Raw genomic sequence first — 56,807 nt, 5'->3', positions numbered from 1 at the left:
GTTATCATGCGTACCGATCCCGCGACCTCGACAAGGACCGTGCATGCCTCACCTGATCCACCTCGCCATCGGCTTCCCGCCGGCGGCGAAGAGCTCGACGTACAGGTTGCGCGCTACCGCCAACATGTTTGCCGAGCTCGGTTGGGACGTCACGGTGGTCAACCTGCACGAAGAGGCTTGGCTCCGGGAGAGCGGCATTGACCGCAGCCTGCTCGACGAGGTGCACCCCAAGATCGAGATCGTCGAGCTTCCGCACGGCCGGTCTGACCTCGAGCCGAACATCCGGAAGTACAGCAGGTTCCGCGCCCGCCACCCGAACGAGTGGCTGAAACAGGAACGGCAGCGCGAGCTGAAGATCTTCCCGGAGCCGGTGTTCGGCACGCTGCGGCCGGCGCTGGAGAAGGCGGTCGCGGAGATCCACGCCCGCAAGCCCGCCGACCTCGTGATCGCGTCCTCGACGCCGCACACCGTGCTCGCCGCCGCGTGGAAGCTGTGGCAGGACAGCAAGGTGCCGTACGTCGTGGACTTCCGCGACGGCTGGTCGCTGAGCACGTTCAAGGGCATCGAGGCGTTCCCCATGGAGTCCGAAGAGGGCAAGTGGGAGAAGCAGCTGGTGGAGAACGCGCTCCAGGTCTGGACGGTCAACCCGCAGATCCAGGAGTGGTACCAGGAGCGCTACCCGGACCACGCGGAGCGGGTCAAGTCCGTACGGAACGGGTTCGACGCGATGCCGGACTTCCCGCCGTACGTGGCGCGGGACCCCGAAGAAGGCCTCACGATCGGCTATCTCGGCACCTCGAGCTTCACCGCGGGCATGGTGAAGTCGCTGCTGCAGGGCTGGCACGCGGCGCGGATGATCGATCCGGTGCTGGCGAAGTCGAAGCTGGTCTTCCGCGGGCACTTCGGCATCAGCGCCGCCCGCGGCGCGCAGCCGATCCTGCGGTTGATCCTCGACCACGAGGAGGACCAGGCGTCGTACGACGGCCCGGTGCCGAAGGCGCAGGTCGGCGAGGTGTACGCCAGCTGGGACGCGCTGATGCTGATCCTGCCGGGCGGCAAGTACGTGACGTCGGGGAAGGTCTACGAGTACATGGCGACCGGGCTGCCGATCATGTCGGTGCACTCGCCGTACCACGCCGCCGACGAGGTGCTCGCGGACTATCCGCTGTGGGTGCCGCCGCCGGAGCGGTGGGCGCCGGAGCTGGCGACGGTCTCGTTCATCAAGACCGCGCGGATGGTGCAGGCGGCGACGAACGAGGACCGGGAACGTGCGCGGAAGACCGCCGACAAGTTCAGCCGGCGTGACGTGATGATCGACGCCGTACGCGAGGTCGCCGCGGCGACCGGCGGGCTCCCCGACCTCGGTTCGGTGGAGTCGCCCGGCGCGGTGGTGAGCGGAGGCCAGCGGTGACGAACGTCCTGTTCATCACGCTCGACCGGCCGCTGGCCAGTGCGCTGAACGAGGTCGCCGACGAGCTGCACCGGCACTACGGCGCGAACGTGCGGCTGGCGACGTTCGTCGACCCGGAGCAGATCGGCGAGGTGTCGAACCTCGACGAGATCCACAAGGTGAAGCTGCACCTGTCGCACGTGCGCGGCCGGCCGGCGCGCAAGTACTCGCCGCGGTGGGCGTACGTCCTGGTGCGCAACCCGTTCCTGCGCCGGCGGCTGCAGAGGGCCGACAACATCGTCAAGCCGTGGCTGCTCGCGCAGACCGACCCGTGGCTGATGAAGCACGCGCGGGAGGCGGACGTGCTCGTCGCGCTGGACGCGCGTGCGGTCTACACGGTGTGGGAGCTGGCGCAGATCAACACGAAGGCCAAGGCGGTGCGGGGCTTGTACGAGTCGCTCGAGGCTCTGAAGCTGCCGGACGAGCACGTGGCCGACATCGGTGAGCTGGCGAGCCACCTTCCCGCCGGCTCTGGTTCTTCCGGGTCCTCTGGGACTTCGGAGCGATGACTACGTCGACGCTCGAAGCGCTCGCCGTCGTCGCCGGGGTGGGGAAGCGGCTGCAGGTCGCGCCGGTGTCGGCTGCCGACGTGATGGCCGCGTGGGCTGTCGTTCTGCAGGACGAGGGCTCGCTGACGGCGTTGGAGAAGCAGTATCCGGTGATCGTTCGGGCGCTCCGGCACGCGCGCGCCGCTGCCGACGCCGAGAAGCTCGCGCGGGACGTGCTGCCACGGCTGTCGGGCGAGGTGCTCGCGCTGGTGCGGCTGGAGCTGAACGCCGCCCAGCTGGCGCAGGGCGCTGCCGCGGACGACCTTGCTGGTGCCGTACGCGAGTTGCTGGTCTTCGCGGACGAGCACCTGGTCGCGGCTCGGTTCGACGAGGTCGCGGGCATGGTCGTACGGATCAACGAGGCGGTGTTCCACCGCGAGCTGCACGGCGAGGTGGGCGACTCGCCGCTGGCGTACGACACCGATGCCTTCCTCGCTCCGCTTCGGGAGTCGTTGACGTACCAGGCGCTGGTGGCACCGTCCGGCACGCTGGCGGACCGGATCGCGCCGCAGGCCTCGGAGCCCGCGCCGCTGGCGGCCGCTCCCGTTCCGGCGCCGAAGGCTCCGGCCCAGCCCTCGGGCGTACGCGCGTTGCTGCCGACGGACTCGGCGCGCGGGCGGTTCGTGCGGAAGCTGTTCGGCAAGTCCGTTCCCGATCCCGCGCCCGAGCCGGTGGCTGAGGAGCCGGTGGTCGAGGCTCGTTCGGCCGCCAAGCGAGTGCTGTGCCTCAGCAGCGGCAACCTGCACTTCGCCAAGGGCCTGATCGCCGACCTGCGTGACCGCGGCGCGATCGAGACCCGCGTGGTGCAGACGCGCGAGGCCCGCTACCCGCGACGTGGGCACGCGGAGATGATCGCCGACCGGCTCGCCGACGCGGCCGGCCACAAGCTGCCGGCGCTGCCCGAGAAGGTCGCGACCGACCTTGAGTGGGCCGACATCGTCTTCGTCGACTGGTTCGACATCGCGGCCCAGTGGGCGACGGTGCACGTGCCGGCCGGCAAGCAGCTGATCATCCGCGTGCACTCGATGGAAGCCGTGTCGCCGCAGCCGCACCTCGTCGACTACACGAAGGTGTCGGACCTGATCTTCGTGGGCGCCCACGTGCGCGACCTGTTCGTCGCCGCGGTGCCGGCGGCGAAGTCCGCGGGGCGGATCCACGTGATCCCGAACGAGATGCAGCTGGACCGCTTCGGGCTGCCGAAGAGTGAGGCGGCCGAACGGACGATTGCCCTTGTCCAGTGGGGCAAAATGGTCAAGGACCCGATCTGGGCGTTGGAGCTGTTGGCCGAGCTCAGGTCGACCGACCCGTCGTGGCGGCTGCTGATGGCGGGCAACGACTTCCACGAGTCGCTGTTGGCTTCCGCGTACGTCTACCGCGACGCGTTCCGGGCGCGGCTGCAGGAAGACGACGTACGGGACGCGGTGGTGGACGCGGGGTACGTCACGGACCTGCCCACGTTCATGCAGGACGCGGGCTACATCCTGTCGAGCAGCCGGCGCGAGGGCAGCCCGGTGTCGGTGATCGAAGGCGCGGCCTCGGGTGCGGTGCCGATCGTGCGCGACTGGCCCCTCTATCAACCGTTCAACGGCGCCCGCCGCCTCTTCCCGTCGGAGTGGGTGGTGTCCGACGTGGCCGAAGCCGCCGAGCGGATCCGTTCCCTGGACGGCGACGCCCGCGCGAAGGCCGGCGAAGAAGCCCGCGCCCACGCGCTGGAGACCTTCGACTGGCCGCTCATCGCCCCGAAGTACCGCGAGATCTTCCTCGGCAGCTAAGCCACCCGCGCACAAACTGTGGGGTTCTGGTAGCGACACGCTGGCGTGTCGCTACCAGAACCCCACACTTCGTCGGGAGCTAGAGGAAGCGGAGCTCCAGGGACTTCTCCAGCCAGGTGCGGTCCCACGTACCTGCCGCGATGGCGGCGTGCTCGGCTTCTTCGGCGCGGCCCTTCTCCTCGGCCAGCTTGACGATCTCCTCGACCTGCGCGTACGGCACCACGGCGATGCCGTCCTCGTCCGCGATCACCAGGTCGCCCGCCATCACCGGCAGGCCGCCGATCGACACGGGGCAGCGGATCTCGCCCGGGCCGTCCTTGTACGGCCCGACGTGCGTGACCCCGGTTGCGAACGTAGGCGGCGCGAACGAGGCCAGCTCCGTCAGGTCCCGTACCGCCCCGTCGACGACCAGCCCGACGATCCCCTTCGTCGCCGCGTAGTACCCCAACAGCCCGCCCAGGATCGACCGGTCGTTCGAGCCCCCCGCCGCCACCACCAACACATCACCCGGCGTCGCCACCTCGCAGGCCGCGTGGACGACGAGGTTGTCGCCCGGCCGCGTCCGTACGGTCAACGCCGGCCCCGCCACCACCGCACCAGCAGACAGCCCCGCCACCGGCAGGATTCCCGGCGCCCCCGCCCACCGGCCGAACACATCGGACACCAACGACGTCGACAAGGAACGCACCCGCTCGACCACACCGTCCGGCAACGGCGGAGGAACGGGATGAACGACACACACCTGGCTCACGCGAACTCCTCCTCCAGCGGGGACGGCACCCCGAGCTCCACAGCCAACGACGCCAGATCGGCGGCCACCGCCGCCGGAACCAGAACCCCCGAAGCCAAAGCCGAGGCCAACGCGGCCTCCTCCACCTCGCCCGGCACCAACACCCGCGAGAACCCATCGGCGACCGGCAACGCGTGCACGGAATCGACGAACGCAGACACCTGGTCAAGGAACGCGGCCCGCCCCAGGAACGCATCGGGATCGATCACCACGAACAGATGGCTCACCTGCTGCGGCCGCGTCCAGTCCTCGTACATGTCGCCGATCTGGGCGCCAAAGACTCCAGCGAGCAGCGCCCCCGACAACAGGTCGACCATCATCGCGAGGCCCGAGCCCTTCGGCCCCGCGAACGGCAGCACCGACCCCTCCAAAGCGGCACCGGCGTCCGTCGTCGGCACCCCGGCAGCGTCGACAGCCCACCCGGGCGGGATCGACGAACCGGCCTGGTGCGCCAAGATGATCTTGCCGCGGGCGGTGGCACTCGTCGCCATGTCGAGCACGATCGGCGGATCAGACGGATGGGGGATGCCGATCGCCATCGGATTCGTGCCGACCGCCCGCGTTCGCCCGCCGAAGTACACCATCGTCGGCGGCGCGTTCGAGATCGCCAACGCCACCAGGCCATTCGAGGTGGCGCGGCGAACGAAGTAGGCCAATGTCCCACAGTGGTTGGAGTTTCGTACGCCCACCGACGCGAGCCCCTGCACTGCCGCACGTTGGATCGCCAGATCCATCCCCGCCGCCGCTCCCACGTGCCCGATCGCGTTCCCCGCGTCCAGCAACAACGCACCCGGCGCGTCCTTCACCACCGAGGGCCTGGCGGACGCGGACAGGAGCCCAGCCCGCAGCCGTTCGGCGTAGATCCGCGTCCGCGCGACCCCGTGCGAACGGATCCCGCGAGCCTCCGCGTCGACGAGAGAATCGGCAACCAGGGAAGCGGATTCCGCCTCGAGTCCGGCAGCCGTGAGCAAACTGTGTACGTACTGCTCCAGCCGAACGACAGTGAGCCGTACGCCCGCGCTCACGTGTCCGACCTGGCCTTCCGTAGGTGCTCGATCATGAGCGCCTCACCCATGTCGAGGTGGTGCAGCAGGGCCGCCCGCGCCGCCGCGAAGTCGCGGGAGGCGACCGCGGAGGAGATCGCGCGGTGTTCGTCCAGGTTGGCCTCGACCCGACCCACCGCGCCGAGCGACAGGAAGTGCCGCCCGCGGTCGATGTGGTTCTCGATCACGCCGTAGAACTGCTCGAGTCGCGCGTTCCCGCTGCAGCCCACGATCAGCTTGTGGAACGCGTGGTCCTGCGCGAAGTACTCCTCGTACCGCGACGTCGGCACCGGGTGCTCGAACTCGCCGAAGAACTCCCCGATCCGCGCGATCGACTTGTCGTCCGGCTGCCGCGCGAGGTGGTCGATGCCCAGCGGCTCCAACGCACGCCGCAGCTCGAACAGTTCGCGGATGTCCTGCTCGGTGAACGCCGCGACGACCCAGCCGCCGCGACCGCGGGACTCGACCAGTCCGGCGTGCTCGAGCCGGTGCAGCGCCTCGCGTACGGGCGTCCGGCTCACGCCGAGCACCTCGGCGAGCTGCCGGTCCTTGAGCTGCTCGCCCGGCGTCAGCTCACCGCCGATGATCGCCTGCCGGAGGGAGGAGTACGTACGGTCGCCGAGCTGAACGGCCTCGATCGGCTGCAGTGCGCTCATCTCGCCTCCGTCTCCCTGTGCTGACCCGAGTATGCCCCAGAGTATTTGGAATACCAAATACGTTGACCAAAATTTCAAATCTTGTATGCTGCATCACATCTGGACCTGAGGACGGTGGCCATGGGCACGCTTCGGACCACGGGGACACGACTCGCATTCTTCGTCGGCTGCGTCGCGTTAGTGACGCTCGCGGCCTGCACGCCGCGCGGGACCGGCACCACTGCCGGCACCGGCTCCGGTGCCGAAGCACCGGCCAAAGGCGGAGAGAGCGCGGTCTCAATGAGCTACTCCTGGTGGGGTGGCGACAACCGCACCAAGCTGCAGAACGCGGTCGTCGACCAGTTCGAGGCGAAGAACGCCGGCATCACGTTCCGCGTGCAGACCGCTGGCGACACGGCCTCGCACATCGAACGACTCGCGGTACAGGCCTCCGGGCGCAACCTGCCCGACCTGTACCAGATGCAGGACCGCTTCATCCGGCAGTTCTCCGACGGCGATTCCATGCGCCCACTCGACGATCTGATCGCCGACGGCACGATCGACGTCTCGGATATGCCGCCGGAGGTACTGGCAGCCGGCAAGTGGGGCGACAAGCAGCTGATGATCGGCACGTCGTTCTCGTTCCGCGGCCTGTACTACAACGAGAAGGCGTTCACCACCGCCGGCGTCGAGCCGCCGAACCCGAAGACCACCTGGGACCAGCTGTCGGAGAAGGTGCTGGCACTGCACCAGGCCGGTCTCGCCAAGGGGTCGTATGCGGCGCTCAACCTGTGCGGCAGCGACATCGCGTTCTACTCGTTCCTCGGCGGCAACGACATCAAGCCGTACAACGGCGACCAGCTCGGCTTCACCGCGGCGGACGTCGAGTCCTGGTTCGGCTACTGGGACAAGCTCGCGAAGGGCGGTGCCGTTCCACCGGCCGCGCTCCAGGTCGAGCAACAGGGCAACACGACCGAGGACAGTATGTTCGCCAAGAAGATGGTGATGGTCGACATCTTCCCCGCGAACCAGTACGAGACCACGCGGGAGATCAACCCCGACACCAGCGTGACAGGAGTGCCCGCTGGTCCGAAGGGGCCGGGCAACTACCTGATCGTCAGCGGACAGTCGATCTCCGGACGGACGGAGCACGCGAAGGACGCGGCGAAGTTCATCAACTTCTTCCTCAACGACGTGGAAGCGGCCAAGACCTACAAGGCGGACAACGGCCTTCCGGCAGCGAACAAGACGCGTGAAGCGGTCGCGCAGAGCCTGAAGCTCCGCCAGTTCGAGCTGTACGACGAGATCAAGGACGATCTCACGCAGCAGGAGCCTGCTCCGCCCGGATCCGCAGAGGTGATCTCGGCGCTCGAACGTTCCTGCGACGAGCTCGCGTTCGGCCGGCAGAACGTCAGTAAGGCTGCCGAACAGTTCGTTGCTCAAGCCAAGCAGGCAATCGATCGCTCATGAGTATGGAGGGTGTGACCTGATGGTCGACGTCGAAACCAACGGCCGGGCGGATGTACGCAGTGGACTGGAGCGCTACAACGGGCTCCGCGTCACCGATGTCTGCGACGGCATGGACGCGATCGGCATGATGGACATGGGCATGATGAACCGAGACATCGTGCCGCTGTGGAGAGACCTGGAGAGCTTCAAGCACCGCATCTACGGTGTCGCGCACACCGTACGGTTCGTGCCCACGCAGCGGCCCGTTCCGGCGCAGTCGCCCGAAGAGTTCTACGACTGGATGCGGGAGTGGTACCAGGAGCTCGCGCAGGGGCCGATCCGTGCGGACATCAAGCCCGGCGACCTGATCGTGATCGACGGCTTCGAGCTGGGGACGACCGGCTTCATCGGGTCGAACAACGCGCTGTCGTGGATCACGTTGGGCGCGGTCGGCGTGGTGACGAACGGTGGCGCGCGCGACACCGACGAGCTGATCAAGCAGCAGGTGCCGGTGTACTCGCGCTACATCTCGCGGACGATCCGTCCGGGCCGCATCGAGCTCGACGCCACGCAGGTGAAGGTGAACGTGGGCGGCGCGGTCGTCAACCCCGGCGACGTGGTCGTGGCCGACGGCGACGGCGTGGTCGTCGTTCCGGCGGCGAAGGCCGAGGACGTCGCCGAGCACGCGTGGCGGCACGCGACGAAGGACAAGGAGAAGCGTCGGGCTCTGTATGCCGAGGCTGGCCTGCCCGAGGACTGGACGCTCAGCTGACCATGCCAGCTCTGGCCGTACGACGACACCGCTCCGGCGCTGAGGCGCCGGAGCCGGTGTCGCCTGCTCGATCGAAGCGGAAGAGCCTGCGAGGGCGGCGCGAACAGCGGGCAGCGTACCTGTTTCTGCTGCCCTGGTTCGCGGGTCTGCTGCTGATCACGATCGGCCCGATGCTGGCGTCGCTGTACCTGTCGTTCACGAACTTCAGCATCACGCGGGCGCCGGAGTGGGTCGGTTTCGACAACTACATCAGGATGTTCACCGCGGATCCGCGCTTCTGGCAGTCCGTTCGCGTCACGTCGGTGTACGTGCTCGTGTCGGTCCCGCTGGTGCTGATCTTCGCGCTGGCGTTGGCCGTCGTCCTCAACCGCGGGCTGCGCGGCCTGTCGCTCTACCGTTCGCTGTACTACCTGCCCTCGCTGATGGGCTCGAGCGTCGCGATCGCGATCCTGTGGCGGCAGGTGTTCGGGCAGAGCGGGCTGGTGAACAAGCTGCTCGGCTTCTTCGGCATCGAGGGCCAGAGCTGGATCGGCGATCCGCGAACGTCGCTCTACACGCTGATCGCCTTGAACGTCTGGACGTTCGGCTCCGCGATGATCATCTTCCTGGCCGGTCTGCGGCAGATCCCGAACGAGCTGTACGAGTCCGCACTGATCGACGGCGCCGGCCGCTGGCAGCGGTTCATCCGCATCACGCTGCCGCTGCTTACGCCGATCATCTTGTTCAACGGGATCCTCAACATGATCTCGGCGTTCCAGGCGTTTACTCCCGCGTTCGTCGTCAGCGGCGGCTCAGGTGGGCCGGCGGACTCGACGCTGTTCTACACGCTTTACCTGTACCAGCAGGGATTCACGAACTTCCAGATGGGCTACGCGTCCGCGATGGCGTGGGTGCTCCTCGCCGCGATCGCGGCCTGTACGGCGCTGATCTTCGCGACCTCAGGTCGCTGGGTCTTCTACTACGACGGGAAGTGACGTCGGTGGCTGTAGTCGCTGAGGTGCGCGAACCACAGCTGGGCGGGGCACGGACGCCGCTGTGGCGGCGGACCGTGACGCACGTGCTGCTGATCGTCGGCCTGATCCTGATGATCTATCCGCTGCTGTGGCTGGCGAGCTCGTCGGTACGTCCCGCGTCGGAGATCTTCACGGCCTCCGGGTTGTGGCCGTCGACGATCAGGTTCGAGAACTTCGTCGACGGCTGGTACGCGTTCAGCGACGTCACGTTCGGAACGTTGTTCGCGAACTCGTTCCTCATCGCGTTCGGCGCGATCGTCGGCAACCTGCTGTCCTGCTCGTTGGCGGCGTACGCCTTTGCCCGCTTGGAGTTCCGGTTCAAGAACGCGCTGTTCTTCATCATGCTGTCGACGATGATGCTGCCGTACCACGTGCAGATCATCCCGCAGTACATAGCGTTCCTGAACATCGGTTGGGTGGACACGCTCTTCCCGCTGATCGTGCCGAAGTTCCTCGCGACCGACGCGTTCTTCATCTTCTTGATGGTGCAGTTCATCCGCGGCCTGCCGCGCGAGCTGGACGAGTCGGCGGAGATCGACGGCGCCGGCTTCTTCTCGATCTACTGGCGGGTCATCCTGCCGCTGCTGATGCCGGCACTCGCGACGACCGCGACGTTCACGTTCATCTTCACCTGGAACGACTTCTTCAGCCCGCTGATCTACCTCACCAGCTCGGAGAACTTCACGGTGCCGTTGGGGTTGCGGGCGTTCCTCGACAGCGAGGGGGAGTCGTCGTACGGGCCGATGTTCGCGATGTCTCTGCTGTCGCTGGGCCCGATCTTCGGGTTCTTCCTCGCCTCCCAGCGGTTCCTCGTGCACGGCATCGCGACGACGGGACTCAAATGAGCATCGTGCTGGGCTGCATGACGTTCGGCTCGCAGGTGGATCTCGCCGGCGCCCGCGAGATGGTCGCGATGGCGCGCGACGCCGGCGTCACGGCGTACGACACCTCGAACAACTACAACGACGGCGCCTCGGAGGAGATCCTCGGCGAGGTGGTCCGCCCGTTCCGGTCGGAGGTCACGCTGTCGACGAAGGTCGGCAGCCACGTCGACCAGTCCGACCCGACCGTCTCGGGCCTCGCCCGCAAGGCGATCGTCACCGCGATCGAGGGCAGCCTGCGCCGGCTCGGCACGGAGTACGTCGACCTCTACTACTTCCACCGGCCGGACTGGCGTACGCCGATCGAGGAGTCGCTCGCAGCCGCCGACGAGCTGCTGCGCGCCGGCAAGATCCGCGCGCTGGGCCAGTCGAACTTCGCGGCCTGGCAGGTGACGCAGCAGCACTACCTCGCGCAGCTGCACGGTTGGCTGGCGCCGACCGTGTGCCAGGTCATGTACAACTTGCTCGCGCGCCGGGTCGAGGCGGAGTACGAGGCGTGCTCCCACGCGCTCGGGCTGCGCAACGTCGCGTACAACCCGCTGGCCGGCGGCCTGCTGACCGGCAAGCACACGCCGAACGCGGTCCCGGACGGCCGGTTCAGCAAGGAGCTGTATCGGGACCGGTACTGGAACGAGGCCCAGTTCGCGGCCGTCTCGCACCTGCGGGGGATCGCCGGGGACGCCGGCCTGACGCTGGTCGAGCTCGCGCTGCGCTGGGTCCGCGACCGCCCGCTGACCGACGACGTCCTCGTCGGCGCCTCGAGCGTGGAGCAGCTGAAGAGCAACCTCGCGGCCCTGTCCGGGCCCGCGCTCGACGAGGCGACCACCGCCGCCTGCGACGAGGTCTGGTCGACGCTGGCGGGTGCGGCTCCGGCCTACAACAGGTGACCGAACGGCGAAAGGTACCCTTGCGTGGTCCTCCGGCCCATACGCAAGGAACAAGTTGATGTCGTTGAAGATCACCGTTGTCGCCCTCGGCAAGATCGGCCTGCCGCTCGCCGTGCAGTTCGCCAGCAAGGGCCACACCGTCACTGGTGTCGACATCAACCAGCAGGTCGTCGACCTGGTCAACGCGGGTACCGAGCCGTTCCCCGGTGAGGCCGACCTCGACGTCAAGCTGAAGCAGGTCGTCGCGGACGGACACCTGACCGCCACGACCGACTACGCGCAGGCTGTCCCGGGCTCGGACGCGGTCGTGATCGTCGTGCCGCTGTTCGTCGACGGGAACGGCGTGCCGGACTTCGGCTGGATGGACTCCGCCACCCGCGACCTCGCCGCGAACCTCACGCCGGGCACCACGGTGATCTACGAGACCACGCTCCCCGTCGGCACCACCCGCAACCGGTGGAAGCCGATGATCGAGGAGGGCTCCGGTCTCGCCGAGGGCAAGGACTTCTGGCTGGTCTTCTCCCCGGAGCGCGTGCTCACCGGCCGGGTGTTCGCCGACCTGCGCAAGTACCCGAAGCTCGTCGGCGGGCTCGACGCCGCGGGCGCGGAGAAGGCGCGCGAGTTCTACGGCGCCGTTCTCGACTTCGACGAGCGCCCGGATCTCCCGCAGAGCAACGGAGTTTGGGACCTCGGCTCGGCCGAGGCCGCCGAGCTGGCGAAGCTCGCGGAGACCACCTACCGCGATGTCAACATCGCCTTGGCGAACCAGTTCGCGCGCTTCGCGGACCAGAACGGCATCGACGTTCACGCGGTCATCAACGCGTCGAACTCCCAGCCCTACAGCCACATTCACCGTCCCGGCATCGCCGTCGGCGGGCACTGCATCCCGATCTACCCGCAGCTGTACCTGTCGAACGACCCGGCCGCGACCGTCGTGCGGACGGCTCGCGCGGCGAACGCCGACATGCCGAAGTACGCGGTGTCGCTGCTCGCCGACACCCTCGGTGACCTGACCGGCAAGCGCGTCGTCGTGCTGGGCGCGGCGTACCGCGGCGGCGTGAAGGAGACCGCGTTCTCCGGTGTCTTCCCGACCGTCGAGGAGCTGCGCGCCCGCGGCGCCGCGGTGCTCGTGCACGACCCGATGTACGACGACAGCGAGCTCGAGGCGTACGGCTTCACCCCGTACCACCTCGGCGAGCCCGTCGACGCCGCCGTGCTGCAGGCCGACCACGCCGAGTACCGCACGATCGGCCCGGCCGACCTGCCCGGCGTCCAGGTGTTCCTCGACGGACGCAACGTGACCGATCCCGCTCGGTGGGAAGGCGTGACGCGCCGCGTCATCGGTGTGGGCTGACCATCGCGGGTCTCGACATACGACTTTCGCCAGTCGTCCGTCGCCGGCGCGGATGGAAGCGTCGCCGGCATGCGGATCCGAGCCCTAGCTCTCACCCTTCTCGTGGCGTGTGCCGTCGCCGTGCCTGCGACGGCGCACGCGTCGCCCTCTCCTGAACCCGTCCTCGCGCTCACCACCTCCGGACCCGTCTCGGGCCTGCGCGAGGGCCTCGTGAACGAGTTCCGTGGCATCCCGTACGCGGCGCCGCCCGTCGGCGAGCTGCGCTGGCGGGCACCGCGTCCGGTGCGGCCCTGGCTGCTGCCGCGGTCCGCGACGGCGTACGCGAGCCCGTGCGCGCAGCGGGCCGGCGAGCAGCAACTCGCCGGGTCCAGCGAGGACTGCCTGTACCTGAACGTGACGACGCCCCGCTCCGGGCCGAGCCGCAAGCCGGTCATGGTGTGGATCCACGGCGGCGGCAACTTCCAGGGGGCGGGCTCGACGTACGACCCGCGCCGGATGGCCGAGCGCGGCGACGTCGTGGTCGTCACGATCAACTACCGCGTCGGTGCGTTCGGCTTCCTGTCCCATCCGGGGTTGGAGGGGTCCGGAACGTTCGGCCTGCAGGACCAGCAGGCCGCGCTGCGCTGGGTGCGGCGCAACGCCGCCCTGTTCGGCGGCGACTCACGCAACGTCACGGTGTTCGGCGAGTCCGCGGGTGGTGTGGACATCTGCGGTCAGCTGACCTCGCCGGCCTCGAACGGCCTGTTCGACAAAGCGATCCTGCAGAGCGGCTCGTGCCTCACCCGCGTCCCGACGTTCGCCACGCCGCAGGACGGGGCGGTCCACCTGGTGAAGGACGACTTCTGGGCGCCGCTGTCCGCCCGCGAGCCGGTCGGCGTGCGGGTGGCCGAGGAGCTCGGGTGCGGCACGGTGTCCTGCCTGCGGCTGCTGCCGACCGCGAAGCTGCTGCCGTACGACAGCTCGTTCGGCATCGCGACCGGAACGCCAACCCTGCCGCGTGATCCGGGCTCGGCGCTGCGTGCGGGCGCGTTCCATCGCGTGCCGGTACTGTCGGGCAACACCCGCGACGAGGCGCGCCTCACGACGATGTTCGTGGAGGCTCTCACCGGTCCGATCACGCGGGAGCGCTACGCGCAGCTGCTGCTCGATACGTTCGGTGCCGACGCTCCTGCTATCGAACGGCGTTACCCGGCTGACGATTCGGCTGCCAAGAACGCGTTGACGCTTGCCTCGTTGGACACCGACCGGGTGTTCGCGTGCGCGCAGCAGGAGACGACGCGGCTGCTCGCTCGGCGCACCGCGGCGTACGGGTTCGAGTTCGCCGATCGCACGGCGCCGACGTTCTCGCCGTTCTTCACCGAGCTGCCGCCGGGCGCCTCGCACGCGTCGGAGCTCGCGTACCTGTTCAAGCTGCTGGACGGCGCGCCGTACGGCCCGAACCTGAAGCACGTCGAGCTCACCGCCGCGCAGCGCCGGCTCGGCGACGCGATGATCGACGCCTGGACCCGCTTCGCGCACACGGGTCGGCCGGGCTGGCCGAAGGCTCCGTATGTGCAGGCGTTCGGCCAGCGCATCGAACCGATCGACGCCACGCGTGTGCACAAGTGCGATCTGTGGGATCACACCCCGAGCGCGGTCGTTCGGTAGGCAGGGAAGAACGAGCGGCCCGGGTCGAGCCCGACGGCTCGAGCCGCCTCCTCGTACGCGGCCGGGTCGAGCACGGCGCGGATCGTGCGGAACTCGAAGCGATCCGGGGCGAAGCCGCCCTTGTAGCGCAGCAGACTGTCGTCGTCGCCACCTACCCCGCCGCCGAGATGCAGCCACCGGTCGCCGCGTTCGTGGCCAGTCTCGGCCACAGCCTCGAACAACGGCCGCGCGGCGCCGAGCGCGTAGTCCTCCGAACGCGTTCCGCCCAGGTGGTACTGGATGATCCCGTTCGTACGGAAGAAGATCGCGGCGCTCGCGACCACGCCGTCGGGCTTGCGCGCGACCCAGAGCTCGGCGTGTTCTCCCAACGTTCCAAGGATGTTCGACACTCGCGCCTCGTCGAGCAGGTACGACTCCGAGGCCTCGTGCTTGGCCATCGTCTGCAGATAGCACTCGGTGAACGCGGCGATCGCCTCGTCGGAGTGATCGTGCTCGAACGTGAGCCCGAGAGCGACCGACTTGCGCAGCGCGCGGCGGTGGTGCGAGCTCGCCGCGGCCAGTCGTTCCTCACGCGGACGGGTCACATCGACAGCCACCGTTGGCGAAACCGGTCCAAGAGTGAACGGCTCGGAGGTGAACAGTTGGCTACTGTCGAGCAACGGGTGGTTGCGCAGGAACACGGTGAGGATGGAAAGTTCCGCACATACCTTGGCGAACCAGGCCGCGAAATCCTCGCGCCACGCCGTATCCACCGTCTCGGGCGACACGCTTGACAGTGCGCCCGGATACCCGTAAACCGATGTCCCATCGTGCTCGTAACCAGTGGTGTGACGGACCGCTTCAGGCAGCGGACGCAGGGTCAGTGGCAGGACCAGCCGATGCGGACCGAACTCGTACGACAACAGAACGCTGTCGTAACCCGCCGGGGTCATGAGTCGTTGGTAGCCCGGAAGGTGATAGGTGTCGTATGTGCTGACTGACCCGAGTTGGGTGAGCCAAGCGGATTCGGCAGACAACTTCGTCGCGTAGGTCATTGGCCAGTTCGTGGGTCAGGGAGAATGCGGAGGTTTCAGGTGGGACGCGCGGTCAAGCGTAGCTTTGACATCGCGGCGGCTCTTCTCGGGCTGATCGTCCTTTCACCACTGATCCTGGCTATCTGCCTCGTTGTGCGATGGCGGATGGGCGGGCCTGTTCTGTTCCGGCAGCGCCGTACCGGCTATCGCGGCCGTGCGTTCGGTGCGCTGAAGTTCCGTTCGATGAATTCACGCAAGGACAAGCACGGCAACCTGTTGCCGGACGCCAAGCGGATCGGCCGGATCGGCCGCCTGCTGCGCAAGACGAGCCTGGACGAGATTCCGCAGCTGCTGAATGTGCTGCGCGGCGAGATGAGCATCATCGGGCCGCGGCCGCTGCTGCCGAAGTACGACCTCTGGTACACCCGCTCTGAGCTGCGGCGATTCGAGGTGCGGCCGGGGATCACCGGGCTCGCGCAGGTCGCGGGGCGGAACACCGTTCGCTGGAACGAGCGGCTGGCGTTCGACGTGCAGTACGTCGAGCGTTGGTCGCTCTGGCTGGACGTGAAGATCCTCGCCCAGACGGTCAAGGTCGTCCTGCGCCGCGACGGCGTGGCCGAGGATCCCCGCGACCTGATGCTGGACCTCGACGACGAGCGGGCGACCGCGATGACCGAAGAGCTTGTCTTGCGCTCCGAGGATCTGGCTCTGCTGCGTGGCTGACCGGACGATCTCGGATGTGGCAGCCGCACGGTGGTACGAACCGGCGGCCAGTCTGCTCCGCCTGATCGTTCCGCAGCCGTGCCTCGGGCTGACGCCGTACGACAGTCCGCGCTTTTCCGCCTTCCTGGCGGCGGCTGCCGCTGTACCGGCGTCGATGCGCACGCTGCTGCTGCGGGGCGTGGTGTCCGCTTCCGGCGAGCTGGTGGCGGTGGCCGACTGGCGGGTGCTGGGGCGGGTGCTGTTCCTGAACGGGATCGCGGTGGCGCACTCGCACCGGGGCGGTGGCCTCGGCACCGAGCTGGTGGCGGACGGCGTACGCCTGGCGAAGTCGCTCGGCTGCAGCGCGGCCGAGCTGGACGTCGCTGTCGGTAACGACCCCGCGGCGGCTCTCTACGAGCGGGCCGAGTTCGAGCCGGTGGGCGTGACGACCTGGGTCGAGCTGTCGGGTGAAGCGCTGGCTCCTCCCGCTGCTGCAGGTGGGTCGGTGCTGGTGGCGCCCGCCCCGGCCCGTACGGCGACGACGTGGCGGGTCCGGAACTGGCCGATGTTCTCGGCGCACTTCACGGCGTACGGCTTCGGCGACGTCGACCTCGCGGGGCCGGGCCAGTCGGCCGCTGTGCGGGTGCTGCCGAGCGGCTGGCGGCTGAGCGGCCTGGAGGAGACCGCGGCGGCCCCGGCGGCCGTGGACGCGCTGGCGGCGGTGCTGGGGGAGCGCCCGGCGAAGGCGTTCGTCGTGGGGACCACCGAGGAGTCGGGCGTACCGATCGTCTCGTTCCGCCGCCTGCGTCGCCTCGTCTAGGACCTGGTGAGCTCCATCTCCCAGTTGGTCTGCCACGTCTGACCGCCGTCGGTCGAGATGGCCTGCCGCCAGTGTGCGGAGTCGGCGGTGATGGCGTCCCAGCGGAAGTGGACCTTGATCGGCGTGCCGTCGGGCAGCGTGTCGTCGCCGTGGAACTCGCCGACACCGTTCGCGAACGTGCCGTGGACGGGTGGCTCGAGGGTGCCGAAGCGGGAGTCGACCCAGTAGATGTCCCAGGTCATGGTGGCGACGTCGTAGGCGCGGAACGCGAGGGCCTTGCGGTCGGGGAAGACGTACTCGTCGACCGAGACCTGCCCGGCGTGGTGGGTGCGCGACTCCATCGTGCTGTCGTACTCCCGCCATTGGCCGCGCTGGTCGAGGCTGCGGTTGCGGATGGTCCAGCTGCCCTGGAGGAATTCGAAGTCGCCGGTTCGCCTCGTGAGGTGGGTGGTGTCGGCGTCGCCGGGCTCCTGGTTGGCGCGGCGGAACTCCATGTGCCAGTTGGTCTCCCAGGTCTCGCCGCCGTCGGTGGAGAAGGCCTGCTGCCAGTGCGCGCTGGTCGGGGTGATGTCGCTCCACTCGTACGTGGCGAGGATCGGCTGCCCCTCGTGCGTGTCGTTGCCGACGAGGCGGCACCGCCCGTCCGCCCAGCCGCCGTGCACGGGCGGCTGCAGGGTGCCGGTCTGGCTGTTGACCCACCAGATCGACCACTCCCCGGTCTCGGCGTTCTGGAGCCTGAGCGACAGGCCGGAGAAGCCACGGTCGGGGAACGTGATCTCGTCGATGCTGATGGCCCCGTCGTGGTAGATCCGCGCCTCAGCCGTACTCCCGCCGAACGCGTCCCAGTCGTCGCTGCCGGTCAGCGGCTTGACCAGCCGCCGATGCTCGACCTCCCAGCCGCCGACGAAGAAGTCGAAGTCGCGTACGCCCTGTGTGCTCATGGGACAGATCCTCGATGGGGTCCACTGACACCTCCTGTCAGCGGACGGCAGGCGATCCCTCGTGCCCCGGCCCTCGCCTGGCCGGCATGGACGGGTGTCTCGGTGGGCGAGATCCGGGTCCGCGACTTGAACGGGCCGCTACCATCGAAACAACCGTCCGTGTCCCGTGCCATCACCGTGGAGCCCTCTTGCCCGTCGACTACAGGTTGTCGCACCTGCAGGCCCTCGAGGCGGAGTCGATCCACATCGTCCGCGAGGTCGCGGCCGAGTTCGAGCGCCCCGCTCTTCTGTTCTCCGGCGGCAAGGACTCCTGCGTCATGCTGCGGCTGGCCGAGAAGGCGTTCTGGCCGGCTAAGATCCCGTTCGCGATCATGCACGTCGACACTGGCCACAACTTCCAAGAGGTGCTCGACTTCCGCGACCGGACCGTCGAACGCCTCGGCCTGCGACTCGTCGTCGGCTCCGTCCAGAAGGCCATCGACGAGGGCCGCATCACCGAACGGCCCGGCCAGCTCCGCAACCGGCTGCAGACGCAGGTCCTGCTCGAGACCGCCGAGGAGCACAGCTTCGACGCCCTGCTCGGCGGCGCGCGGCGCGACGAGGAGAAGGCGCGGGCGAAGGAGCGGGTGTTCTCGTTCCGCGACGAGTTCGGCCAGTGGGACCCGAAGAACCAGCGGCCCGAGCTGTGGAACCTCTACAACGGCCGCGTCCACCCCGGCGAGTCGATCCGCGCGTTCCCGCTGTCGAACTGGACAGAGCTCGACATCTGGCACTACATCGCCGAGGACGGGCTCGACCTGCCGCAGATCTACTTCGCGCACCGGCGCAAGGTGTTCGAACGCGACGGCATGCTGCTCCCCGAGTCCGAGCTGCTGCCCCGCAAGGACGGCGAGGACCTGTTCGAGGCCCACGTTCGCTACCGCACCGTCGGCGACCTCACCTGCACCGGCGCCGTCGCCTCGACGGCCGCGACGGTCGAGGAGATCGTCGCCGAGGTCGCCGCCAGCCGGCTGACGGAGCGCGGCGCGACGCGGGCGGACGACCGGTTCAGCGAGGCTGCCATGGAGGATCGCAAGCGGGAGGGCTACTTCTAGATGGACCTGCTGCGTTTCGCCACCGCGGGCAGCGTCGACGACGGCAAGAGCACGTTGATCGGCCGGCTGCTCTACGACTCGAAGGCGATCTTCGAGGACCAGCTCGAGGCCGTCGAACGTACCTCGCGCGACAAGGGCTTCGAGTACACCAACCTCGCGCTGCTCACCGACGGCCTCCGGGCCGAACGCGAACAGGGCATCACGATCGACGTCGCCTACCGGTACTTCGCGACGCCGAAGCGGAAGTTCATCATCGCGGACACCCCTGGACACATCCAGTACACGCGCAACATGGTCACCGGCGCCTCGAACGCCGACCTGGCGCTGGTGTTGGTGGACGCCCGCAACGGGCTGGTCGAGCAGACTCGGCGGCACGCGTTTCTCGTGTCCCTGTTGAGAGTTCCGCACCTCGTGCTGTGCGTGAACAAGATGGACCTCGTCGGCTACGACCAGGAGATCTTCGACCAGATCCGGGAGGAGTTCATCGGCTTCGCGACGAAGCTGACGATCCCCGACCTGCAGGTCATCCCGATCTCCGCGCTCGAGGGCGACAACGTCGTCGAACGTTCGTCGAACATGCCCTGGTACGACGGCCCGTCGCTGCTGCATCACCTGGAGAACGTGTACGTGGCGTCGGACCGCAACCTGGTCGACGTCCGGCTGCCGGTGCAGTACGTGATCCGGCCGCAGTCGAACGAGTTCCACGACTACCGCGGCTACGCCGGCCAGGTCATCGGCGGCGTCCTCAAGCCGGGCGACGAAGTGATGGTGCTGCCGTCCGGCATGACGTCGCGGGTCTCGTCGATCGAGACGTTCGACGGCCCGGTCTCACAGGCGTTCCCGCCGATGTCGGTGACCGTACGGCTGGCCGACGACCTGGACGTGTCCCGAGGGGACATGATCTGCCGCCCGTTCAACAAGCCGGTCGTGGCGCAGAACCTCTGCGCGATGGTCAGCTGGATGACCGACCAGCCGCTCCGGCCGGGCCAGCGGTTGACCGTGAAGCACACGACCCGCACCGCGCGGGCGATCGTGAAGAAGCTGCACTATCGGCTGGACGTGAACTCCCTGCACCGCGATGAGGGCGCCGACCAACTCGGGCTGAACGAGATCGGCCGCATCGACCTGCGCGTAGCCCAGCCCCTGTTCGTCGACGACTACGCGCGCAACCGCCTGACCGGCGGCCTCGTCCTGATCGACGAAGCCACCAACGTCACCGTCGGCGCCGCCATGATCGTCGCCGCCGACTAAGGGAACCGCGCGCGCCTCGCCCGATCCGCCCTGGCCCTGCCTCGGGCCGTCGCACGTCGTTGTCGCTGGCTGCCGGCAGTTCGTCCACAGGTGTCTCCACTTTGCCCACCGAAGTGGGGTTGGCGCGCCTTCAGTCCTGGCCCCAAGCACCGTTTCGGTGGGTGAAGTCGGATGGTGGAGTGGATCTGTCCCTGGCGACAGTCGCCTCCCGGCCTCGCGCCGTCTCCTGGCCCTGCCCATCTCACCTCCGGCCACTTGGTGACTTGCCGCTTTGCCCACCGAGCGCTGCGCGCGTCGTTGTCGCTGGCTGCCGGCACGATCGTCCACAGGCGCCTCCACGTTGCCCACCGAAGTGGGGTTGGCGCGCCCTCAGCCCTGGCCACCAGCACCGTTTCGGTGGGTGAAGTCGGATGCGCGGAGTGGCGGCATCATGCCACCGAAGCGTTGGTGGCTCGACCTGTCCTTCGTGACAAATCGCGTCGTCCGACCGTCCGTCCGTCCGTCCGTCCGTCCGCCCGTCCGCCCGTCCGTCCGCCCGTCCGTCCGTCCGCCCGTCCGCCCGTCCGACCGTCCGTCCGCCCGTCCGACCGTCCGACCGACCGTCCGCCCGACCGCCCGTCCTCGCGCACCAGGCCCCGCCCTGCTCGTCCTCGGGACGAGTCGCTTCGCCCCATTCGGCCTGCCTCGTCCCGCCGCACCACCGGGCCACCTGATGCTCGCCACCTGGCCCACCGAGCGCCGCGCGCGTCGTTGACGGCTGGATGCCGGCACGATCGTCCACAGGCGTCTCCACTTTGCCCACCGAAGCGGGGTTTGCGCGCCCTCAGCGCCGACGCCAGCACCGTTTCGGTGGGTGAAGTCGGATGGTGGAGCGCGGCCTCGGGAACCATGAGCTGTGGCTGGCTGGCTGGGTCGGGGGCACCCTGGTCCCATAGGTCCGGACGAGGGCGCCCCCGACCCAGTCAAGCCCGGCCACCCCGGCCACACCGGCCGCTTCGACAACGGCCACCGAGCCACCCTTGGATGAAGGGCACCTTCATCCATGCCGCCGGCGCGCCGGCTGCCCGAGCTGTCCCTCGTGACACGCGTCGCCCAACCGGCCCCCGCACCGAGCCCGCCTCGCGCGCCGAGCCGGCCTCGCGCGCCGAGCCCGCCTCGCGCACCCAGCCGGCCTCGCGCACCCGGCGCCCGCCCCTTCCTGGCCTCGCCCCAGCTCGCCCCTCGCGACGAGATCGCATCGTCCCACCCGGCATGCCTCGTCCCGCCTCGCCTCCGGGCCACCCAGGTGACTTGCCACGTTGCCCACCGAGCGCGTGCGGGTCGTTGTCGTTGGCTGCCGGCGCGATCGTCCACAGGTGTCTCCACTTTGCCCACCGAAGTGGGGTTTGCGCGCCTATAGCGCTGACACCGGCGCCGTTCGGTGGTTCCCATCCGTTCATGGACAACCGCTGTTGCTCGGGGCAACCGAGGACTAGAATCGAGATTGTCAAACATCAGATGACCGGAGGAATGTCCGCCTACTGAGACAGGAGGCTCAGCCCGCGGTGTCATCATCGCCAGCACCGAGCGCAGAACCAGAACTCGCACCCGGACCCACCCGCATCCAGGCAAGACTCGTCATCATCCTCGGCGCCCTCACAGCGACCGCTCCGATGACTCTCGACTTGTACCTTCCCGCCCTCCCGCAGATGCAGGGCGACCTCGGGACCACCGAGTCCCAACTCCAGCTCACGCTGACCGCCGCGCTGCTCGGCATCGCCCTCGGGCAGGCGATCATCGGCCCGATCTCGGACAGCATCGGCCGGCGCAAGCCGCTCCTCGTCGGCACCGCGATCTACGCGCTCGCGTCCATCGCCGCCGCGCTCGCCCCCAACGTCCAACTGCTCATCGGAGCCCGCGTCGTCCAGGCCATGGCCGGCGCCGCCGGGATCGTCGTCGCCCGGGCGATCGTCCGCGACACGGTCAGCGGCGCTGAGATCGCCCGCCTGCTGAGCATGCTCATGCTCGTCACCGGCCTCGCGCCGATCCTCGCCCCAGTGATGGGCGGCCAGCTGCTCCAGTTCACCGACTGGCGCGCACTGTTCGTCATCCTCGCGGTCTTCGGTGCGGGCCTGTTCATCGCCGTCGCCGGCTGGCTCCCCGACAGCCTGCCCACCGAACGCCGCCGCCCGACCGGTCTCAAGGAGATCCTGCGGGGCTACCGCTACGTCGCCAGCAACAAGGCGTTCCTCGGGTACGCCTTCGCGCTCGCGATCGGCTTCGCGTCGATCTTCGCCTACATCTCGGGCAGCCCGTTCGTCTTCCAGGGCGAGTACCAGCTCAGCCCGCAGGCGTACGGACTGCTCTTCGGCATCAACGGCGTCGGCCTGATGATCGTCTCCCAGATCGGCGGCCGGATCGTCCGCAGGTTCGGCAGCCGCACCCTGCTCACGGCCGGCCAGATCATCGCGTTCGCCAGCGCGGGCGCGCTGCTGTTCGCCGCGGTCACCGGCATCGGCGGGTTCCTGGGCATCGTGATCCCACTGTTCGGCTGCGTCGCGGTCATGCCGCTGGTCGGCGCGAACGCCACCGCCCTCGCGCTGCAGCAGTACCCGGACGCCGCCGGTACGGCCTCAGCCCTGCTCGGCACGATGCAGTTCGTCGTCGCCGGCCTGATCGGTCCGCTCGTCACGCTGGTCGACGTGAGCAGTGCGGTCCCGATGGCCGTCGTGATGTTCCTCTGCTTCGGGCTAGCCCTGGTCGCGCGCTTCGCCCTCACCCGGGAGCCGCGGGTCGCGCCCCTCCCCGTCCTCGAGCCAGCCGTGGTCCCGGAGTAGTCCGAGGACCCGTTCAACCGCTGCGGCGATCGGCACCGACGTGGTGTCGATCGCCAGGTCGGTGTCGTCCGGCGCCTCGTACGGGTCGGAGATCCCCGTGAACTCCTTGATCTCGCCCGCCCGCGCCTTCGCGTAGAGGCCCTTGCGATCGCGGCGTTCGCACTCCTCGAGCGGCGTCGAGACGTGCACCAGCGCGAACGAGCCGCCCGCCTCCTCCACCATCGCGCGCACCTCCGCGCGCGTGGCGGCGTACGGGGCGATCGGCGCGCAGATCGCGAGCCCCCCGTGCCGCGCCACCTCGGCGGCGACGTACCCGATCCGCCGGATGTTCGCCTCGCGGTCCGCCTTCGAGAAGCCCAGCCCGGCGGACAACATGCGCCGGACCACGTCGCCGTCGAGCAGCGTGACGGTACGGCCGCGTTCCAGCAGCGCCTCACGCAGGCCGCGCGCGATGGTCGACTTGCCCGACCCGGACAGCCCGGTGAGGAACACCACCAGCCCGCCGCGCCGCTCCGCCTGCACGATCGTCTCGACCGCGTCGGGCAAGGGTCCGCCGCTCACCACGTGGACGGGCTCCCCGTACGCCGCGGCCACCCGCGCCGGCTCGATCGTGCGGCCGGCCGGCACCGGCACCACCCGAACCTCGCCGGGGAGCAGTGCGGCAGCGGCCAACGTGGCCCGGACCAGCCCGTGCGCCGAGATGCCCTGCGGTGAACCGGTTCCGACCAACGGGAGAAGGAGCACCCGGTCGAAGCCGGCCGTCGCTCCGGCGAGGTGCTCGATGGCCGTCGAGCTGAGTGGGGCGTCGACCGGGACCGCCGCGATCCGCCCGCCGCCCACGTCTGCGGGAGTGCGCCGCAACGTACGGAACACGCCGTCCTCGCGTGGACGCAGCGCCTCGACCGAACCGGTCAAGCGCACCCGGCCGTCCGCCAGCGGCTCCTTCGCGAGCACGGTGAGCCGGGCGATCGGCGTGCCCTCGAGATCGGTGACGTCGAGGGAGTCCACCGACTCGGCGGCAACGACCGTGACGGTGTCGAGGATGCCGTCGAGGGCGAGCTCGAGGTCGTCGTACTCCGCCGGCGTCACGCGTCGAGCACCAAGGTGACAGGCCCGTCGTTGACGAGCGAGACGTCCATGTGGGCGCCGAACGAGCCGGTCTCGACGTGGGCGCCGAGCTTGCGCAGCGCCTCGCAGAAGTGCGAGACGAGCGGCTCCGCGACCTCGCCCGGCGCCGCCTCGGACCACGACGGGCGGCGGCCCTTGCGCGTGTCGGCGTACAGCGTGAACTGGCTGACCACCAGCAGCGGCGCCCCGACGTCGGAGCAGGACTGCTCACCGTCCAGGATCCGCAGGCCCCAGATCTTGGCCGCGAGCTTGTCCGCCAGCGCGGCCTCGTCGGAGTGGGTCACGCCCAGCAGAACCAGCAGGCCTGGCTTGTCGATCGCACCCACGACGTCACCATCGACCGTCACGCTGGCCCTCGAGACACGTTGCACCACAGCTCGCACCTGGACATTCTCGCGTCTGCGAAGATGCCGGCCATGGCCACCCTCATCACGGTCGCGCCCACCGGCGCGGAGACCAGTAAGGCGGACTTCCCGGCGCTCCCCACCACCCTCGAGGAACTCGTCGAGACCGCCCAGCGCTGCGAGCATGCCGGCGCGGCGATGATCCACGTGCACATTCGCGACGCCGAGCACCGGCCGACGCTCGACCTCGGACGGCTGACCGCCACCGTCGACGCCCTGTGCGAACAGACCTCGCTGATCGTTCAGCTCTCCACCGGCGGTGCCGTCACGGACCCGTTCGAGCACCGGCTCCGCGTGCTCGACGCCGAGCCCGACTCGTGCTCGCTCACGATGGGCACGGTCAACTTCGGCGACGACGTCTTCACTAACCCGTGGCCGTTCGTCACCCAGCTGTACCAGCTCACCCAGGAACGCGAGGTCGTCCCGGAGTTCGAGCTGTTCGACCTCGGCCACGTCGCCGCGCTGCACCGGCTGCTGGACAAGTACGGCCTCCCGTACGGCGGCCGCGTGCACTGCGACCTGGTCATGGGCGTGCCCGGCGGCATGCCCGGCGACGCCCGCACTCTCGTCGCCGCGGTCGACGCGCTGCCCGCCGCTGTGACGTCGTGGTCGGCGACCGGCATCGGGCGGACGTCGCTGCCGGTCGCGTTCGCCGCCCTCGCCGCGGGCGGGCACCTGCGGGTCGGCATGGAGGACACGCTCACGTTCGCCCGTCGGCAGCCCGTGACGCACAATGCCGAGCTGGTCGAGCGGGCCGCGCGGCTCGCCGAACTCGCGCAGAGCCCGGCGATGGCGACCGACGCCGCGCGGGAGCTGTTGCAGGTCAAGCGCCGGTAGGCTCGCCAGCGTGAGGGATCCCGTCGTTCTCGCTGAGGTCGTCCGTTCCGGGTTCGTCGAGTGCCGGCACCGCGGCTCGCTCGTGGCCCTCGAGGCGGACGGCTCGGTGGCGTTCTCGCTCGGCGACGTGACCTCGCCGATCTACCCCCGCTCGTCGAACAAGCCCTTGCAGGCAACGGGAATGGTGCGCCACGGGCTCGATCTGGTCGGCGAGTTCCTCGCGCTCACGTCGGCCAGCCACTCCGGCGAACCGTTCCACCTCGACGGTGTCCGCCGCATCCTCGCCGGCGCCGGCCTGGACGAGTCGGCGCTGCAATGCCCGAAGTCGTGGCCGATCGACGACGACGCGAAAGCCGCCATGATCCGCGCCGACGAGCGGCCCGCACGGGTGACGATGAACTGCTCCGGCAAGCACGCCGGCATGCTCGCGACCTGCGTGGCGAACGACTGGCCGATCTCGACGTACCTCTCGCCCTCACATCCGTTGCAGGCGGCGATTCGCGAGACGGTCGAGGACCTCGCCGGCGAGAAGGTCGCTCACGTGGGTGTGGACGGCTGTGGCGCCCCGCTGCTCGCGTTCTCCTTGACGGGACTCGCGCGGGCGTTTCGCGCGCTGGTGTTGGAACCTGAGGGTTCGGCCGGACATCGCGTGGCGTCGGCGATCCGCGCGCATCCCGAGTACGTCAGCGGCACCGATCGGGACGAGGTCGACCTGCTGCGTTCGGTGCCTGGGCTGGTCGGCAAGAGCGGTGCCGAGGCCTGCTACGCGGTGGCACTGCCGGACGGTCGCGTGGTGGCGTTGAAGATCGAGGACGGCGGCCAGCGTGCCCGCCCCGTGGTGATGGCGGCGGCGCTGCGGCGATTCGGGATCGACAACAAGGTGATCGCGGACCAGGCGAGCGGCCCGGTGAAGGGCGGCGGTGAGTCGGTCGGCGAGATTCGTTCGGTGGGGGTGTAGATGTACGAGCTTGCCCAGGTGAACATCGGGCGGATCCTCGCGCCCATGGACAGTCCGGAGCTCGCCGACTTCGTCGCGCTGCTCGATCCGGTGAATGCGGTGGCGGATCGTTCGCCTGGCTTCGTGTGGCGGCTGCAGACCGAGGACGGCAACGCGACGGCGATGCGGGTGTTCGACGACGACTGGCTGATCGTGAACATGTCGGTCTGGTCGTCGCCCGACGCGCTGCTGGAGTACGTGTACGGGCCGATGCATCGGATGGTCCTGCGCCGCCGGCGGGAGTGGTTCGCCCGAGTGGCGGAGGCCATGACCGCGCTGTGGTGGGTGCCCACCGGCCACCGGCCGACCGTGCGCGAGGCGGAGGAACGCCTCGTCCTGCTGCGGGCGAGCGGACCCACGCCGGAGGCTTTCACGTTGCGCGACACCTTCCCGCCGCCCGACCAGCCGCCGGTCCTGGAACGCCGCGACCTGATCGGCTGCGACGCCGACTGAGGTGAACCTCGTCGATCACCTCGAGCTGCACCTCGGTCCGATCCAACGCGGCTTCCCGGGTGGCGGGCTCCAGGTTGCCGAATTCCGCGACGGACCAGTTGCGGGATCGTCGACATTCGTCACGCTCGGGATGAGTCACCACGAGCTGTCGGTTCACGACGACCAAACGGTGAGGCAGGAGCTGCTCATCGCTTGCCGCGAGCCGGTGCCCAAGGCGAACGTGGCTTCCGTCCTCCTCGACCTCGGCGAGCAGGCAATCACTGAGCATTCGGCCTACCTCCGGGGCGACGTCATCGGTCCGCGGGGGCCGATGTTCCCGTCGGGTGAGCTCTGTGCCGTCTACATCGCGGACCCGGTCTCCTTCCCTGAGGCGTTCGCGCGGTTCGAGGGCATCTCGCTCATCTGGGCGGTCCCGATCACTGTCGCGGAGGCGCACTTCGTTGGCGAGCAAGGCTGGCGCGCGTTCGAGCAGCTGCTGGTCGACGGGGACCCGGATCTGCTCGATCTCGAGCGCCCGTCCGTGGTGGAGTGACACGCCTCACTAGCTGGGAGCTTGCGCTTGCTAACTTTTGCAAGCACACTGGTGGCATGAAGGTGCGGAACATCGGGTCGCTCGGCGACTATCTGAAGGAGCAGCGGCGTAATGCTGAGCTGTCGCTTCGGCAGCTGGCCGATCTCACCGGTGTGTCGAACCCGTACCTCAGCCAGATCGAGCGCGGTCTCCGCAAGCCGTCCGCCGAGGTGCTGCAGCAGCTCGCGAAAGCGCTTCGGGTGTCCGCCGAGGTCCTGTACGTCCGGGCCGGGCTGCTCGACCCGTCTGAGGAGAACACCGCGGAGCAGGACGACGCCGTGGAGGTGGCGATCCGCGCCGATCGGGTGCTGACCGAACGCCACAAGCGGGTGCTGTTGGACATCTACGAGTCGTTCCGGCGCGAAGCCGCGAACGAGGAACAGCAGCCGGAACCCGAGAACACCAAGAACACCAAGAAGAAGACGACCACCCAGGAGCGATAACCATGCCCACCGTCGACTACAAGCCGTTCTACGCCGTCGCTGGCGCCGGGGACCTCGCCGTCGAGAAGATCCGGCAGCTGAGCAAGCTCGCGCAGGACCGGCTTGCCACCATCGACACCGACCAGTCCGCGATCACCACGCGCGTCCAGACCGAGCTCGAGACCCGCGCCGACGAGCTGACCAAGCAGGCCAAGGCCATCTCCGACCGTGCCCAGGCCGCGTGGCAGGACGCGCTCGGCCAGGCGAACGAGACGTACGTCGCGCTCGCCGGCCGCGGCGAGAGCCTCGTCGGACGGATCCGCAACCAGGCTTCGACGAAGCAGCTCGAGGACCAGGCCGAGACCACCGTTCGCAGCGCCAAGGCCACCGTGACCTCAGTCAAGAAGGCCGCGACCTCCGCGCGTACCCGCGCCAAGTCGACTGCGACCAGCGCCCGCAAGACCGCTGAGTCCGCTCGCAAGGCCGCTGGTGCCGCCGCCGACAAGGTCGGCGACTGACGCTACGAAATCCTCAACGCAGCAAGGCTTTTAGTTGCTCCGCCGCCGGCGGGTCGAGTTCGCGAAGGATCGCCTCGGCCTGCCGGCGCGCGTCTGCGTCGTCCACCAGGTCGGCGAGTTGCGCGTACGTGCTCGCCTCGCCGAACCGGTCGCCCAGCACCTCGAACACGACCAACGCTTCCCGATAGCAAGACTCCGCCGCCGCGACCTCGCCGCGCCGGACGTACGTGTCCGCCAAGCAGGACAGAGTGTGCGCCTCGTACGCGCGATTGCCGACCTGCCGGTGCATCGCCAACGCCCGCTTGCCGTCGGCCAGCGTCGACTCGTCGGCCCCGAGCCGCCCGGAGTACCAAGCCACGTCGCTGAGCGCGATCGCCTCGCCCACGACGTGCCCGGCCGCCCGGAACAGCGACAACGCCTCGCGCGCCGCTTCCAACGCCGACGCCTCCTCGCCCTGCTGCCCGAACGTCAGGTCGCGGTAATGGTGTGTCCACGCTCGATCGATCGGGTCGGCAGCCAACGCCAGCGCGCGATCGAGGTGGACGTGCGCCTCGTCGAAGCGGCCCAGGTCGGCGTACGCGAAGCCCAGGTACCGGCACGAACGGGACTCCGCCACGGCCGAATCGAGCTGCCGCGAAGCCGTCACCGCCGCGTGCTGCGCCGCCACCCGGTCGTGCCAGAAGCCCTGGCGGTGCAGGTAGACGTGCGTCGCCCATGCCAACTGGCACACGTGCTCGGCCGAACCCAGGCGAAGCAGTGCCATCAACGTCAGCCGCTCGGCCCCGAACCACGCCAACGCCTCGTCCTCGGACGCCAACGCCGTCAGCACGGTCCCCGACGACGGCTCGTCGACCGGGATCGTCTCGCCGTGGCTGAACAGCAGCTGATCCGCCGCCCGCCCCGTGTGCACGTAGTGGTCGAGTAGCCGCCCGAGCGCAGCCGCGTCGTCGGCAGTGCCGAGCTCGCGTGCGTACGCGCGCAATAGGTCGTGGAACGCGTACCGTTCGGGCGTCCGTTCGGTGACGAGATGCGCGCGAGCCAACTCGTCCAGCTCCCGGCGAACCTCGCCGCCCGCCAACGACGCCGCCGCGTCGAGGCCCACGTCCGGCCCCGGATGCAGAGCGAGCAGCCGGAACACCCGCGCTGCCGGCTCCGACAACGACCGGTACGACCACGAGAACACCGACCTCGCACTGCTCGCCGCGTCTCCCGCGTCGAACCCGTCCAGCCCAGCGGACGCAAGCTCCTCGGCGAGCCGAGTCAGCGAGTACGCCGGGCGCAGCGCAGCCCGTGCCGCCACGATCGCCAACGCCAGCGGCAATCCCGCGCACCGCTCGGTCAACGTCGCCACCGCGGCGGGCTCGGCGCGTGCCCGTTCCGACCCCAACCGAGAGGCCAGCAGTGAGCGCGACGCGGCGGCGTCGAGCAGGTCCAGGGCAAGCGGCCGCGCACCGGCGCTCGTGACCAGGCCGGGCAGCTGGCTCCGGCTGGTCACGACCGCCAGGCATCCGGGCGCGCCGGGCAGCAGCGGCGCGACCTGGCCGGCGTCGCGCGCGTTGTCGAGGACCACCAATGTCCGGCTGTCCGCGAGCAGGCTGCGGTACAGCGCGGCCTGGGCGGACGGACTCGCCGGCAGCTGCCGAGGCGGCACCCGCAGCGCCTCGAGGAACCCGCGCAGCGCCTCGCTCGGTGCCAGCGGCGGCTCCGACGGGTCGAAGCCACGCAGGTCGACGTACAGCTGGCCGTCGGGGAACCGATCCACGACCCGATGCGCCCAGTGCACGGCCAGCGTGGTCTTGCCCACGCCCGCCGTACCCGAGATCACCACCGGGCCGCGAGCTTGGACCAGCAGTGCATCGAGTGCGGCCAGCTCCGCCTCACGTCCGGAGAACGGTGAGGCATCCGCTGGCAGCTGCCGAGGCATGACCCCAGGCGCTGAGCCGCCCAGCAGCTCGGCGTGCAGAGCCCGCAGCTCCGGGCTCGGATCCGTGCCCAGTTCGTCAGCCAACCGACGCCGCAGCTGCTCGTACCGCTCCAGGGCCTCCGCGTCGCGACCCGCCGCGCGAAGGGCCTCGAGCAGCCGAGCCCACAAGGACTCCCGCAGCGGATGGCGATCGGCGAGCTCGGTCAGCTCCGGTAGCGCGGCTCGCCGTTCGACCGCGTCGAGATAGCGCTCCCACAGCCGGACCCCGTACGTCTGGGCGAGGACGTCCGAACGCAGGCCGTCGAACGGATCGCCACGCCACAGCTCGAGCGCGTCCGCCAGCCGGCCCTGGTCCAGCAGCCGGCCGAACCGCAGCGCGTCCACGGCCTCCGGCGCCACCGCGAGCGCGTACCCGGAGCCACGCGTCTCCACCGCGGAGTCCCCGAGCATCCGCCGCAGCCGCCGCACGTTGCTCTGCAGGTTGGTCCGCGCATCGACGCCGACATCGACGCCCCAGACCGCGGTGACGATCCGCTCCGCTGGCACGGGCTGGCCCGCCGACATGGCCAGCACCGCGAGCAGAACGGGCAGCCGTTCGCCGGGCAGCTCGACGACGGCACAGTCGACGACCACCCGCAGCGGCCCGAGCAGCTCGATCTCGACCTGCATCACGAGCGTCATTCTTCACTCTGTTGAGTTGTCAAGGTGCGGAGCGAGGCTTGCCTCGCGTCGTGGGGCAAGCTTCGCTCGTACGCAAGCCAACGGCGAGGCGGCGGAGGCGGTCTGTGGACAAGTCGGCGAATCGCAAGCCTGTGGACAAAAACGCGGCTTTCAGCGCCGTTTCAGCGCCGCCTGGTTCGCTCGCGGCCATGACGAACTACGTGACCTCCAACGACGGAACCTCCATCTCCTACGACCGAAGCGGCGAAGGCCCCCAGGTCATCCTCGTCGGCGGCGCGCTCGACGAGGGCGCGGAGAACGAGCCGCTCGCCGCCTGGCTGGCTGACTCCTTCACCGTCTACAACTACGCGCGCCGCGGCCGCGGCAAGAGCGGCACCACCCCGCCGTACGCGGTCGAGCGCGAGATCGAGGACCTCGAAGCGCTGTTCGCCGAGGCTGGCGGCCGTGCTCACCTCTTCGGCGCCTCGTCGGGCGGCGGGCTCGCCCTCCGCGCCGCGGCGGCGGGGCTGCCGGTCGACCGGCTCGCCGTGTACGACGTCCCGTTCTGCATGGACGACGCGTCCCACGAGCGAGCCCGGGTGTACGCCGCGAAGGTCGGGCCGGCCGTCGCCGAGGGACGGCTCGACGACGCACTCGAGCTGTTCCTGTGGTTCGCCGGTTCCGCGCCCGAGGAGATCGCCGGCATGAAGGCCTCGCCGTACTGGCCGTCGATGACCGCGGTCGCGCACACGCTCGCGAGCGACGCCGCCTGCATGGGCGACCACCGCCCGCCGGCCGAGCTCGCCAAGATCACCTGCCCCGTCCTGGCCGTGGACAGCGGCGCCAGCGCCGGGTCGGAGGGGATGAGCGGCCTGCCGAAGGACTTCTTCGCCAGCGCCGCCAACGCCATCGCAGCCCTCGTTCCGCACGCCGAACGGCAGACGTTCGCCGACCAGGGCCACGTCGGAGCGCCTGACGTGCTCGGTCCGGCCCTCAAGAAGTTCTTCCAGCCCTGAGAGAAACCAGGGTCCACGCCCCAGGCGGTTGTCGGCGCGAGCAGTTACCCTCGTAGCGTGTTCAACATCCTCGCGATCCCGGGCCAGATCTCTCTGGTGCTCTTCTTCGCGCTCCTCGTGATGAAGATCTGGGCGCTCGCCGACGCCGCAGTCCGGCCGACCGAGGCGTTCCCGGCCGCGGACAAGCAGACGAAGGTGTTCTGGCTGGTCCTGCTCGGCGTCGCTGTGGTGCTCGATCTCGTCTTCCGGGGCAGCCCGCTCAGCATCACGGGCCTGCTCGGCACGGTCGCCGCCGCGGTCTACCTCGCCGGCGTCCGGCCCGCGGTCAAGGAGGCCAGCGGGCGCGGCCGGCGCAGCGGTGGCAACGACGGACCGTACGGACCCTGGTAGTCACCACCGGCTCCGGCCGACCTGTCACGCTCTTCGCCCACGGCCTCGTCGGCTCCATAGCCGAGACGAGGCCGTTCGGCTCTGGCGTCCGAGGCACGCGCACGTTCCTCGACCTCGCTGGCCAGACGTACGCCGCGCTCGAAACGCAGCTCCGCGAGGCCACCCACGCCGCCGAGGCGACGAGGGCACTCGGCGTCTCGATGGGCGCCGGCACGATCCTCCGAGGGCTCGACCTGTTCGACCGGGTCGTGCTCGTGCTCCCCGCGGCCCTCGACCAGCCGCGCACCCAGGCAGCGGCGTTTCTCACGCTCGCGCGGGCGATCGAAACCGCGGACGAAGCGCGCATCGCGGACGCCCTCAGACAAAGCCAGCCGGAGGCCGTCCGGGACCGCAGCGACGTCCTCGACTGGTCCCGAGCCCGCGCCCACGAGTTGGCCGGCAGCGACCTCGCAGCCATGGTCCGCGCCCTGGCCACACAGCAGCCGATCGACGACCGTGCGGACCTCGCCGGCTACGCGGGCGAGGTGCTCGTGCTCGCGCAGGAGGGCGACGCCCTGCACCCGGTCGAGGTAGCGGTGGAACTCGCGGAGACGTTCCCGAAAGCCAGGCTCGAGGTCCTTCCGCCGGGCGGCCTGATGTGGGCACATCGGGCGAAGGTCCGCGAGGTCGTCTCCGGCTTCCTGAACGAGGACTGAGCTGGCGTACCGTTCGCTCATGGACGACACCGCCGCCACCGACCAACACGGGCGGACCACCCGACTCGAACTCACCGACCAAGCCCTGCGCGACTGGAACGCCACGGTCCTGCACGCCTCCGCCGAGGACGGCATCGTGCTCGACCGTTCCGCCTTCTATCCCGGCGGCGGTGGTCAACCGCCGGACGAGGGCGTGCTGCTGTGGGGCGGGGTACGGACCCGGATCGTCGGCGCCCGCAAGGGCGACGACCTCCACCTGATCCCGCACGACGACGACCCCCTCCCTCCGGTCGGCACGAGCGTCGAAGCCACGCTCGACGACGAACGCCGTACCGCGTTGATGCGTACGCACTCCGGCCTGCACGTGCTGTGCGGGGTGGTGTTCCGCGACTACGGCGCACTCGTGACGGGCGGCAACATGACGCCGCTCGAGGCGCGGATGGACTTCAACATCGAGGCGGTTCCCGAGGGCTTCAAGGAGCACGTGACCGCCGCGATCAACGCCGAGGTGGCCGCGGACCGGGCGATCGAGGTCCGCAGCCTGCCCCGCGCCGAGGCGTTCGCGATCCCCGACATCATCCGCACCGCGACCAACCTCGTACCGGAGACCGTCGAGGTCGTCCGGCTCGTCGACATCAAGGGCCTCGACGTCCAGGCCGACGGCGGAACCCACGTCGCCTCGACCAAGTGGATCGGCGAGTTGGAGATCGCCAAGATCGAGAACAAGGGACGTGGGTTCCGCCGCGTCCGGCTACGGGTGAAGGCCTGACCGGGACTGCGTTCCGAATGCCTGCGGCCCGGGCAGGTCGTCCGGACCCGTAGGCACCGGGATGCCCTCGCAGGTCCTCGCGCCCACCGAGCCTGTCTCGAAGAACCGCGCCACCCGGGCGAGGCAGTCGGCGGAGTCCAGCACCGAGCCGTGGACGTCGTCGTCGATGGTGACCACCTTGCCGCCGACGGCGTCGTGCATCTCGGCAGTCCACTCGAACACCGATGGCGTCTCCCACCGGTGCCCCGACAGAACGAGCGAGCCGCCGCCGTGGTGCAGGCGGATGCGTTCCACGGGGAGCGACCAGCCCGCGCACGGCGGCAGGTAGTGGCTGGTCACGCCTGTGACCGGGTAGCGGCGCAGCCTGTCCTGGTACGCCTTCCACGCGGACTCGAAGTCACGGCGGCCGCCGTCGCCGTTGCAGAAGATCGCCTGCCCTGCCGTCTCGTTGAACAGCTCCGGCAAGCCCGCGGGCGGCTCGCCGCCCGGACCCGGCCCGCCGATCAGCCGCTTCAGCGACTCCGGCGCGGTCGTGCCCGTCCAGGTGCGCAGATCTGCCAACGCACGCGCGAAAAGCGTCCAGTCGACGGACGGCACGCCCGCGGTCAGCCCGATCTCGAAGCCGCCGATGGGGAACGGTAGATCGGTGAACTGCCGAGGGTTCGCCTCGAAGTCCGCGCGCATCGCGGCCAGCGTGGCCTCGACCTGCCGCCCCGTGCGACCGAGGTGGTACGTGTCGTCGAACCGCGCGATCCACGCCGCGAACCGGGTGAAGCTCCGGTGCGTGGCCATCGCGCGTTCGGCCTCGAACCGGTCCATCCGCGGGTCCGGGATGGCGACGCTGTCCACCCACATCCGGCCGGTCTTGCTCGGGAACAGGCTCCGGTAGACCGGGCCGAGCCAGCTGCCCCAGGACACCCCGTAGTAGTTCAGCTTGCGCTCGCCCAGCCCGGCGCGAACCCGGTCGAGGTCGCGGGCGATGTTGCCGGTCGTGATCTGGCTGAGGAACGCGGGATCCTTCGCCGCGCACGCGCGACTCGCGCGGACCAGCTCGGCGTACTGCTGCTTCGCCTGCCGCTTGGTGATCGGCGATGTCGGAGGAGGCCCGTCGGCCGGCTCGCAGTCGACCTGGGTGCTGTAGCCGACGCCGCGCGGGTCGAAGCCGATCAGGTCGTAACGCTCGTTGAGCTTCGCGGTGCCCGGGCGCAGCCCGAACTGGATCGGCAACAGGTAGCCCGCGCCGCCAGGTCCGCCCGGGTTGAGCGCCATGCTGCCGAGCTGGCGCTTCTGGTCGGTCGCCTTCAGCCGCGTGATCGCGACCGTGATCGTCCGGCCGCGCGGCTTCCGGTAGTCGAGCGGAACGGCGACCGTTCCGCACTCCGCGCGCGCCCAGAGCTCGTGGAAGGCCGGTCGGTCGGCGGGTGGGAGGCCGAGGAACTCCAACACCTCGTCGGAGTACGCCGGACACTTCGTCCAGGTGACAGAGGCAGGCGGCGCGGTGGCGAACGCGGGTGCCGCGATCACCATCGGGCCGGCGACCGCCATCAGGGCGGCTGCCGCAGCGAGCGAATGTCGTCTCATGCGGCAAGTCTCGGAACGTTGGCGCCGTCGCACATCTACCCGTGGATATGTATGAAGACATAACCGTGGTCAGATTCGCCAAGCCCGCAACCCACCTAGGCTCGGCCCCGTGAACACAGTCGTCGCCCACCTGACCAGCGTGGTCCGCAGGCCGTTCGTCCAGGACGCAGGCCTCGCCGCGCTGCTTCTCGTGGCGTCGATCGTGATGAGCGACACCGATGCGGCACCGACGTTGCTGGACCCGCGGATCGGGCTGCAACCCGTCGGATCCCTGCTGTGGTGGGTGTTGGCGGGTGCGGGCATCGCCTCCGTGCTCGTGCGGCGGCGCTGGCCCGAGCCAGCGCTGGCGTGCGCGACGGTGGCGGCACTCGTGCAGATGGCGGTCGCGATGGGTCCGATGCCGGCGAACGTGGCCGTGCCGCTGATCCTCTTCACGATCGCCGCAGGGAGGTCGCGCACGTTCTCCCTGTGGATACTCGCAGCGATGATGCTCGTCGTTCTGGCATGGTCTGTGTACGTCACGTTCGACGGACGAAGAGATGGCTGGCTGATCGTCGAGCCGTTCACCGACGGTCGGGCGGCGCCAGCGGTGCGGCCCGAGCCGCCGGTGCTTCCCGAACTACCGGTGCCACCGGAGCCACCGGAGCCGCCGGTGCCACCGGTACCGCCGGAGCCGGACCCGTCGGTCTCGCGCGGACCGACGGACTGGGGCGGGATCCCGATCCTCGCCCCGGTGCTGGTCGCCGCCTGGGCGATCGGCTGGAGCGTACAGAGCCGTCGTGCGTACCTGGACGAGCTCAAGGCGCGGGCACGCGACCTGGAGCGCGAACGTGACCAGCAGGGCGCGCTCGCGGCCGCGGCCGAACGGACGCGGATCACCCGCGAGCTGCACGACGTGGTCGCGCACGGGTTGTCGGTGATCGTGATGCAGGCGCAGGGAGGCGTGGCGGCGTTCGAGAAACGCCCGCAGGCGACGCTCTCCGCGCTGAACACGATCGTGGAGACCGGGCGCGCCTCGCTCGCCGACATGCGCCAGGTGCTGGCGGCGGTCGGGCCGGTGGACGGCTCGCGTCATCCGGTTCCCGGACTGGCGCAGCTGCCCAAGCTGGTCGAGCAGGTGCGGAAGGCAGGCACGCCGGTCTTGCTGCACCTCGAGGGCGAGCCGGACGTCCTTCCGATCACCGTCGACCTGGCGGCGTACCGGATTGTGCAAGAGGCATTGACGAACGCGATGAAACACGCTGGTCCCGGAGCGCGGGTGCAGGTGACGATCGAGTACGGAAAGGACGCCTTGACAGTGGAGGTGAACGACAACGGCGCCGGAGACGCCGTCGCCGATGGCGCGGGCAACGGCCTGCGTGGGATGCGCGAGCGCGTCGAGACGCTGCGCGGAGAGCTCTTCGCGGGACCTGTCGAGGGCAAGGGGTTCTCGGTGCGGGCTCGGCTCCCCCTGGGAACGGAGGCCACGCTGTGATCCGCGTGCTGCTCATCGACGACCAAGCCCTGTTGCGCGGAGGGCTGGCGTTGATCATCGACAGTGCCGACGACATGGTCGTCGTGGGAGAGGGCGGCGACGGCTCGGAGGTGATGGAGCTGGTCGCGCAGACCTCGCCGGACGTCGTACTGATGGACATCCGGATGCCCGACGTCGACGGAGTCGAGGCGACGCGGCTGGTCCGTGCCGCGGGGCCGGAGGCGCCGAAGGTCCTCGTCCTTACCACGTTCGACCTGGACGAGTACGTCTACTCGGCCCTGCGTGCGGGGGCGAGCGGATTCGTCCTCAAGGACATCCTGGCCTCGGACCTGCTCGTCGCCATCCGAGCGGTGGCCGGGGGCGACGCGATCGTCGCGCCGGCGGTGACTCGACGGCTGATCGAGCGGCACATCGGGGCACCGGATGACGTGGTGCCGAACGTCGACGTGGCGCTGCGCGAGCTGACCGAGCGCGAATGCGAGGTGCTCGAGCTGATCGCCCGCGGGCTGTCCAACTCCGAGATCGCCAGCACGCTCAACCTGACCGAAGGGACGGTGAAGGGATATGTGAACAGGATTCTGGCCAAGCTCCGGCTGCGCGACCGCGTGCAGGCCGTCGTTCTGGCGTACGAGTGCGGCCTGGTCCGCGCCGGAGCGGCCTAGCCGGCGGCGCGTTGTGTCCGGGCACTGATGGTGCGGAGGTAGGCGACCAGCTCGGGCGGTTCGTGCACCTCGAACTCGCAGTCGAGCCGGATCAGCCGGAACGCGAGGTACTCGACGGTGTCCTCGTGACTGACGTACCGACAGGTGATCGCGTCCAGCTCGGTGAGTCCCTCTGCCGTCCCGAATCGCCTTGCCACCTGGGCGATCGGTGCGTGCAGGGTCACGGCGGCCGAGAAGACCGGCGCCCGCGAGTACGCCTGCTGCCGGACGTGCTCGGCGACGTCCTTCGCCGGCAGCGGCCGCGGACGGACGCGGTGACCGGTCGGGCGCAGATCGCGGAGCCGGTCGACGCGGAACGTGCGCCAGTCCGCGCGATCGAGGTCGTACGCGAGCAGGTACCACTGCCCGTTCTGCGAGATCAGGCTGCGCGGCTCGACGTTCCGGTCGGTGTGCGAGCCGTCGGCGGCGACGTGCTCGAAGCGCAGGCGTTCGCTGTTCTCGATCAGCGCGGCGAGCTGGGTCAGCAGCTCGGGGTCGACGGTCGGGTCGTTCCGCAGCGAGAACGGGACGGTCGCCGCTCCCAAGGTAGTGACTCGGCGGCGTAGCCGTTTCGGCAACACCTGTTCGAGTTTCGCCAGCGCGCGGACGGACACCTCGTCGATGCCGGCGATGGCCTGGCCGGCGGCGATCCGGAGACCGATCGCGATCGCGACCGCCTCGTCGTCGTCCAGGAGCAGCGGCGGCATGGCCGTTCCGGCGACGAGCCGGTAGCCGCCCTCGGGTCCCATCGCGCCCTCGACCGGGTAGCCGAGCCCGCGCAGCCGGTCGATGTCGCGCCGCACTGTCCGGGTCGTGACCGACAGCCGGCGGGCAAGCTCGCTGCCCGGCCAGTCGCGCGGCGTCTGGAGCAACGACAGCAGGTGGAGCAGGCGTTCGGAGGGATCGCTCATGTCTTCGAGAATGATAGCTGTATAGGACAGAATCGGTCCTACACGGATCCTAGGGTCGAAGACATGACGACGACAGAGATCAGGCCCTTCCGCATCGAGATCCCGCAAGCAGAGTTGGACGATCTGCACTCGAGGCTGGCGAACGCGCGCTGGCCGGAGCAACTGCCCGGCGACGGTTGGAGCCGCGGCGTCCCGGTCGAGTACCTCCGCGAGCTGGCCGAGTACTGGCGCGACGGCTTCGACTGGCGGGCGCAGGAGGCGCGGCTGAACACGTTCCCGCAGTTCGTCACGACGATCGACGGGATCGACGTGCACTTCCTGCACGCCAGGTCCGGAAACCCGGACGCGCTGCCGCTGCTCCTCACGCACGGCTGGCCGAACTCCGTGGTGCAGTTCGTCGAGCTGATCCCGCAGCTGACCGAGCGCGGGTTCGACGTCGTCGTGCCGCACGTTCCCGGGTTCGGCTTCTCCGGCAAGCCGCCGGAGACCGGCTTCGGCGTCGCGCAGGTCGGCCGGATGTGGGCGGAGCTCATGCGCAGGCTGGGCTACGAGCGGTACGGCGTGCAGGGCGGCGACCTCGGCGTGTACGTCTCGCAGGAGACCGCGAAGGCGGACCCCGACCGCGTCGTCGGCGTGCACCTCGACAGCGGCGTCGGCCTGCCGACCGAGGACCTGCTGCCGGAGCTGAACGAGGAGGAGCGCGGCCTGTACGACCAGATGCAGCAGTGGGCCAGCCTGGGCGTCGACCACCACATGTTGCTGAGGCACTACCCGCAGACGATGGCGTTCGGCTGGAACGACTCGCCGATCGGACTGCTGGCGTGGCTGCTGCAGAAGTTCCACGAGTTCACGTTCGCCGTACCCGTGCCGGACGACGCGATCGACCGCGACCTGCTGCTGACGAACATCAGCCTTTACTGGTTCACGCAGAGCGCGGGCTCGTCGTCGTGGTTGATGTACAACAGCGTGAAGTTCGTCTGGCCGAGCGGGCAGAAGGCGGCGCCGACCGGCCTCTACAGCGGGCCGCCCGGGATCCGCCGGCTGGCCGAACTGCAGAACGACATCAGCCAGTGGTCGACCGACAACCCCGGCAGCGGCCACTTCATCGCGATGGAGAAGCCCGAAGCCCTGGCCGCGGACATCGCGACGTTCTTCGACTCACTCGCCTGAGCGACGGTTTGCGACGTGGCATCGCCTTCGACGAGACTACGAAGGCGATGCCACGTACCGACCTCGACCTGCACCTCGACGTGCGACGCGGCCCGAGAGTCGGCCGTGCGCTCGAGCAGGCTCTCCGCGACGCGATCCGCGACGGGCGGCTCCAGCCCGGCACGCGCCTTCCGGGTACGCGCAGCCTGGCTGCCGAGCTCGGCGTGGCCCGCGGCACGGTCGTCGAGGCGTTCGCGCAACTGATCGCCGAAGGCTGGCTCGTCGGCCTGCCCGGCTCCGGAACGAAGGTGGCGAGCAGCACCGCGCCGGCGCTGGTCGAACGGGCAGCGCCGGCACTGATCGACCTCCGGCCGGGGCGACCCGACCTCAGCTCGTTCCCGCGGTCGGCCTGGTCCGCCAGCGTTCGGCGCGTCCTCGCGACGGCGACGCCGGAGTCGCTCGACGTCCCCGACCCCGCCGGGCTTCCCGAGCTTCGCCACGTGATCGCCTCGTACCTCGCCCGCACCCGAGGCGTCCGCGCGACAGCCGACACCGTGCTGGTCACCGCGGGCTTCGCGCACGGACTCGCCGTTCTCGCGCACACGTTCCGAAGGCTCGGCCTGGACAAGGCGGCGACCGAAAGCCCTTGCCTGTCGATGCATCGGCAGCTCCTGGCCTCAGCTGGCCTCGACCTCGTGTCGATGCACGTCGACGAGCAAGGGGCCGATCCGGCCGGTCTCGCCGACGGAACCCGAGTCGCACTCCTCACACCCTCACACCAGCACCCGCTCGGCGCCGCGCTCTCACCGAGCAGGCGAACGGCCTTCCTGGACTGGGCGAAAGCCCAGCAGGGGTACGTCGTCGAGGACGACTACGACGGAGAGTTCCGGTACGACGGCCAGCTCCTCGGGGCGTTCCAGGCAGCCGACCCCGACCGCGTGATCTACGCCGGCAGCGCGAGCAAGGCGCTCGCCCCCGGCATGCGCATGGGCTGGCTGGTCCTCCCGCCAAGGTTGCGTCAACTTGCCCTTGACGTCGCCAGTGACCTCGGCGCCTCGGTCTCGGCCATCGACCAGCTGGCGTTGGCCGACTTCGTCGAACGGGGCGACTACGACCGCCAGGTACGGCGTGCGCGCCGGGCGTACCAGCGCAGGCGAACCGAGCTCGCCGAGCGCATCGAGGCGCCACTGATCGGCATCGACGCCGGGCTGCAAGCCGTCGTCGAGCTCGAGTCCGCCGAAGCCGAACGAGCGCTGGTCAAGGTCGCCGCCAAGGCAGGCTTGCGGATGCACGGGCTGAACTCGGCCACGCACTGGATCGCGCCGAACACCCACGCGGCCGCCTTGCTGATCGGCTACGCGACGCCGCCCGCGCACTCCTGGCGGCAGGCGCTGGACCTCCTCAGCGACCTGATTCCCAAGCCCTGAACGCCTCTCGCCATGACGGGTACCGCGGCGTCCAGCCCAGCGACCGCGCGTACCGATTGGACTCGCCGCGAGCCCAGCCGTTCCGTTCCGCCTCCGACGAGGACGGCGGGGGCGCGCCAACAGCCTGGCAGAACGCGGGCACCCACGCCGTCCCCGGAGCTGGCTCGTCGTCGCACAGGTTGACCGGCCCGGACGGCCACTCCACCGCGAGGACCGCGGCAGCCGCGGCGTCGTCGACGTGGAGCCAGCTCGTCACATCGTTGTCCGCGACCAGCTTGCCCGCCCTGGCCTCGTCGGCCTTGAGCCCGTCCGGGCGGTACCAGGTGCCCGGTCCGTAGAACAGTCCGTACCGGAGCAACACCGCCTCGGGCGCCGCCGAGGCGGTCCGCTCGAGGTCGACGATGTCCTGCACCGAGGACTTCCTAGCCCCCTCGGAGTCGAGGTCGAGCGGCTCGTCCTCGCCCGCGGGCTCGGCGCCCGGTTCGTAGATCCATCCCAGGCTCTGCACGACCAGCCGCCGGACGCCGGCCGCCAGCGCGGCGTCGACGAGGTTGGTCGTGCCTTCCCGGCGTAGCCGGGCGTTGGCGTCGACGTCGTACGCGGTGAGGTCGGTCAGCTGGTCCATGACGACGTCCGGACGAGCGGCGGCGACAGCCGCGAACACCTGCTCCCGGTCGTACGCGTCGACCACCACGGGAGTGGCACCAAGATCGCGCAGCAACGCGGCCTTCTCCGAACGGCGGGTCGTCCCGGTCACCTGGTGGCCGGCGGAGACGAGCAACGGAACGATGCGGCGACCGACCACCCCGGTCGCACCGGCGAGGAACACATGCATGGCTTCAGTCCTTCAACGTCGTCAACGTGGACACGTTCTCCACGCTAGAGCCGCCATCGGCCGGAGCACTGGACCGGTGAGCAGCGGATCCGGTGGACCAGTTCAGTCCTCCGCGGGCAGCTCGCGCCGGCGTTCGTTGCCGTCGAGAGCCGGCTGTTCGCCCTCGGGCTCGCCGGCGAACGCCTTGGAGACGCTCGACAAGGCCGACGTCACCTCGCTCGGGATCACCCAGAACGTGTTGCCCGGCCCCTTCGCCAGCTCCGGCAGCATCTGCAGGTACTGGTACGCGAGCAGCTTCGGATCCGGATCGTTGCGGTGGATCGCCTCGAAGACCGTGTCGATCGCCTTCGCCTGCCCCTCCGAACGCAGGATCGCCGCCTGCCGATCGCCTTCCGCGGTGAGGATCGCGCCCTGCTTCTCCCCTTCCGCCGTGAGGATCTTGGCCTGGCGTACGCCCTCCGCCGTGAGGATCGCCGCACGCTTCTCGCGGTCGGCCCGCATCTGCTTCTCCATCGAGTCCTTGATCGACGGCGGCGGGTCGATCGCCTTCAGTTCAACGCGATTCACGCGGATGCCCCACTTGCCGGACGCCTCGTCCAAGACGCCGCGCAGCGTGGTGTTGATGTGCTCGCGTGAGGTCAGCGTGCTCTCCAGCGCGATGCCGCCGATCACGTTCCGCAGCGTGGTGACGGTGAGCTGCTCGATCGCCTGGATGTAGTTGGCGATCTCGTACGCCGCCGCCCGGGGATCGGTGACCTGGAAGTACAGCACCGTGTCGATGTGGACGACGAGGTTGTCCTCGGTGATCACCGGCTGCGGCTGGAACGAGACCACCTGCTCGCGCAGGTCGATCAGCGGCCGGACCCGGTCGATGAACGGGATCACGATGTTCAGCCCCGGCTCGAGCGTCTTGACGTAGCGACCGAGGCGTTCGACGTTGCCCGCCCTTGCCTGCGGCACGATCCGCACCGAACGCATCACGACGATGATGGCGACGATCGCGATCAGAATGCCGGCTATCAGCGCATCCACGGTTCCTCCTGAGGATGGACGAGCGCGGTGGCCCCCTCGATGGCGAGCACCTCGACGGTGGCGCCGGCCGGGATGACGAGCGACGGGTCGTACGAGCGTGCCGTCCACTCCTCGCCGCCGATCCGGACCCGGCCCGCGTTATGCGTGACCTCGGTGAGCGCGAGCGCGTCCTTGCCGATCAGCGCGCTGATGCCCATCCGCATCACGGGCGGCGTCTTGAGCTGTTTCATCGCGATGGGCCGGACGAAGAGGACCAAGAGGATTCCGGTGAGCGCGAACGCCGCGACCTGGAAGCCCAGCGGCAGCCCGACCGCGGCGACCAGCGTCGCCACGATGGCAGCGGCGGCGATCAGGGCGAGGTTCAGCGTGAGCGAGAGCAGCTCGGCGATTCCGAGCGCCATCGCCACGATCAGCCAGATCACCCATGCCTGCACAGGCTCACCCGCCTCAGGGGTCACACCGCCGGTACTCGAAGGTAACCCCATTTGCGCCGAGCCGCAGCCCCGGCTCGTCGAAGAAGCCCAGCGAGGACGTCGGAAGCCGCATGACTGGCGGTCGCATGCGGCGAAACTGAGCGAGGCGGGGCTGCCAAGAAGGACTAGCGGTGCAACCGCGTCACGATCCGGGGTGCGGTTGGCGGCATCGGTGATGATGAGGACATGCGGCTGACGTTGATCCAGGGCGACATCACCACCCAGGAAGTCGACGCGATCGTCAACGCGGCGAACTCGCGGATGCGTGGGGGAGGTGGTGTCGACGGCGCGATCCATGCCGCGGGCGGGCGCGCGATCCTCGACGACTGCGTGCAGCGGTTCCCGCACGGCCTGCCGACCGGGCAGGCCGGCTGGACGACCGCCGGCGAGCTGCCCGCCGACTGGGTGATCCACGTCGTGGGGCCGAACTGGAACGCCGGTCAGCGCGACCCGTCCCTGCTCGCCGCCTGCTACCGGAACGCGCTCGCCGTCGCCGACGAGCTGAGCGCCCAGACGATGGCGATCCCGGCGGTGTCCGCCGGGATCTACGGCTGGCCACTCGAGGACGCCGCCCGGATTGCGGTCGAGACCGTACGGTCCACGCCTAGCAAGGTGGAAGAAGCCCGGTTCGTCCTGTTCTCGAAGGAGATCCATGCCGCCTTCGAGGCGGCGGCCGCGGAATGAGCTGACCGCCCCGTCGGTTGACGCTTTCAGGGATCCTTGTGACCTGGAGGTAGTCGGCGTGCGCTTGCCCAAGCGAGTAGCGATGCTCAGCGTGCACACCTCACCTCTCGATCAGCCCGGGACGGGCGATGCCGGCGGACTGAACGTCTACGTCCTCGAGCTGGCCCGCGAGCTGGCTCAGCGCGACATCGAGATCGAGATCTTCACCCGCGCGACGTCCAGCGACCTGCCGCCCGTGGTCGAGAGCGAGCCGGGGATCCGTGTACGGAACGTCGTCGCCGGCCCGTTCGAGGGACTGTCGAAGAACGACCTGCCCGCGCAGCTCTGCCCATTCGCCCGCGACGTGCTGCGGGCCGAGGCGATGCGCGACCACGGCTGGTACGACCTCGTGCACTCGCACTACTGGCTGTCCGGCCAGGTCGGCGCGCTCGCGAAGGACCGCTGGGGCGTCCCGCTCGTCCACACCATGCACACGATGGCGAAGGTGAAGAACTCGCTGCTCGCCGACGGCGACGAGCCGGAGCCGCAGGCGCGGATCATCGGCGAGGAGCAGGTCGTGGAGGCTTCTGACCGGCTCATCGCCAACACCGACCAGGAGGCGCGGCAGCTGATCGACCTGTACGCCGCCGACCCGCGGCGCGTCGCGGTCGTCAACCCGGGCGTGGATCTGGACGTGTTCTCGCCCGGCGACCGGCTGTTGGAGCGCAAGCGGCTGGGGTTGCCGCCGGACGCGATCGTGCTCGCGTTCGTGGGGAGGATCCAGCCGTTGAAGGCGCCGGACGTGCTCATCCGGGCGGCCGCCGAGCTGGTCGCGCGCGACCCGTCGCTGCGGTCCCGGCTGGTCGTGGCGGTCGTCGGCGGGCCCTCCGGCTCGGGAACGGCGGAGCCGGACGCCCTCGTACGGCTGGCGAAGACGCTCCGCGTCGACGACCTGGTCCGCTTCGAGCCGCCGGTGCGCCAGCACGAGCTGGCCAGCTGGTATCGGGCGGCCGATCTGGTGGCGGTGCCGTCGTACAACGAGTCGTTCGGCCTGGTCGCGCTGGAGGCGCAGGCGTGCGGAACGCCGGTGGTCGCGGCGGCGACGGGCGGGCTGCTGACCGCGGTCGCGGACGGGGTGTCGGGCGTCCTGGTCGACTCGCACGCGCCGGAGGAGTGGGCGCGGGTGCTGCGGTCGCTGGTCTGCGATCCGCTCCGGCTTCGGGCGTACGGAGCGGCTGGCGTGCGGCACGCGCAGCGGTTCGGCTGGTCGGCGACGGCCGAACGAACCCTGGACGTCTATCAGGAGGCGATCGAGTCCCTGGCAGCATTGAGCGCGTGAGCGCCGCTGCTTCGGTCATCCGGTCCGCCCTCGCCGAGCTCGAGGTCGAGTGGGAAGAGCCGCGCCCGGGGAACTTCGTCGTGACGTTGCCGGGGGAGCGGAAGCTGAAGACGGCCTGCGTGCTGGACGTCGGCGCGCACGCGGTCAGCGTGCACGCGTTCGTCGCGCGGCAGCCGGACGAGAACCACGAGGCGGTGTACCGGTTCCTGCTCGAGCGGAACCTGCGGCTGCACGGTGTCGCGTTCGCGATCGACCACCTCGGCGACATCCACCTGGCGGGCAAGCTCCCGCTGGCCGCGGTGACCGCGGCGGAGGTGGATCAGCTGCTGGGGTCGGTGCTGGAGGCGGCGGACGACTCGTTCAACCAGATCCTCAAGCTGGGCTTCGCGTCGTCGATTCGCCGCGAGTGGGAGTGGCGTACGTCACGCGGCGAGTCGACGGCGAACCTGGCGGCTTTCCAGGATTGGTTGCGCGAGTGACTACCAGCAGACGACCTCGCCGGACTCGTCCTTCTCGCACTTGCCGTGAGCGCTCGCCGGCGTGACGGCGATGGCGGTGAACGCGACCGCGGCGATCGCGGCGAGGACGAACGCGGTGATGCGACGACGCATGATGTGCCCCTTGTCCCTCGTGAGGTGTGGTCGGGCGGCAGGTTAATCGACGTTGTGGTGGGCTCGCTAGAGTCGAGGCCATGACTGCTGCGCACCGGCTGATCCTGATTCGTCACGGCGAGAGCGAGTGGAACTCCAAGAACCTCTTCACCGGCTGGGTCGACGTCGGCCTGACCACGAAGGGCGCCGAGGAGGCTCGGCGGGGCGGTGAGCTGCTGCGTTCCCGTTCGCTGCTGCCGGACGTTCTGCACACGTCGGTGCTGCGGCGGGCGATCCGTACGGCGGAGATCGCGCTGGACGAGGCCGACCTCGGCTGGCTGCCGGTGCGCCGGTCGTGGCGGCTGAACGAGCGGCACTACGGGGCGCTGCAGGGCAAGGACAAGGCGCAGACGCTGGCGAAGTTCGGCGAGGAGCAGTTCATGATCTGGCGGCGCTCGTACTCCACGCCTCCGCCGCCGCTGGACGACTCGTCGGAGTTCTCCCAGGCCGGGGACGCGCGGTACGCCGACCTCCCGCCCGAACTGCTGCCGCGGACCGAGTGCCTGGCCGACGTGGTCGACCGGATGCTGCCGTACTGGTACGACGGCATCGTTCCGGACCTGCGCCGCGGCCAGACCGTGCTGATCGCCGCCCACGGCAACTCGCTGCGTGCGCTGGTGAAGCACCTGGACGGGATGACGGACGAGGCGGTGGTGGCGCTGAACATCCCGACCGGGATCCCGTTGCTGTACGAGCTCGACGAGTCCCTCAAGCCGCTGACCCCGGGCGGGGAGTACCTCGACCCCGAGGCCGCCGTGGCGGCGATCGAAGCGGTGAAGAACCAGGGTCGGAAGTAGTCCCGCTCGCCTCACACGGCGAGTGGCCCCTCTACCTGGCGTCTACCTGGCGTCAAGGGGCAAATGATCATGTAAACATGATCATTGGCCCGGGCGGTGGAGGAAAGACCAGCTCATACCCACTCAAGCTGGGATCGATGCCAGCTCGTCCACATTCTGGGATGATCCGGAAACGGGTCGCACTCGTCTGACGACCTTAGTACCGTTGATGATCAGTAGACACCGCAGTCTGCTTCGAAGTCCCAACCGCCCACCAGCTGCCAGTTAAGGTGCGTGCGCGCTATGCCCGCGTCACATCGAGCGCTCCACAGCGCTCCGGTGATCCGGCTGACTCTCCGCCATATCCCAGTGTTGCCTTCCTACTTCCTGCCGTCCCTCCTCTGACAGGGACTCTCCGGCACCGGCAACGCTGAGGACCACCAGCCTGAACTAGAGACGACCTCGCCGACGGCGGGGCCGCGCTAGTGCCGCGACGCGTCCACACAAATCACCGCCGTCGGCGGGAAAGACTGATCGTGTTACCCCTAGGGTCCCGCGCCGGGACCCGGACAGCACCTGCCTTCCCGCATCCACGAAAGACCAACGAGCACAGGCGAAACGCCAAGCCCAAGGTCGCGAACGCGAACAACGGCTGGCTGCGCTGGCTCGCTCCCTACCTCGGTCGGCACCGCCGTACCCTGATCGTCGCGCTCGCCGCGGCGGCCGGCTGGACCGCCGCTCTCGTCTCCGCGCCGCTGCTGCAGAAGGTCGTGGTCGACGACGCCATCGTCGCCCGCGCCAAGCCGCTGCTGCCGTGGGTGGGCGCGCTCGTCGTCGCAGTCCTCGTCAGAGCGCTCATGTCAGCGACCTGGCGTGAGGCCGGCGGACGGCTCAGCCTCCTTGTCCAGAACGACATTCGCGACGACCTCTACGCCCACCTGCAGCGGCTCGACGCCGCGGCGCACGAGCGCATGCAGAGCGGCCAGTTGGTCGCAAGGGTGAACTCCGACCTGGTCCTCATCCAACAGGCAGTCGGCCTGCTCCCACCTGTCCTCGGAACGGTGCTGCAGGTCGTGCTCGCCCTCACGATCATGACGTTCCTCTCGCCGCTCCTCGCGCTCGTCCTGCTCGGCGTGCTGATCGGCCTGGTCGTGATCGCTCGCCGCATGCACATGCGCGTCTACGCGGCGTCCTGGGACGCCCAGCAGCGCGAGGCCGACATGACCACGGTCGCCGAGGAGGCCATCACCGGCGTCCGCGTGGTCAAGGGCTTCGGCCAGGAGTCGAACGAGCTCGGCCGCTTCACCGAGTCCCTCGCCGTCCTGTTCCGTAGCCGTGTACGAGCGATTCGCGAGCGCGCACCTCTGCTCGCCACGCTCCAGGCCAGCCCGCTCGCCGGCCAGGTGCTCGTGCTGCTGCTCGGTGGCTGGCTCGCGCTCAACGGACACGTCACCGTCGGTACGTTCTTCGCGTTCCTCGCCTACCTGGCCGACCTCAACGGTTCGGCACGGCTGCTCGCGATGGTGCTCACGGTCGCGCCCCGCGCGCGGTCCGGCACCGAACGGATCGCCGAGGTGTTCGCGGTCGAGCCCGAGGTCCGCGACGCCGAGGACGTGCAGCTCACGGGCACGCAGCGGCATGGCCGCGAGCGTGGCGCGTTCGTCAGTTTCGATGACGTGTCATTCACTTATCCCGACGGTCCGAAGGCGCTGAACGGGTTCAGCCTCGACGTGCTGCCGGGCGAGACCGTCGCCGTCGTCGGTCCGACCGGGTCCGGCAAGTCGACCGCGCTGCAGCTCGTTCCCCGTCTGCGCAACGCCACGAGCGGGAGCGTCAGGCTGGATGGGATCGATGTCACCCAGCTCCCGCTCGAGCAGCTGCGCAGGCGGATCAGCATGGTGTTCGACGAGGCGATGCTGCTCTCCGGCTCGATCCGGGACAACATCGCGTACGGGCGGCACGACGCCACCAGCGAGGATGTGGAACGGGTCGCCAAGATCGCCGCGATCCACGACTTCGTCGTGTCGCTGCCCGACGGGTACGACACCGAGGTCGGGCAGGAGGGCCTGAGCCTGTCCGGCGGCCAGCGGCAACGGATCGCGCTCGCTCGCGCGCTCCTCGCCGATGTCGACGTCCTCGTGCTGGACGACGCCACCTCCGCGGTCGACGTCCATGTCGAGCGCAAGATCCTCGACGCGATGCAGGAGATCGTCGCCGGCCGGACTGTGATCGTGGTCGCGTACCGCGAATCCACCGTCCAGCTTGCCGATCGCGTGGTCCTGGTCGACCACGGCAAGGTCGTCGACCAGGGTACGCACGACGAGCTGCTCGGACGTTCCGCCCTCTACCAGGGGCTGATGTCCGAGCTGCCCGACGCCGAGCCGGCGTCGAAGCAGGCGCTCGAGCGGCGCGTCACGCCGGAGGCCTGGCAGCCCGCCGAGCGACCGACCGAGACGATCCGCGCCCGCGTGGGTGACCCCGTCTCGCCGGAGCTGCTCGAGGCGTTGGCGCAGCTCAAGCCGGTCAACGACAAGGTCGGCGTCGACACCGACCACCAGACCAAGCGGACGGAGACGTTCCGGCTGCGGCAGCTGATTCGCCCAGAGCGTTGGGCGATCGTGCTCGGCCTCAGCCTGCTGCTGGTCGACACTCTTGCGCTGCTCGCCGGCCCGTTGCTCGTCCAGAACGGGTTGGAGAACGCCCTCGACCACAAGTCGTTCGGCATGCTCCTGTTGAGCTGTGCGGTGTTCGGAGTCGTCGCGCTGATCGACTGGGGCGACGTCTGGGCCACACACGTCGTCACGTCGAAGACGACCGAACGCATCCTGTACGCCTTGCGGGTAAGGCTGTTCGCGCACCTGCAGCGGCTCGGGATGGACTACTACGACCGCACGCACGCCGGTCGGATCATGACCCGGCTCACCTCGGACGTGAACGCGGTCGCGGAGCTCATCCAAGCAGGGTTGACGAACGCGCTCGTCGCGATCGTCACGTTCACCGGCATGACCGCGGTGCTGCTGGTGCTCAACCCGATGATGGCGCTCGTCGTCCTGGCGGTGATCCCGCCCGCGACGGTGGCCACGATCTGGTACCGCAGGGTCGTTGGTCCGGCGTACGAACGGGCTCGCGAGCTCAACTCGATGCTGAACACCTACCTGCACGAGACGCTCGCCGTTCTCCCTGTCACGCAGGCGTTCCGGCGGGAGGGCGCGAACCTCGCGCACTTCCGCGGCCTCGCCCGCGAGCAGCAGGTGGCGCGCGAGACGAGCAACCGGGCAACGGCGAGGTACGTCGCGTTCATCGAGCTGCTCGCCGGCCTCACCGTGGCGGCGACGCTGCTCGTGGGTTGGCAGCTGATCCAGGCCGGTTCGTTGAACGTGGCCGAGCTGATCCCGTTCCTGCTCTACCTGGCGTTGGCGTTCGCGCCGATCCAGCAGATGGCGACGGTGTTCGACATCTACCAGCGGGCGAAGACCGGGGTGACCCGGATCTCCGCGCTGCTGGCCGAAGAGGTGTCGGTGCCGACGCCGGACGAGCCCGTCGAGGTTGGCGAGCTGTCGGGCGACATCGAGCTCAAGGGCGTGGCATTGCAGTACCAGGGCACTGCCAAGCCAGCCTTGCAGGGCGCCGATCTGTCCATCGGGTCTGGCGAACGCGTCGCGTTCGTCGGCCAGACCGGTGCGGGCAAGTCGACGATCGCCAAGGTGATCACGCGGTTCTACGACACGACCGAGGGGCAAGTCCAGGTTGACGGCATGCCCGTGACCTCGTTCGACCCGTCTCGGTTCCGGCAGGCGATCGGGTACGTACCGCAGGAGCCGTTCCTGTTCTCGCGGACGATCCGGGACAACATCGCGTACGGGATCGAGGACGCGCCGGACGAGCTGGTCGAGGCGGCGGCACGTGCGGTGGGTGCGCACGAGTTCATTGCCCAGCTGGACGGCGGGTACCTGCACGAGGTGCAGGAACGCGGCCGTTCGCTCTCGGCGGGTCAGCGGCAGCTGCTCTGCCTGGCAAGGGCGCTGGTGCTCGATCCGCGGGTGCTCGTGCTGGACGAGGCGACCTCGCACCTCGACCTGCAGAGCGAGCGGCGGGTCGAGCAGGCGATGCGGTCGGCGGCGCACGGTCGTACGACGATCGTCATCGCCCACCGGCCGCAGACGCTGCGGTGGGTGGACCGCGTCGTGACCGTGCACCAGGGCCGCGTCGTGGGGGACCAGTCGGCGACCGACTTCCGGCTGTCGACCCGCCCGCACTAGCCCCGCACCGTGATCATGAACGTGATCATGAAGCCGTAGCAGTCGTATACGCCGCTACGGCTTCATGATCACCGACATGATCACCGACATGATCACGGACATGATCACCAGGTGAGGGAGGGGCGCCCTTCGCCGAGCTTGCGGATCGCGGCCAGCGTGTCCGGCAGCAGGGTGCCCTCGTGGGCGGCAACGTTCTCGCGCAGCTGCTGGACCGACTTCGTTCCCGGGATGACTGTCGACACCTGCGGCTGGGCGAGGATGTGCCGGAGCGCGCCGTGCGTGGTGCTGACGCCGGCGGGCAGCAGGGCGGCGAACTCGTCCACCAGCGCCGCTCGTTCGGCGATCTGTTCCGGCGTCCACCGGCTGCGCGGGCCTTCCTCGAAGCGGCTGTCCGCGGTGTACTTTCCGGACAGCCAGCCCGACTCCAGCGGGACCTTGACGATCAGTCCCACGCCTGCAGCCGCGGCGGCCTCGAAGGCCTGGGCGGGTTCCTGGTACAGCGCGTTGAAGCGGATCTCGATCGCCTGGCTGCCGGTGGTCTCGACGATGCGGCGGATCTCCTCGCTGGTGTCCGCCTGGCCGGAGACGCCGTACGCGCGGATCATGCCGGCGTCCTTGAGGCGCTGCAGCTCGCGATAGTGCGGCTGGGTGGTGCCGTCCATGAGCTCGAACGGCGGGCTGTGCACCAGCAGAACGTCGACGTAGTCCGTCCGCAGGCGGGCCAGGCTCTTCGTCAGCGACTCCTCGATGCGGCCGGCGGAGTAGTTCGCGGGCTCGTCCGCCCAGTAGCCGAACTTCGTACACAGCACGACCTGGTCGCGGCGGCCCTCGAGAGCCCGGCCGAGCGCTGCCTCGCTCTTCCCGCCGGCGTACCCGGGTGCGGTGTCGATGAACGTGACGCCGAGCGCGAGCGCCTCGTCCACGATGCGTGCCGACTCGTTCTCGTCGGGCCCGCCCCAGCCCTCGTCGGTGAACTGCCAGGCGCCGAGCCCGATCTCGCTGACCTCGATGGTGGAATTGCCCAGTGGTCGTTTCGCTACGGTCACGCCTTCGACGCTAGGGAGCCGTTCGCGGGGCGGCCAGGCCAATCGGCGCGTCGAGATCCCAGACCAATCCGGCGGTCACCTTGCGGCTGAACCTCGCATAGTGGGGGTCGAACGAGCCCGCCTCGGCGGCCCGGACTTCGGCGGGGCTCCACCACCGGGCCTCGGTGAACTCAGCCAGGTCGGTGGTCAGAGCCAGGTCTCGCTCACCCAGCAGGAGGAACCACAGGCTGACGTCGGTGTGCCCATGGTCGATCCCGACGGTCTCGGTGACGGTGACGAACGCCGGCCTGCGGGCGGGATCCGCGAACCGCGGAACGATGCCGAGCTCCTCCCGTACCTCCCGGTCGGCGGCGTCGGCCGGGTACTCGTCGGGCTCGACGTGTCCTCCCGGCGGCAGCCAGAGTCCCGCGTTGCGGTGGTGGACCAGCAGGCTGCTCCGGTCGGCGGGGTCGACCAGGACGGTGTACGCCACCAGGTGCGGGCTGGGCGTCGCCGGCTTCACGCGACGGAACACGTCGTCGGTGCGCTCGAGCCAACGCAGCGCCTGAGTCTGGTGCTCAGCCTCGAGCCCGTCGAGCGGCGGGATCGCTGCGATGAGCTGATGGATCGTTCGTACGGAAGCGCGCACAGGCGGGACTCTGCCAGAGAACATGACCCAAAGCCCCTCGGCATGGGTGGGGCCGAAGAGCCTGAGGTCACGGCCCGCCGCGGGGGCTACGCGGGGGTCGAGGTGATGTGATCCGGCATCTCGCCGGTCACGAGGTAGATCACCCGGCGGGCCATGGAGACCGCGTGGTCCGCGATCCGCTCGTAGTACCGGCCCAGCAGGGCGATGTCGACCGCGGCTTCCACGCCGTGGGACCAGCCCGGGTCGAGCATCTCCTGGAACAGCGAACGGCGCAGGCCGTCCATCTCGTCGTCGGCACCCACGAGACGCTCCGCTGCCTCGACGTCACGGGCGGCGACGCACGAGGCGATCTCGTGCACCATCCGCTTGGCCACCTTGCCCATCTCGGCAATCGTGGCCTTCACGTCGTCCGGGATCGCGTGCTCGGGGTAGCGCAGCCGGGTGATCTTCGCGACGTGCTCCGCGAGGTCGCCCATCCGCTCCAGGTCTGCCGTCATCCGCAGGGCGCCGACGAGGACGCGCAGGTCCGTGGCAACAGGCTGCTGCAATGCCAGCTGCTCGAACGTCTGCTCCTCCACCAGCGTCTGCAGGCGGTCGATCTCGATGTCGGCGGTAATGACCTGCTCGGCCCGCCGCGCGTCGGCTTCGAGAAGCGCTGTGGTCGCCTCCTCGACGGCAACTTCGACCAGATTCGCCATTTCGACGATCCGGTCGTTGATGCCCTCGAGCTGCTCGTGGAATGCATCCCGCATGGAGAGGACGATAGGCCACCCAGGTGGCCATGTGCAGATCAGCCGTAAACGAAGGGTGAACATCGTTCTAAGTGGTCATGGCGAGGACCTACGGCAAGGCGACTAAGGACTTACGCTCCCCGTACCATCGAACATCGTGGACGCGACATTTGCCGCCGCACTCGGCGGCCTGGTCGGCCTTGCCGTCGGCGCGGTCGCCGTTCTCGCGTTCCGTTTCAGCGAACGAGAGCAGCGACAGGAGATCCGCTCGCCCGCTCCGGCCGTCCCGCCGGACGTGGCGAAGGTGCTCGCCGTCCTCCGTTCCACCGCTGTCGTGGTGGGTCCGCACGACGAGGTTCTGCAGGCCAGCGCCCCGGCGCGGTCGTTCGGAATCGTGCGCGGAAGCCGGCTGGTGGTCGACGAGCTGCTCGAGCTGGTTCGAGACGTTCGCCGCGACGGTGAGATTCGCCAACAGGACTTCGCGATCCCGCGCGACCGGTTCGGGCGCGACGTGCTGTCGATGTCCGCGCGGGTCGCCCCGGTGGGCAGCCAGATGGTGCTGCTGCTGGTCGAGGACCGTACGAAGGAGCGCCGGCTCGACGCGATCCGCCGGGACTTCGTCGCGAACGTCAGCCACGAGCTCAAGACCCCGATAGGCGCGCTGACACTGCTTTCCGAGGCCGTTCAGGACGCCGCGGACGACCCGGAGGCCGTCCAGCGGTTCGCCGGCCGGATGCAGATCGAGAGCGAACGGCTGAGCCGCCTCGTCCAGCAGATCATCGAGCTGACCCGCGTCCAGGCCGACGATCCGGTCGAGGAGGCGGCGACCGTCGAGGTCGACTCCGTCGTCGACGCGGCGCTGGACCGGAGCCGGGTGGACGCGAACGCCAAGCAGATCAAGCTGATCCGCGCCGGCCTGCGCGACCTGATCGTGCTGGGTAGCGAGGCGCAGCTGGTGATCGCGCTCGGCAACCTGATCGAGAACGCAGTTCGCTACAGCCCCGATCACACTCGCGTGGTCGTCGACGTCCAGGTCGTGGACGCCGACCAGGCCGACGCGGGGGCGGGGGAACTGGTCGAGCTCTCGGTGAGCGACCAGGGCGTCGGTATCCCGGAGGAAGAGCTGGACCGGGTGTTCGAACGGTTCTACCGCGTCGACCGGGCGCGGAGTCGGGCGACAGGCGGTACGGGGCTCGGCCTGTCGATCGTGAAGCACGTCGCCGCCAGCCATGGTGGTGCCGTGACGGTGTGGAGTGTGGAGGGGAAAGGCTCGACGTTCACGTTGCAGCTCCCCCTTCGCGGTGAGGCCGCCGACGCGCACCGCGTCGTCGCGGGCGCCCTGCCGGCGCAGGCCTTGCCTTTGGAGAAGGCAGTTCATCAACACAAGGAGGGCCCCTCGTGACCCGTGTGCTCGTCGTAGAGGACGAGGAGAGCTACAGCGATGCGCTCTCTTACATGCTGCGGAAGGAGGGCTTCGAGGTCGCCCTCGCCGCGACTGGGAACGTCGCGCTGGAGGAGTTCGAGCGCGGCGGAGCCGACATCGTTCTGCTGGACCTGATGTTGCCCGGTCTGCCGGGGACGGAGGTCTGCCGGGAGCTCCGGCGGCGCTCGAACGTTCCGGTGATCATGGTGACCGCGAAGGACACCGAGGTCGACAAGGTGGTCGGCCTGGAGCTGGGCGCGGACGACTACGTGACGAAGCCGTTCTCGCCGCGCGAGCTGGTGGCGCGCATACGAGCCGTGCTGCGCCGCGGCCACGACGGCGCTGAGGTCGTGGCGTCGGCGGTGCTCGAGGGCGGGCCGGTGCGGATGGACGTGGACCGGCACGTGGTGACAGTGGCGGGGCTGGACGTACGCCTGCCGCTGAAGGAGTTCGAGCTGCTGGAGATGTTCCTGCGCAACACCGGCCGGGTGCTGACGCGCGGGCAGCTGATCGACCGGGTGTGGGGCGCGGACTACGTGGGTGACACGAAGACGCTGGACGTCCACGTGAAGCGCCTGCGGGCGAAGATCGAGCCCGACCCCTCCAACCCCCACCACCTGGTGACGGTGCGGGGACTGGGGTACAAGTTCGAGGCCTGAGCCTGGTCTGACGTACGAACGCCCCGCTGCCGGACGCCGGCCGCGGGGCGTTCTGCTTGCGGAAAATGGCGTTGCCAGTCGCACGACCTGGCTGGAAGGGTCGCTGCCCATGGCGACGATCCTCCTCGCCGGTGGCCCTGGCGCCGGCAAGTCGACGGTCACGGCGGCGGTACGGGCGAGGCGACTCCACGCGATCGACCTCGACTACGGCTACGCCCGCCACGAGACTCCGGAAGGGCATCCGGTCGACTTTCCCGCGGAGCCTGACCTGGACTGGCTGACCAGCCATCACTGGCAGTGGATCGACGATCGCCTCGACGAGGCGGTGGCGGAGTGCCGCGACCGCACCGGGCTCCTGTGCGGCACGGCGTTCAACATGTTCGACCGGCTGGACCGCTTCGATCTCGTGCTGCTCCTCCGGCTCGACGACGACACGATGGAGCGTCGGCTTCGCGATCCGCGGCGGGACAACCCGTTCGGCAAGACCGGCGACACCGTGGCCTGGTCGCGCCGTTGGCGGCGGACCGTGGAGGCGGAGCTCCTCGGCCGTGGAGTGCGAGCGATCGATGCCCGCGAGCCGGTCGATCGGGTGGTCGGCGACATCCTGGCAGCCTGCGCGGCCGCCGGGTATCCGCTGAGCTAGGAGGCCTCGGGAGAGGCGGTGTCCGTCGGCTCGGGCGAGGCGGTCTCGGTGTGGGGGATGTCCAGGGTCGGCGTGGGCTCCGGCGTCGGAGTCGGCGACGGGGGGACCGGGACGCCGGTGTACGGGCCGACGCGCGGCTCGATCAGGACGTCCACGGACACGCTCGCCGCGCGCTGGAAGTCGATCGTCAGCTGCGTCACCAGGCCCGGCCCGAGGTTCGTGCCGGTCAGCTCGACGGTCGACGGCTCGCCCAGCGAGGTCTCCTGACCCAGCACGGCGACGCCGTTGGCCGGAACCGGAATGGCCGCCGGGGTGAGCGTTCCGGGCTTCGCGGCGCTGGACACGGCCACGATCGCGTCGGGCTCGTCACCCTTGTTGAAGACCGTCCCGACCAGCGTTGCCTGGTTGGCGCCGGTGACCACCAGCACCAGGTTGCGCAGCTGCAACGAGCCGCTGTTGGCCTGCACGCCGTCGGCGGGCGCGTACGGATCCTGGGTGGCCGCGCCGAAACTGGCAGCGCACGCGGACAGGACCGGCAACATGGCCGCGGCCAGCACGAATGCGAGTCCGCGACGGAACCGGGACGGCATCGACACGGCGTTCCTTCCTCGGGAGATCCCACAAGGGTGATGCGGTAGGGCGATCGAGCGGACCACAGCGTATCGACCCCACTCCGGGACCCGACGATCAAGGTCGGCATCATGGTCTCGCGCCTGACCTGGTTGTTACGGGTTTCGTACGGGTA

At 69.5% G+C, this 56,807-nt stretch carries 55 protein-coding genes; 37 read left to right on the top strand and 18 right to left on the bottom strand.

Annotation, left to right across the window (positions count from 1 at the left end; all coding sequences use genetic code 11):
* The first annotated feature begins 43 nt into the window (after positions 1 to 43).
* The 3 genes from JOD67_RS02530 to JOD67_RS02520 are packed head-to-tail and all read left to right on the top strand — an operon-like array spanning position 44 to position 3,770.
* Positions 44 to 1,411, top strand: a complete 1,368-nt coding sequence (locus tag JOD67_RS02530; protein WP_205114561.1) for a glycosyltransferase — start codon at positions 44 to 46, stop codon at positions 1,409 to 1,411.
* Positions 1,408 to 1,959, top strand: a complete 552-nt coding sequence (locus JOD67_RS02525) for a hypothetical protein (protein ID WP_205114559.1) — start codon at positions 1,408 to 1,410, stop codon at positions 1,957 to 1,959. The genes JOD67_RS02530 and JOD67_RS02525 overlap by 4 nt, the downstream gene beginning before the upstream one ends.
* Entirely contained in the window at positions 1,956 to 3,770 is a 1,815-nt protein-coding gene (locus JOD67_RS02520; protein ID WP_205114557.1) for a glycosyltransferase family 4 protein, read from the top strand. Before JOD67_RS02525 ends, JOD67_RS02520 begins: the two co-directional genes overlap by 4 nt.
* 79 nt (positions 3,771 to 3,849) lie before the next feature.
* Here JOD67_RS02520 and JOD67_RS02515 read toward each other — a convergent pair whose 3' ends face one another.
* The 3 genes from JOD67_RS02515 to JOD67_RS40990 are packed head-to-tail and all read right to left on the bottom strand — an operon-like array spanning position 3,850 to position 6,259.
* Complete coding sequence (locus JOD67_RS02515) at positions 3,850 to 4,521, bottom strand: RraA family protein (protein WP_205114555.1); 672 nt, start codon at positions 4,519 to 4,521, stop codon at positions 3,850 to 3,852.
* Positions 4,518 to 5,585, bottom strand: a complete 1,068-nt coding sequence (locus tag JOD67_RS02510) for an Ldh family oxidoreductase (protein ID WP_205114553.1) — start codon at positions 5,583 to 5,585, stop codon at positions 4,518 to 4,520. The genes JOD67_RS02515 and JOD67_RS02510 overlap by 4 nt, the downstream gene beginning before the upstream one ends.
* Entirely contained in the window at positions 5,582 to 6,259 is a 678-nt protein-coding gene (locus JOD67_RS40990; protein ID WP_205114551.1) for a GntR family transcriptional regulator, read from the bottom strand. The genes JOD67_RS02510 and JOD67_RS40990 overlap by 4 nt, the downstream gene beginning before the upstream one ends.
* Positions 6,260 to 6,379: 120 nt before the next feature.
* Between JOD67_RS40990 and JOD67_RS02500 the strand changes: the two genes are divergently transcribed.
* From JOD67_RS02500 to JOD67_RS02470, 7 genes are all read left to right on the top strand, one after another.
* Positions 6,380 to 7,708, top strand: a complete 1,329-nt coding sequence (locus JOD67_RS02500; RefSeq protein ID WP_205114549.1) for an ABC transporter substrate-binding protein — start codon at positions 6,380 to 6,382, stop codon at positions 7,706 to 7,708.
* Positions 7,709 to 7,727: 19 nt separating this feature from the next.
* Positions 7,728 to 8,459: an RraA family protein gene (locus JOD67_RS02495; protein WP_205114540.1), complete on the top strand. Its 732-nt coding sequence runs from the start codon at positions 7,728 to 7,730 to the stop codon at positions 8,457 to 8,459.
* A gap of 2 nt (positions 8,460 to 8,461) precedes the next feature.
* Complete coding sequence (locus JOD67_RS02490; RefSeq protein ID WP_205114539.1) at positions 8,462 to 9,433, top strand: carbohydrate ABC transporter permease; 972 nt, start codon at positions 8,462 to 8,464, stop codon at positions 9,431 to 9,433.
* A 5-nt stretch (positions 9,434 to 9,438) separates the two neighbouring features.
* Positions 9,439 to 10,317, top strand: a complete 879-nt coding sequence (locus JOD67_RS02485) for a carbohydrate ABC transporter permease (protein WP_307782250.1) — start codon at positions 9,439 to 9,441, stop codon at positions 10,315 to 10,317.
* Positions 10,314 to 11,240, top strand: coding sequence for an aldo/keto reductase (locus tag JOD67_RS02480; protein ID WP_205114537.1), 927 nt, complete (start codon positions 10,314 to 10,316; stop codon positions 11,238 to 11,240). The genes JOD67_RS02485 and JOD67_RS02480 overlap by 4 nt, the downstream gene beginning before the upstream one ends.
* A gap of 64 nt (positions 11,241 to 11,304) precedes the next feature.
* A complete protein-coding gene (locus JOD67_RS02475) occupies positions 11,305 to 12,594 on the top strand; it encodes a nucleotide sugar dehydrogenase (protein WP_205122830.1) in 1,290 nt (429 codons plus the stop codon).
* 69 nt (positions 12,595 to 12,663) lie between these two features.
* A complete protein-coding gene (locus tag JOD67_RS02470; RefSeq protein WP_205114535.1) occupies positions 12,664 to 14,241 on the top strand; it encodes a carboxylesterase/lipase family protein in 1,578 nt (525 codons plus the stop codon).
* Here JOD67_RS02470 and JOD67_RS02465 read toward each other — a convergent pair.
* Positions 14,214 to 15,008 carry a GNAT family N-acetyltransferase gene (locus JOD67_RS02465; RefSeq protein WP_205114533.1) on the bottom strand — a complete coding sequence of 265 codons (795 nt, stop codon included), beginning with the start codon at positions 15,006 to 15,008 and terminating at the stop codon, positions 14,214 to 14,216. The genes JOD67_RS02470 and JOD67_RS02465 overlap by 28 nt on opposite strands.
* 291 nt (positions 15,009 to 15,299) lie before the next feature.
* Between JOD67_RS02465 and JOD67_RS02460 the strand changes: the two genes are divergently transcribed.
* Positions 15,300 to 15,977, top strand: coding sequence for a sugar transferase (locus tag JOD67_RS02460; protein ID WP_205114531.1), 678 nt, complete (start codon positions 15,300 to 15,302; stop codon positions 15,975 to 15,977).
* A 16-nt stretch (positions 15,978 to 15,993) separates the two neighbouring features.
* Positions 15,994 to 16,776, top strand: a complete 783-nt coding sequence (locus JOD67_RS02455; protein WP_205114529.1) for a GNAT family N-acetyltransferase — start codon at positions 15,994 to 15,996, stop codon at positions 16,774 to 16,776.
* Here JOD67_RS02455 and JOD67_RS02450 read toward each other — a convergent pair.
* Positions 16,773 to 17,717 carry a hypothetical protein gene (locus JOD67_RS02450; RefSeq protein ID WP_205122829.1) on the bottom strand — a complete coding sequence of 315 codons (945 nt, stop codon included), beginning with the start codon at positions 17,715 to 17,717 and terminating at the stop codon, positions 16,773 to 16,775. The genes JOD67_RS02455 and JOD67_RS02450 overlap by 4 nt on opposite strands.
* A gap of 188 nt (positions 17,718 to 17,905) precedes the next feature.
* Between JOD67_RS02450 and cysD the strand changes: the two genes are divergently transcribed.
* The 3 genes from cysD (at position 17,906) to JOD67_RS02435 (ending at position 22,878) form a co-directional block, all read left to right on the top strand.
* A complete protein-coding gene (cysD, locus tag JOD67_RS02445; protein WP_239553696.1) occupies positions 17,906 to 18,811 on the top strand; it encodes a sulfate adenylyltransferase subunit CysD in 906 nt (301 codons plus the stop codon).
* Positions 18,812 to 20,062 (top strand): sulfate adenylyltransferase subunit CysN, encoded by a 1,251-nt coding sequence (cysN, locus tag JOD67_RS02440; protein ID WP_205114510.1) that lies wholly within the window; start codon positions 18,812 to 18,814, stop codon positions 20,060 to 20,062.
* 1,544 nt (positions 20,063 to 21,606) lie between these two features.
* Positions 21,607 to 22,878 carry a Bcr/CflA family multidrug efflux MFS transporter gene (locus JOD67_RS02435; protein WP_307782249.1) on the top strand — a complete coding sequence of 424 codons (1,272 nt, stop codon included), beginning with the start codon at positions 21,607 to 21,609 and terminating at the stop codon, positions 22,876 to 22,878.
* Here JOD67_RS02435 and cysC read toward each other — a convergent pair.
* The gene (gene cysC, locus JOD67_RS41645; RefSeq protein ID WP_205114508.1) at positions 22,792 to 23,967 is read right to left on the bottom strand and encodes an adenylyl-sulfate kinase; all 1,176 of its coding nucleotides are present in this window, start codon (positions 23,965 to 23,967) and stop codon (positions 22,792 to 22,794) included. The genes JOD67_RS02435 and cysC overlap by 87 nt on opposite strands.
* The gene (dtd, locus tag JOD67_RS02425; protein ID WP_205114506.1) at positions 23,964 to 24,389 is read right to left on the bottom strand and encodes a D-aminoacyl-tRNA deacylase; all 426 of its coding nucleotides are present in this window, start codon (positions 24,387 to 24,389) and stop codon (positions 23,964 to 23,966) included. Before dtd ends, cysC begins: the two co-directional genes overlap by 4 nt.
* Positions 24,390 to 24,422: 33 nt before the next feature.
* On the opposite strand from dtd, the gene JOD67_RS02420 reads away from it, so the two are divergent.
* Genes JOD67_RS02420 through JOD67_RS02395 form a run of 6 tightly spaced genes read left to right on the top strand, consistent with a single transcriptional unit; the run spans position 24,423 to position 28,208 of the window.
* A complete protein-coding gene (locus JOD67_RS02420) occupies positions 24,423 to 25,247 on the top strand; it encodes a beta-keto acid cleavage family enzyme (protein WP_205114504.1) in 825 nt (274 codons plus the stop codon).
* A 10-nt stretch (positions 25,248 to 25,257) separates the two neighbouring features.
* The gene (locus JOD67_RS02415) at positions 25,258 to 26,205 is read left to right on the top strand and encodes an asparaginase (RefSeq protein ID WP_307782248.1); all 948 of its coding nucleotides are present in this window, start codon (positions 25,258 to 25,260) and stop codon (positions 26,203 to 26,205) included.
* On the top strand, positions 26,206 to 26,697 hold the full coding sequence (locus JOD67_RS02410; protein ID WP_205114500.1) for a DUF3291 domain-containing protein: 492 nt from the start codon (positions 26,206 to 26,208) through the stop codon (positions 26,695 to 26,697).
* Between the two features lies 1 nt (position 26,698).
* Positions 26,699 to 27,229, top strand: a complete 531-nt coding sequence (locus JOD67_RS02405) for a suppressor of fused domain protein (protein ID WP_205114498.1) — start codon at positions 26,699 to 26,701, stop codon at positions 27,227 to 27,229.
* A 56-nt stretch (positions 27,230 to 27,285) separates the two neighbouring features.
* The gene (locus tag JOD67_RS02400) at positions 27,286 to 27,711 is read left to right on the top strand and encodes a helix-turn-helix domain-containing protein (protein WP_205114496.1); all 426 of its coding nucleotides are present in this window, start codon (positions 27,286 to 27,288) and stop codon (positions 27,709 to 27,711) included.
* 2 nt (positions 27,712 to 27,713) lie between these two features.
* Positions 27,714 to 28,208 carry a hypothetical protein gene (locus tag JOD67_RS02395; protein ID WP_205114494.1) on the top strand — a complete coding sequence of 165 codons (495 nt, stop codon included), beginning with the start codon at positions 27,714 to 27,716 and terminating at the stop codon, positions 28,206 to 28,208.
* Positions 28,209 to 28,221: 13 nt separating this feature from the next.
* Here the strand turns inward: JOD67_RS02395 and JOD67_RS02390 are convergent, their stop codons facing one another.
* Positions 28,222 to 30,813: an AfsR/SARP family transcriptional regulator gene (locus JOD67_RS02390; protein ID WP_205114493.1), complete on the bottom strand. Its 2,592-nt coding sequence runs from the start codon at positions 30,811 to 30,813 to the stop codon at positions 28,222 to 28,224.
* Between the two features lie 188 nt (positions 30,814 to 31,001).
* Here JOD67_RS02390 and JOD67_RS02385 point away from each other — a divergent pair, with 188 nt between their 5' ends.
* The 4 genes from JOD67_RS02385 (at position 31,002) to JOD67_RS02370 (ending at position 33,662) form a co-directional block, all read left to right on the top strand.
* Entirely contained in the window at positions 31,002 to 31,808 is an 807-nt protein-coding gene (locus tag JOD67_RS02385) for an alpha/beta fold hydrolase (RefSeq protein WP_205114490.1), read from the top strand.
* A 57-nt stretch (positions 31,809 to 31,865) separates the two neighbouring features.
* Complete coding sequence (locus JOD67_RS02380) at positions 31,866 to 32,198, top strand: DUF2516 family protein (RefSeq protein WP_307782247.1); 333 nt, start codon at positions 31,866 to 31,868, stop codon at positions 32,196 to 32,198.
* Positions 32,199 to 32,398: 200 nt separating this feature from the next.
* A complete protein-coding gene (locus JOD67_RS02375) occupies positions 32,399 to 32,893 on the top strand; it encodes an alpha/beta fold hydrolase (protein WP_205114489.1) in 495 nt (164 codons plus the stop codon).
* Positions 32,894 to 32,912: 19 nt separating this feature from the next.
* Positions 32,913 to 33,662, top strand: a complete 750-nt coding sequence (locus JOD67_RS02370) for an alanyl-tRNA editing protein (protein WP_205114487.1) — start codon at positions 32,913 to 32,915, stop codon at positions 33,660 to 33,662.
* Here the strand turns inward: JOD67_RS02370 and JOD67_RS02365 are convergent.
* Positions 33,645 to 35,243, bottom strand: a complete 1,599-nt coding sequence (locus JOD67_RS02365) for an alpha/beta fold hydrolase (RefSeq protein ID WP_205114485.1) — start codon at positions 35,241 to 35,243, stop codon at positions 33,645 to 33,647. The two genes, JOD67_RS02370 and JOD67_RS02365, sit on opposite strands and share 18 nt — an antisense overlap.
* Before the next feature lie 109 nt (positions 35,244 to 35,352).
* Between JOD67_RS02365 and JOD67_RS02360 the strand changes: the two genes are divergently transcribed.
* On the top strand, positions 35,353 to 36,717 hold the full coding sequence (locus JOD67_RS02360; RefSeq protein WP_307782246.1) for a sensor histidine kinase: 1,365 nt from the start codon (positions 35,353 to 35,355) through the stop codon (positions 36,715 to 36,717).
* Positions 36,714 to 37,379: a response regulator gene (locus JOD67_RS02355; RefSeq protein ID WP_205114483.1), complete on the top strand. Its 666-nt coding sequence runs from the start codon at positions 36,714 to 36,716 to the stop codon at positions 37,377 to 37,379. Before JOD67_RS02360 ends, JOD67_RS02355 begins: the two co-directional genes overlap by 4 nt.
* Here the strand turns inward: JOD67_RS02355 and JOD67_RS02350 are convergent.
* Positions 37,376 to 38,329: a helix-turn-helix transcriptional regulator gene (locus tag JOD67_RS02350; protein ID WP_205114481.1), complete on the bottom strand. Its 954-nt coding sequence runs from the start codon at positions 38,327 to 38,329 to the stop codon at positions 37,376 to 37,378. The two genes, JOD67_RS02355 and JOD67_RS02350, sit on opposite strands and share 4 nt — an antisense overlap.
* Before the next feature lie 63 nt (positions 38,330 to 38,392).
* On the opposite strand from JOD67_RS02350, the gene JOD67_RS02345 reads away from it, so the two are divergent.
* Both JOD67_RS02345 and pdxR read left to right on the top strand, forming a co-directional pair.
* Positions 38,393 to 39,499, top strand: coding sequence for an epoxide hydrolase family protein (locus tag JOD67_RS02345; protein WP_205114479.1), 1,107 nt, complete (start codon positions 38,393 to 38,395; stop codon positions 39,497 to 39,499).
* Between the two features lie 47 nt (positions 39,500 to 39,546).
* The gene (pdxR, locus tag JOD67_RS02340; RefSeq protein WP_205114477.1) at positions 39,547 to 40,905 is read left to right on the top strand and encodes a MocR-like pyridoxine biosynthesis transcription factor PdxR; all 1,359 of its coding nucleotides are present in this window, start codon (positions 39,547 to 39,549) and stop codon (positions 40,903 to 40,905) included.
* Here pdxR and JOD67_RS02335 read toward each other — a convergent pair.
* From JOD67_RS02335 to JOD67_RS02325, 3 genes are all read right to left on the bottom strand, one after another.
* Positions 40,880 to 41,740, bottom strand: coding sequence for an NAD-dependent epimerase/dehydratase family protein (locus JOD67_RS02335; protein ID WP_205114475.1), 861 nt, complete (start codon positions 41,738 to 41,740; stop codon positions 40,880 to 40,882). The genes pdxR and JOD67_RS02335 overlap by 26 nt on opposite strands.
* A 102-nt stretch (positions 41,741 to 41,842) precedes the next feature.
* Positions 41,843 to 42,772, bottom strand: a complete 930-nt coding sequence (locus tag JOD67_RS02330) for an SPFH domain-containing protein (RefSeq protein WP_205114473.1) — start codon at positions 42,770 to 42,772, stop codon at positions 41,843 to 41,845.
* Positions 42,760 to 43,194, bottom strand: a complete 435-nt coding sequence (locus JOD67_RS02325) for an NfeD family protein (RefSeq protein ID WP_307782245.1) — start codon at positions 43,192 to 43,194, stop codon at positions 42,760 to 42,762. The genes JOD67_RS02330 and JOD67_RS02325 overlap by 13 nt, the downstream gene beginning before the upstream one ends.
* 237 nt (positions 43,195 to 43,431) lie before the next feature.
* On the opposite strand from JOD67_RS02325, the gene JOD67_RS02320 reads away from it, so the two are divergent.
* Genes JOD67_RS02320 through JOD67_RS02310 form a run of 3 tightly spaced genes read left to right on the top strand, consistent with a single transcriptional unit; the run spans position 43,432 to position 45,726 of the window.
* Entirely contained in the window at positions 43,432 to 43,929 is a 498-nt protein-coding gene (locus JOD67_RS02320) for an O-acetyl-ADP-ribose deacetylase (protein WP_205114469.1), read from the top strand.
* Between the two features lie 58 nt (positions 43,930 to 43,987).
* Positions 43,988 to 45,247, top strand: a complete 1,260-nt coding sequence (gene mshA, locus JOD67_RS02315) for a D-inositol-3-phosphate glycosyltransferase (RefSeq protein WP_443734240.1) — start codon at positions 43,988 to 43,990, stop codon at positions 45,245 to 45,247.
* A complete protein-coding gene (locus JOD67_RS02310; protein ID WP_307782244.1) occupies positions 45,244 to 45,726 on the top strand; it encodes a type III secretion system chaperone family protein in 483 nt (160 codons plus the stop codon). The genes mshA and JOD67_RS02310 overlap by 4 nt, the downstream gene beginning before the upstream one ends.
* On the opposite strand, the gene JOD67_RS40985 is transcribed toward JOD67_RS02310, so the two are convergent.
* On the bottom strand, positions 45,727 to 45,858 hold the full coding sequence (locus tag JOD67_RS40985) for a hypothetical protein (protein ID WP_275577039.1): 132 nt from the start codon (positions 45,856 to 45,858) through the stop codon (positions 45,727 to 45,729).
* An 80-nt stretch (positions 45,859 to 45,938) separates the two neighbouring features.
* On the opposite strand from JOD67_RS40985, the gene JOD67_RS02305 reads away from it, so the two are divergent.
* Both JOD67_RS02305 and JOD67_RS02300 read left to right on the top strand, forming a co-directional pair.
* Positions 45,939 to 46,694 (top strand): phosphoglyceromutase, encoded by a 756-nt coding sequence (locus JOD67_RS02305; protein WP_205114465.1) that lies wholly within the window; start codon positions 45,939 to 45,941, stop codon positions 46,692 to 46,694.
* A 515-nt stretch (positions 46,695 to 47,209) separates the two neighbouring features.
* A complete protein-coding gene (locus JOD67_RS02300; RefSeq protein WP_205114463.1) occupies positions 47,210 to 50,932 on the top strand; it encodes an ABC transporter ATP-binding protein in 3,723 nt (1,240 codons plus the stop codon).
* Positions 50,933 to 51,036: 104 nt separating this feature from the next.
* On the opposite strand, the gene JOD67_RS02295 is transcribed toward JOD67_RS02300, so the two are convergent.
* The 3 genes from JOD67_RS02295 to phoU form a co-directional block, all read right to left on the bottom strand.
* Positions 51,037 to 51,978 (bottom strand): aldo/keto reductase, encoded by a 942-nt coding sequence (locus tag JOD67_RS02295; RefSeq protein WP_205114461.1) that lies wholly within the window; start codon positions 51,976 to 51,978, stop codon positions 51,037 to 51,039.
* 10 nt (positions 51,979 to 51,988) lie between these two features.
* A complete protein-coding gene (locus tag JOD67_RS02290) occupies positions 51,989 to 52,606 on the bottom strand; it encodes an NUDIX hydrolase (protein WP_205114459.1) in 618 nt (205 codons plus the stop codon).
* 86 nt (positions 52,607 to 52,692) lie between these two features.
* On the bottom strand, positions 52,693 to 53,358 hold the full coding sequence (phoU, locus tag JOD67_RS02285) for a phosphate signaling complex protein PhoU (RefSeq protein WP_205114457.1): 666 nt from the start codon (positions 53,356 to 53,358) through the stop codon (positions 52,693 to 52,695).
* Positions 53,359 to 53,494: 136 nt separating this feature from the next.
* Between phoU and JOD67_RS02280 the strand changes: the two genes are divergently transcribed.
* The 3 genes from JOD67_RS02280 (at position 53,495) to JOD67_RS02270 (ending at position 56,062) form a co-directional block, all read left to right on the top strand.
* The gene (locus tag JOD67_RS02280) at positions 53,495 to 54,739 is read left to right on the top strand and encodes a sensor histidine kinase (RefSeq protein ID WP_205114455.1); all 1,245 of its coding nucleotides are present in this window, start codon (positions 53,495 to 53,497) and stop codon (positions 54,737 to 54,739) included.
* The gene (locus JOD67_RS02275; protein WP_205114453.1) at positions 54,736 to 55,419 is read left to right on the top strand and encodes a response regulator; all 684 of its coding nucleotides are present in this window, start codon (positions 54,736 to 54,738) and stop codon (positions 55,417 to 55,419) included. The genes JOD67_RS02280 and JOD67_RS02275 overlap by 4 nt, the downstream gene beginning before the upstream one ends.
* Before the next feature lie 109 nt (positions 55,420 to 55,528).
* Positions 55,529 to 56,062: a hypothetical protein gene (locus tag JOD67_RS02270; protein ID WP_205114451.1), complete on the top strand. Its 534-nt coding sequence runs from the start codon at positions 55,529 to 55,531 to the stop codon at positions 56,060 to 56,062.
* Here JOD67_RS02270 and JOD67_RS02265 read toward each other — a convergent pair.
* Complete coding sequence (locus JOD67_RS02265; protein ID WP_205114449.1) at positions 56,059 to 56,658, bottom strand: hypothetical protein; 600 nt, start codon at positions 56,656 to 56,658, stop codon at positions 56,059 to 56,061. The genes JOD67_RS02270 and JOD67_RS02265 overlap by 4 nt on opposite strands.
* Between the last annotated feature and the right edge of the window lie 149 nt (positions 56,659 to 56,807).

This window comes from Tenggerimyces flavus, from assembly GCF_016907715.1.
Classification (GTDB): domain Bacteria; phylum Actinomycetota; class Actinomycetes; order Propionibacteriales; family Actinopolymorphaceae; genus Tenggerimyces; species Tenggerimyces flavus.
Note: the sequence above shows the minus strand (reverse complement) of the source record. Positions and strands in the feature narration are given on the sequence as shown.

Bases quoted from the DNA above. Each gene is read 5' to 3' on its own strand.
- JOD67_RS02350 (WP_205114481.1), bottom strand. From the start codon at position 38,329: ATGAGCGATCCCTCCGAACGCCTGCTCCACCTGCTGTCGTTGCTCCAG.
- JOD67_RS02320 (WP_205114469.1), top strand. From the start codon at position 43,432: ATGCGGCTGACGTTGATCCAGGGCGACATCACCACCCAGGAAGTCGAC.
- pdxR (WP_205114477.1), top strand. From the start codon at position 39,547: ATGCCACGTACCGACCTCGACCTGCACCTCGACGTGCGACGCGGCCCG.
- JOD67_RS02470 (WP_205114535.1), top strand. From the start codon at position 12,664: ATGCGGATCCGAGCCCTAGCTCTCACCCTTCTCGTGGCGTGTGCCGTC.
- JOD67_RS02375 (WP_205114489.1), top strand. From the start codon at position 32,399: ATGGGCGCCGGCACGATCCTCCGAGGGCTCGACCTGTTCGACCGGGTC.
- JOD67_RS02305 (WP_205114465.1), top strand. From the start codon at position 45,939: ATGACTGCTGCGCACCGGCTGATCCTGATTCGTCACGGCGAGAGCGAG.
- JOD67_RS02390 (WP_205114493.1), bottom strand. From the start codon at position 30,813: ATGACGCTCGTGATGCAGGTCGAGATCGAGCTGCTCGGGCCGCTGCGG.
- JOD67_RS02270 (WP_205114451.1), top strand. From the start codon at position 55,529: ATGGCGACGATCCTCCTCGCCGGTGGCCCTGGCGCCGGCAAGTCGACG.
- cysN (WP_205114510.1), top strand. From the start codon at position 18,812: ATGGACCTGCTGCGTTTCGCCACCGCGGGCAGCGTCGACGACGGCAAG.
- JOD67_RS02500 (WP_205114549.1), top strand. From the start codon at position 6,380: ATGGGCACGCTTCGGACCACGGGGACACGACTCGCATTCTTCGTCGGC.
- JOD67_RS02495 (WP_205114540.1), top strand. From the start codon at position 7,728: ATGGTCGACGTCGAAACCAACGGCCGGGCGGATGTACGCAGTGGACTG.
- JOD67_RS02520 (WP_205114557.1), top strand. From the start codon at position 1,956: ATGACTACGTCGACGCTCGAAGCGCTCGCCGTCGTCGCCGGGGTGGGG.
- JOD67_RS02490 (WP_205114539.1), top strand. From the start codon at position 8,462: ATGCCAGCTCTGGCCGTACGACGACACCGCTCCGGCGCTGAGGCGCCG.
- JOD67_RS02410 (WP_205114500.1), top strand. From the start codon at position 26,206: ATGTACGAGCTTGCCCAGGTGAACATCGGGCGGATCCTCGCGCCCATG.
- JOD67_RS02385 (WP_205114490.1), top strand. From the start codon at position 31,002: ATGACGAACTACGTGACCTCCAACGACGGAACCTCCATCTCCTACGAC.
- JOD67_RS02370 (WP_205114487.1), top strand. From the start codon at position 32,913: ATGGACGACACCGCCGCCACCGACCAACACGGGCGGACCACCCGACTC.
- JOD67_RS02450 (WP_205122829.1), bottom strand. From the start codon at position 17,717: ATGAGCACACAGGGCGTACGCGACTTCGACTTCTTCGTCGGCGGCTGG.
- JOD67_RS02365 (WP_205114485.1), bottom strand. From the start codon at position 35,243: ATGAGACGACATTCGCTCGCTGCGGCAGCCGCCCTGATGGCGGTCGCC.
- JOD67_RS02480 (WP_205114537.1), top strand. From the start codon at position 10,314: ATGAGCATCGTGCTGGGCTGCATGACGTTCGGCTCGCAGGTGGATCTC.
- JOD67_RS02335 (WP_205114475.1), bottom strand. From the start codon at position 41,740: ATGCATGTGTTCCTCGCCGGTGCGACCGGGGTGGTCGGTCGCCGCATC.
- JOD67_RS40990 (WP_205114551.1), bottom strand. From the start codon at position 6,259: ATGAGCGCACTGCAGCCGATCGAGGCCGTTCAGCTCGGCGACCGTACG.
- JOD67_RS02395 (WP_205114494.1), top strand. From the start codon at position 27,714: ATGCCCACCGTCGACTACAAGCCGTTCTACGCCGTCGCTGGCGCCGGG.
- JOD67_RS02420 (WP_205114504.1), top strand. From the start codon at position 24,423: ATGGCCACCCTCATCACGGTCGCGCCCACCGGCGCGGAGACCAGTAAG.
- JOD67_RS02460 (WP_205114531.1), top strand. From the start codon at position 15,300: ATGCGGAGGTTTCAGGTGGGACGCGCGGTCAAGCGTAGCTTTGACATC.
- phoU (WP_205114457.1), bottom strand. From the start codon at position 53,358: ATGCGGGATGCATTCCACGAGCAGCTCGAGGGCATCAACGACCGGATC.
- JOD67_RS40985 (WP_275577039.1), bottom strand. From the start codon at position 45,858: ATGCGTCGTCGCATCACCGCGTTCGTCCTCGCCGCGATCGCCGCGGTC.
- JOD67_RS02530 (WP_205114561.1), top strand. From the start codon at position 44: ATGCCTCACCTGATCCACCTCGCCATCGGCTTCCCGCCGGCGGCGAAG.
- JOD67_RS02400 (WP_205114496.1), top strand. From the start codon at position 27,286: ATGAAGGTGCGGAACATCGGGTCGCTCGGCGACTATCTGAAGGAGCAG.
- JOD67_RS02345 (WP_205114479.1), top strand. From the start codon at position 38,393: ATGACGACGACAGAGATCAGGCCCTTCCGCATCGAGATCCCGCAAGCA.